General features: G+C 57.7%; 51 protein-coding genes, 2 tRNA genes and 1 pseudogene (2 of these 54 running past the window's edge). 30 read left to right on the top strand and 24 right to left on the bottom strand.

From position 1 onward, the window contains the following. Positions 1 to 251: the 5' portion of a c-type cytochrome gene (locus WX88_RS13615; protein ID WP_046244922.1), read on the bottom strand. It extends 46 nt beyond the left edge of the window; the window shows 251 of its 297 coding nt (coding positions 1-251); the start codon lies at positions 249 to 251; its stop codon lies beyond the left edge, outside the window. A 159-nt stretch (positions 252 to 410) separates the two neighbouring features. Between WX88_RS13615 and WX88_RS13610 the strand changes: the two genes are divergently transcribed. Further along, complete coding sequence (locus WX88_RS13610; RefSeq protein ID WP_046244921.1) at positions 411 to 1,526, top strand: glycosyltransferase family 4 protein; 1,116 nt, start codon at positions 411 to 413, stop codon at positions 1,524 to 1,526. Between the two features lie 80 nt (positions 1,527 to 1,606). Beyond that, positions 1,607 to 2,152 carry a dTDP-4-dehydrorhamnose 3,5-epimerase gene (rfbC, locus tag WX88_RS13605; protein ID WP_046244920.1) on the top strand — a complete coding sequence of 182 codons (546 nt, stop codon included), beginning with the start codon at positions 1,607 to 1,609 and terminating at the stop codon, positions 2,150 to 2,152. Positions 2,153 to 2,343: 191 nt separating this feature from the next. Here the strand turns inward: rfbC and WX88_RS13600 are convergent, their stop codons facing one another. Then, a complete protein-coding gene (locus WX88_RS13600; RefSeq protein WP_046244919.1) occupies positions 2,344 to 3,651 on the bottom strand; it encodes a UDP-N-acetylmuramoyl-tripeptide--D-alanyl-D-alanine ligase in 1,308 nt (435 codons plus the stop codon). Positions 3,652 to 3,753: 102 nt separating this feature from the next. Between WX88_RS13600 and WX88_RS13595 the strand changes: the two genes are divergently transcribed. After that, entirely contained in the window at positions 3,754 to 6,081 is a 2,328-nt protein-coding gene (locus WX88_RS13595) for a T9SS type A sorting domain-containing protein (RefSeq protein ID WP_046244918.1), read from the top strand. A gap of 144 nt (positions 6,082 to 6,225) precedes the next feature. Here WX88_RS13595 and WX88_RS13590 read toward each other — a convergent pair whose 3' ends face one another. From WX88_RS13590 to msrA, 4 genes are all read right to left on the bottom strand, one after another. Next, positions 6,226 to 7,020 (bottom strand): amidohydrolase, encoded by a 795-nt coding sequence (locus WX88_RS13590; RefSeq protein WP_046244917.1) that lies wholly within the window; start codon positions 7,018 to 7,020, stop codon positions 6,226 to 6,228. A 26-nt stretch (positions 7,021 to 7,046) separates the two neighbouring features. Beyond that, positions 7,047 to 8,198: a methionine aminotransferase gene (locus WX88_RS13585; protein ID WP_046244916.1), complete on the bottom strand. Its 1,152-nt coding sequence runs from the start codon at positions 8,196 to 8,198 to the stop codon at positions 7,047 to 7,049. Between the two features lie 274 nt (positions 8,199 to 8,472). Further along, the gene (locus WX88_RS13580) at positions 8,473 to 12,699 is read right to left on the bottom strand and encodes a PAS domain-containing sensor histidine kinase (protein ID WP_046244915.1); all 4,227 of its coding nucleotides are present in this window, start codon (positions 12,697 to 12,699) and stop codon (positions 8,473 to 8,475) included. Positions 12,700 to 12,901: 202 nt separating this feature from the next. After that, on the bottom strand, positions 12,902 to 13,576 hold the full coding sequence (gene msrA, locus WX88_RS13575; protein ID WP_046244914.1) for a peptide-methionine (S)-S-oxide reductase MsrA: 675 nt from the start codon (positions 13,574 to 13,576) through the stop codon (positions 12,902 to 12,904). A gap of 351 nt (positions 13,577 to 13,927) precedes the next feature. Here msrA and WX88_RS13570 point away from each other — a divergent pair, with 351 nt between their 5' ends. From WX88_RS13570 to WX88_RS13555, 4 genes are all read left to right on the top strand, one after another. Next, positions 13,928 to 14,326: a hypothetical protein gene (locus WX88_RS13570; protein ID WP_046244913.1), complete on the top strand. Its 399-nt coding sequence runs from the start codon at positions 13,928 to 13,930 to the stop codon at positions 14,324 to 14,326. A 93-nt stretch (positions 14,327 to 14,419) separates the two neighbouring features. Beyond that, on the top strand, positions 14,420 to 15,424 hold the full coding sequence (locus tag WX88_RS13565; protein WP_046244912.1) for a fatty acid desaturase: 1,005 nt from the start codon (positions 14,420 to 14,422) through the stop codon (positions 15,422 to 15,424). A gap of 228 nt (positions 15,425 to 15,652) precedes the next feature. Next, positions 15,653 to 16,765 carry a glycerophosphodiester phosphodiesterase gene (locus WX88_RS13560; protein ID WP_046244911.1) on the top strand — a complete coding sequence of 371 codons (1,113 nt, stop codon included), beginning with the start codon at positions 15,653 to 15,655 and terminating at the stop codon, positions 16,763 to 16,765. Between the two features lie 183 nt (positions 16,766 to 16,948). Then, positions 16,949 to 19,843: a hypothetical protein gene (locus WX88_RS13555; RefSeq protein ID WP_046244910.1), complete on the top strand. Its 2,895-nt coding sequence runs from the start codon at positions 16,949 to 16,951 to the stop codon at positions 19,841 to 19,843. A gap of 37 nt (positions 19,844 to 19,880) precedes the next feature. Here WX88_RS13555 and WX88_RS13550 read toward each other — a convergent pair whose 3' ends face one another. Then, the gene (locus tag WX88_RS13550) at positions 19,881 to 20,705 is read right to left on the bottom strand and encodes an alpha/beta fold hydrolase (RefSeq protein WP_046244909.1); all 825 of its coding nucleotides are present in this window, start codon (positions 20,703 to 20,705) and stop codon (positions 19,881 to 19,883) included. A 459-nt stretch (positions 20,706 to 21,164) separates the two neighbouring features. Here WX88_RS13550 and WX88_RS13545 point away from each other — a divergent pair, with 459 nt between their 5' ends. The 4 genes from WX88_RS13545 (at position 21,165) to WX88_RS30050 (ending at position 23,708) form a co-directional block, all read left to right on the top strand. Then, complete coding sequence (locus tag WX88_RS13545; RefSeq protein ID WP_156176114.1) at positions 21,165 to 21,380, top strand: hypothetical protein; 216 nt, start codon at positions 21,165 to 21,167, stop codon at positions 21,378 to 21,380. Further along, on the top strand, positions 21,377 to 21,784 hold the full coding sequence (locus tag WX88_RS13540; RefSeq protein ID WP_046244907.1) for a hypothetical protein: 408 nt from the start codon (positions 21,377 to 21,379) through the stop codon (positions 21,782 to 21,784). Before WX88_RS13545 ends, WX88_RS13540 begins: the two co-directional genes overlap by 4 nt. 309 nt (positions 21,785 to 22,093) lie before the next feature. Then, positions 22,094 to 22,609, top strand: coding sequence for a DUF4365 domain-containing protein (locus WX88_RS13535; RefSeq protein ID WP_052732673.1), 516 nt, complete (start codon positions 22,094 to 22,096; stop codon positions 22,607 to 22,609). A gap of 4 nt (positions 22,610 to 22,613) precedes the next feature. After that, complete coding sequence (locus WX88_RS30050; RefSeq protein ID WP_156176113.1) at positions 22,614 to 23,708, top strand: hypothetical protein; 1,095 nt, start codon at positions 22,614 to 22,616, stop codon at positions 23,706 to 23,708. A gap of 117 nt (positions 23,709 to 23,825) precedes the next feature. Here WX88_RS30050 and WX88_RS13530 read toward each other — a convergent pair whose 3' ends face one another. Together WX88_RS13530 and WX88_RS13525 are read right to left on the bottom strand one after the other, a co-directional pair. Next, positions 23,826 to 24,095: a DUF5615 family PIN-like protein gene (locus WX88_RS13530; RefSeq protein WP_197076783.1), complete on the bottom strand. Its 270-nt coding sequence runs from the start codon at positions 24,093 to 24,095 to the stop codon at positions 23,826 to 23,828. Positions 24,096 to 24,166: 71 nt separating this feature from the next. Continuing rightward, entirely contained in the window at positions 24,167 to 24,391 is a 225-nt protein-coding gene (locus WX88_RS13525) for a DUF433 domain-containing protein (protein ID WP_046244906.1), read from the bottom strand. A gap of 315 nt (positions 24,392 to 24,706) precedes the next feature. Between WX88_RS13525 and WX88_RS13520 the strand changes: the two genes are divergently transcribed. The 4 genes from WX88_RS13520 to WX88_RS13505 all read left to right on the top strand — a co-directional run bounded on the left by WX88_RS13520 (position 24,707) and on the right by WX88_RS13505 (position 28,098). Further along, positions 24,707 to 25,405: a hypothetical protein gene (locus tag WX88_RS13520; protein WP_046244905.1), complete on the top strand. Its 699-nt coding sequence runs from the start codon at positions 24,707 to 24,709 to the stop codon at positions 25,403 to 25,405. Positions 25,406 to 25,581: 176 nt separating this feature from the next. Then, complete coding sequence (locus WX88_RS13515; protein ID WP_046244904.1) at positions 25,582 to 26,121, top strand: hypothetical protein; 540 nt, start codon at positions 25,582 to 25,584, stop codon at positions 26,119 to 26,121. Between the two features lie 122 nt (positions 26,122 to 26,243). Beyond that, positions 26,244 to 27,497, top strand: coding sequence for an AAA family ATPase (locus tag WX88_RS13510; RefSeq protein WP_046244903.1), 1,254 nt, complete (start codon positions 26,244 to 26,246; stop codon positions 27,495 to 27,497). Further along, the gene (locus tag WX88_RS13505; RefSeq protein ID WP_046244902.1) at positions 27,487 to 28,098 is read left to right on the top strand and encodes a DUF4276 family protein; all 612 of its coding nucleotides are present in this window, start codon (positions 27,487 to 27,489) and stop codon (positions 28,096 to 28,098) included. Before WX88_RS13510 ends, WX88_RS13505 begins: the two co-directional genes overlap by 11 nt. Before the next feature lie 41 nt (positions 28,099 to 28,139). Here WX88_RS13505 and WX88_RS13500 read toward each other — a convergent pair whose 3' ends face one another. Continuing rightward, the gene (locus WX88_RS13500) at positions 28,140 to 29,474 is read right to left on the bottom strand and encodes an NAD(P)/FAD-dependent oxidoreductase (protein ID WP_046244901.1); all 1,335 of its coding nucleotides are present in this window, start codon (positions 29,472 to 29,474) and stop codon (positions 28,140 to 28,142) included. A 33-nt stretch (positions 29,475 to 29,507) separates the two neighbouring features. Here WX88_RS13500 and WX88_RS30045 point away from each other — a divergent pair, with 33 nt between their 5' ends. Beyond that, the gene (locus WX88_RS30045; protein ID WP_156176111.1) at positions 29,508 to 29,651 is read left to right on the top strand and encodes a hypothetical protein; all 144 of its coding nucleotides are present in this window, start codon (positions 29,508 to 29,510) and stop codon (positions 29,649 to 29,651) included. A gap of 170 nt (positions 29,652 to 29,821) precedes the next feature. Beyond that, positions 29,822 to 30,259 carry a DUF2141 domain-containing protein gene (locus tag WX88_RS13495; protein ID WP_052732672.1) on the top strand — a complete coding sequence of 146 codons (438 nt, stop codon included), beginning with the start codon at positions 29,822 to 29,824 and terminating at the stop codon, positions 30,257 to 30,259. 158 nt (positions 30,260 to 30,417) lie between these two features. On the opposite strand, the gene WX88_RS13490 is transcribed toward WX88_RS13495, so the two are convergent. The 3 genes from WX88_RS13490 to WX88_RS13480 form a co-directional block, all read right to left on the bottom strand. Next, positions 30,418 to 31,668 carry a glutamate-5-semialdehyde dehydrogenase gene (locus WX88_RS13490; protein ID WP_046244900.1) on the bottom strand — a complete coding sequence of 417 codons (1,251 nt, stop codon included), beginning with the start codon at positions 31,666 to 31,668 and terminating at the stop codon, positions 30,418 to 30,420. Positions 31,669 to 31,670: 2 nt separating this feature from the next. Next, a complete protein-coding gene (proB, locus tag WX88_RS13485) occupies positions 31,671 to 32,762 on the bottom strand; it encodes a glutamate 5-kinase (protein ID WP_046244899.1) in 1,092 nt (363 codons plus the stop codon). A gap of 102 nt (positions 32,763 to 32,864) precedes the next feature. Continuing rightward, positions 32,865 to 33,863, bottom strand: a complete 999-nt coding sequence (locus WX88_RS13480) for an aldo/keto reductase (RefSeq protein ID WP_046244898.1) — start codon at positions 33,861 to 33,863, stop codon at positions 32,865 to 32,867. A gap of 241 nt (positions 33,864 to 34,104) precedes the next feature. Between WX88_RS13480 and WX88_RS13475 the strand changes: the two genes are divergently transcribed. The 3 genes from WX88_RS13475 (at position 34,105) to WX88_RS13465 (ending at position 36,107) form a co-directional block, all read left to right on the top strand. Beyond that, positions 34,105 to 34,596: a YciE/YciF ferroxidase family protein gene (locus tag WX88_RS13475; protein ID WP_046244897.1), complete on the top strand. Its 492-nt coding sequence runs from the start codon at positions 34,105 to 34,107 to the stop codon at positions 34,594 to 34,596. 121 nt (positions 34,597 to 34,717) lie between these two features. Beyond that, on the top strand, positions 34,718 to 35,215 hold the full coding sequence (locus tag WX88_RS13470) for a YciE/YciF ferroxidase family protein (protein ID WP_052732671.1): 498 nt from the start codon (positions 34,718 to 34,720) through the stop codon (positions 35,213 to 35,215). 199 nt (positions 35,216 to 35,414) lie between these two features. Next, a complete protein-coding gene (locus WX88_RS13465) occupies positions 35,415 to 36,107 on the top strand; it encodes a DsbA family oxidoreductase (protein ID WP_046244896.1) in 693 nt (230 codons plus the stop codon). Positions 36,108 to 36,259: 152 nt separating this feature from the next. Here the strand turns inward: WX88_RS13465 and WX88_RS13460 are convergent, their stop codons facing one another. The 4 genes from WX88_RS13460 to mfd form a co-directional block, all read right to left on the bottom strand. Continuing rightward, on the bottom strand, positions 36,260 to 36,718 hold the full coding sequence (locus WX88_RS13460; protein ID WP_046244895.1) for a GNAT family N-acetyltransferase: 459 nt from the start codon (positions 36,716 to 36,718) through the stop codon (positions 36,260 to 36,262). 5 nt (positions 36,719 to 36,723) lie between these two features. After that, positions 36,724 to 37,413: a DUF6624 domain-containing protein gene (locus WX88_RS13455; protein ID WP_046244894.1), complete on the bottom strand. Its 690-nt coding sequence runs from the start codon at positions 37,411 to 37,413 to the stop codon at positions 36,724 to 36,726. Positions 37,414 to 37,516: 103 nt separating this feature from the next. Continuing rightward, positions 37,517 to 37,858 (bottom strand): hypothetical protein, encoded by a 342-nt coding sequence (locus WX88_RS13450; protein WP_046244893.1) that lies wholly within the window; start codon positions 37,856 to 37,858, stop codon positions 37,517 to 37,519. A gap of 190 nt (positions 37,859 to 38,048) precedes the next feature. Then, a complete protein-coding gene (gene mfd / locus WX88_RS13445; protein ID WP_046244892.1) occupies positions 38,049 to 41,465 on the bottom strand; it encodes a transcription-repair coupling factor in 3,417 nt (1,138 codons plus the stop codon). Between the two features lie 314 nt (positions 41,466 to 41,779). On the opposite strand from mfd, the gene WX88_RS13440 reads away from it, so the two are divergent. Next, positions 41,780 to 42,520 (top strand): metal-dependent hydrolase, encoded by a 741-nt coding sequence (locus tag WX88_RS13440; RefSeq protein WP_046244891.1) that lies wholly within the window; start codon positions 41,780 to 41,782, stop codon positions 42,518 to 42,520. Between the two features lie 400 nt (positions 42,521 to 42,920). Next, complete coding sequence (locus WX88_RS13435) at positions 42,921 to 43,922, top strand: NYN domain-containing protein (protein ID WP_316932328.1); 1,002 nt, start codon at positions 42,921 to 42,923, stop codon at positions 43,920 to 43,922. A gap of 190 nt (positions 43,923 to 44,112) precedes the next feature. Here WX88_RS13435 and WX88_RS13430 read toward each other — a convergent pair whose 3' ends face one another. Continuing rightward, positions 44,113 to 44,592: a PaaI family thioesterase gene (locus tag WX88_RS13430; RefSeq protein ID WP_231590701.1), complete on the bottom strand. Its 480-nt coding sequence runs from the start codon at positions 44,590 to 44,592 to the stop codon at positions 44,113 to 44,115. A gap of 118 nt (positions 44,593 to 44,710) precedes the next feature. Here WX88_RS13430 and WX88_RS32115 point away from each other — a divergent pair. After that, positions 44,711 to 45,012: pseudogene (locus WX88_RS32115) on the top strand (Mpo1-like protein). A 47-nt stretch (positions 45,013 to 45,059) separates the two neighbouring features. On the opposite strand, the gene WX88_RS32110 reads toward WX88_RS32115, so the two are convergent. Continuing rightward, positions 45,060 to 45,284, bottom strand: coding sequence for a GNAT family N-acetyltransferase (locus WX88_RS32110; protein WP_394331751.1), 225 nt, complete (start codon positions 45,282 to 45,284; stop codon positions 45,060 to 45,062). Positions 45,285 to 45,597: 313 nt separating this feature from the next. Between WX88_RS32110 and WX88_RS13420 the strand changes: the two genes are divergently transcribed. Beyond that, positions 45,598 to 46,089 (top strand): YajQ family cyclic di-GMP-binding protein, encoded by a 492-nt coding sequence (locus WX88_RS13420; RefSeq protein WP_046244889.1) that lies wholly within the window; start codon positions 45,598 to 45,600, stop codon positions 46,087 to 46,089. 93 nt (positions 46,090 to 46,182) lie between these two features. Further along, a complete protein-coding gene (locus tag WX88_RS13415) occupies positions 46,183 to 46,959 on the top strand; it encodes a TerC family protein (RefSeq protein WP_231590699.1) in 777 nt (258 codons plus the stop codon). An 81-nt stretch (positions 46,960 to 47,040) separates the two neighbouring features. Here the strand turns inward: WX88_RS13415 and WX88_RS13410 are convergent, their stop codons facing one another. From WX88_RS13410 to WX88_RS13400, 3 genes are all read right to left on the bottom strand, one after another. Beyond that, a complete protein-coding gene (locus WX88_RS13410) occupies positions 47,041 to 47,472 on the bottom strand; it encodes a hypothetical protein (RefSeq protein WP_046244888.1) in 432 nt (143 codons plus the stop codon). A gap of 105 nt (positions 47,473 to 47,577) precedes the next feature. After that, positions 47,578 to 50,421, bottom strand: coding sequence for a M36 family metallopeptidase (locus WX88_RS13405; protein WP_052732668.1), 2,844 nt, complete (start codon positions 50,419 to 50,421; stop codon positions 47,578 to 47,580). Positions 50,422 to 50,664: 243 nt separating this feature from the next. Further along, complete coding sequence (locus tag WX88_RS13400) at positions 50,665 to 51,198, bottom strand: RNA methyltransferase (RefSeq protein ID WP_046244887.1); 534 nt, start codon at positions 51,196 to 51,198, stop codon at positions 50,665 to 50,667. Between the two features lie 252 nt (positions 51,199 to 51,450). Between WX88_RS13400 and mutS the strand changes: the two genes are divergently transcribed. From mutS to WX88_RS13385, 4 genes are all read left to right on the top strand, one after another. Further along, positions 51,451 to 54,186: a DNA mismatch repair protein MutS gene (gene mutS / locus WX88_RS13395; protein WP_046244957.1), complete on the top strand. Its 2,736-nt coding sequence runs from the start codon at positions 51,451 to 51,453 to the stop codon at positions 54,184 to 54,186. 131 nt (positions 54,187 to 54,317) lie between these two features. Then, positions 54,318 to 54,393, top strand: a tRNA-Gly gene (locus WX88_RS13390). 138 nt (positions 54,394 to 54,531) lie between these two features. Beyond that, complete coding sequence (locus WX88_RS30040; RefSeq protein ID WP_156176110.1) at positions 54,532 to 54,921, top strand: HNH endonuclease; 390 nt, start codon at positions 54,532 to 54,534, stop codon at positions 54,919 to 54,921. Beyond that, positions 54,907 to 54,989, top strand: a tRNA-Leu gene (locus WX88_RS13385). Before WX88_RS30040 ends, WX88_RS13385 begins: the two co-directional genes overlap by 15 nt. Before the next feature lie 116 nt (positions 54,990 to 55,105). Here the strand turns inward: WX88_RS13385 and WX88_RS13380 are convergent. Beyond that, on the bottom strand, positions 55,106 to 55,618 hold the full coding sequence (locus WX88_RS13380) for an XrtX-associated membrane protein (protein WP_046244886.1): 513 nt from the start codon (positions 55,616 to 55,618) through the stop codon (positions 55,106 to 55,108). Positions 55,619 to 55,639: 21 nt separating this feature from the next. Further along, the gene (xrtX, locus tag WX88_RS13375) at positions 55,640 to 56,182 is read right to left on the bottom strand and encodes an exosortase X (protein WP_046244885.1); all 543 of its coding nucleotides are present in this window, start codon (positions 56,180 to 56,182) and stop codon (positions 55,640 to 55,642) included. A gap of 413 nt (positions 56,183 to 56,595) precedes the next feature. On the opposite strand from xrtX, the gene WX88_RS13370 reads away from it, so the two are divergent. Continuing rightward, on the top strand, positions 56,596 to 56,939 hold the beginning of the coding sequence (locus WX88_RS13370) for an AAA family ATPase (protein ID WP_046244884.1). Its footprint extends 655 nt past the window's final position; the window shows 344 of its 999 coding nt (coding positions 1-344); the start codon lies at positions 56,596 to 56,598; its stop codon lies off the right edge, out of view.

The raw sequence follows: 56,939 nt of genomic DNA, 5'->3' as shown, positions 1-56,939 counted from the left end.
GGCGTGAGCACCTTGCCGAAAGCCGGCATCTTTCCCATGCCCTTAGTCACCAGATAAGTACGACCAAAAACGTTAAGGTTACTCTTGGTGAGGTCGTGGGCTCCGTTAAGACCAAGCTTGCCATTGGCACCGTGACAGCGCGCGCAATTTTTTTGAAAAATGGCCTGGCCGGGTGGCAGCAGCGGCTTGGCCAGGGTGAAATGAGGCAGCAGCGGCAAGAGCAGCAAAAGCGCCGGAAGTCGAAGGTTCATGGCAGTACTAACACACAATCGAGCCACAAAGTACCAGCAGAATCGGTGAAATGGTGGGGTGGTGAAATAGTTGAGGAGCGAGGCAAACGGAAACAAGTACAATCCGTAAGGCCGACCTTTGCGCCTGATTCATCATTTAACTATTCCCTGTCTCATCCCTTGCGCGTCGCCCTCGTTATTAATACCAGTTGGAATATTTGGAATTTTCGCGCCAGCCTCGTGCGCGCCTTGCAGGCCGCCGGCCACGAGGTAATAGCCATTGCCCCGCCCGATGACTACTCCCAGCGCCTGGAAACCGAGCTGGGCTGTCGTTTCGTGCCCATTCTCATGGAAAACAAGGGCACCAACCCGGTGAAAGACGCGGCGCTCACCTTCCGCTTCTACCAGATTTACAAGCGCGAAAAGCCCGACGTAGTGCTGCACTATACCATCAAGCCCAATATCTACGGCAGCATCGCGGCCCGGCTGGCGGGCATCCCGAGCATCAACAACGTGAGCGGTTTGGGCACTGTGTTTATTATTAAAAATTTCGTGAGCAAGGTAGCGCTGGGTCTCTACCGCTTTGCTTTCCGGTTTCCGCACAAGGTTTTTTTCCAGAACGGCGACGACCGGCAGCTCTTCCTCGACCACGGCCTGGTGCGCCCGGAAATCACCGGCCAACTGCCCGGCTCGGGCGTCGATACCGAACGGTTCCGGCCGGCCGCGCAGTTTGCGCGCCAAACCCCGTTTGTGTTTCTGATGGTGGCACGGGTGCTGTATGAAAAAGGTGTGGTTGAGTATTTCGAAGCCGCCAAAAGTATCCGAGCTGCCGTGCCGGGCACCCGCGTGCAACTGCTTGGCGGCCTCGACGAGGCGGGCGGCGTAGGCGTCCCTCGCGCCACGTTCGAAGAATGGCTCAAGAGTGGCGACATTGAGTATTTGGGGCGTTCCGACGACGTGGCCGCCCATCTCCACCAGGCCGACTGCGTGGTGCTGCCCAGCTACCGCGAAGGCACTCCTAAAACCCTGCTCGAAGCCGCCGCCGTGGGCAAGCCTCTTGTCACAACCGACGTGCCCGGCTGCCGCGAAACGGTGGTCGACGGCCACAACGGTTACCTCTGCCAGGTGCGGAGTGGTAAGGACTTAGCTGCCAAAATGCTTCAGGTGCTTCAGCTTCCCGAAGCCGACTTGCAGCGCCTGGGTCAGGCCAGCCGCCGCCTCGCCGAAACCAAGTTCGACGAGAAACTGGTGCTGGATGAATACCTAACCGCCGTGGCCGAAGTACGGTCCCGCTAATCGTTGGAATATTCTCGGCAAACCCAAATCTGTGCTCCACGGGGTGGAAAGGTTCTTTTTAGCGCTATACCTTTGTGCCGATGGAAATAAAGCAATACCCCCTTGCCGGGCTAGTCGAGTTTACTCCCCGCGTCTTCGCCGATGACCGCGGCGTGTTCTTCGAAACCTTCAGCGCCCGCCTCATGGCCGAGGCCGGAGCCGACGCCACTTGGGTGCAGGACAACCAGTCCAATTCCAAAAAAGGCGTGTTGCGCGGGCTGCATTTCCAGCGCCCGCCCCACGCCCAGGCCAAGCTCGTGCGCGTGGGCCAAGGCCGCGCCCTCGACGTAGCCGTGGATTTGCGCAAGGATTCGCCCACCTACGGCCAGCACCAACTCGTGGAGTTAAACGCCGCCAGCGGCAACATGCTCTTCATTCCCGCCGGCTTCGCCCACGGCTTCATGGCGCTGGAAGACAACACCATTTTTCTCTACAAATGCTCGGACTATTACGCCCCCGCCACCGAAGGCGGCCTGCGTTGGGACGATGCTGACTTGAATATCAATTGGGGTACCGAAGTGTCTCCACTTGTCTCCGGCAAAGACGCCGAATTGCCGGAATTCAAGGATTTTGTAAGCCCGTTTTGAGTTGTTAACAGGTGGCAGTTGATTTAAGCGCACCAAGCAGGCTGTCATGCTGAGCGGAGCTGAAGCATCTCACGTGGGAGAGTATATCCTTTTCTCGCGACTGAATCAGTGGTGGCACGCGAGATGCTTCGGCCCCGCTCAGCATGACAGCCTTGTTATTTTGGTTGTTTTGGTGGCTGGTGGCTAATTGATTAAAGCAATTCCACCAGCGTTTCCAGGGCCATGCCGCGGCTGCCTTTTACCAGCACTTGCTGGTTGCGCAGGGGGTGCTGCCGCAGCCACTCCGCCGCTTCGGCTTTGGTGGGGAAATAATGTGTGGTTTGCGGGTCGCACATGTTCCAGGCGCTGGCCATCTCGGAGCCAATCAGCAGGACTGTGCCAAAGCCCAGGGACTTGGCCAAGTCCCCCAAGGTGCTGTGTTCCTGGGCGCTGTCGGGGCCCAGCTCAAACATGTCACCCAAAACCACTACCTTCTGATTGTTGGCCCCTGGCCGGCTGGCGAAACTGCGCAGGGCCGCACTCATGCTGCTGGGGTTAGCGTTGTAAGCATCCAGCACCAGTTCATTGCCGGCCGCCGTGCGGAGCACCTGCGAGCGGTTGTTCTGCGGGTTGTACCCGGCCAAGGCCTGCGCGATGCTATCAGTCGGCACGCCAAAATGCTGGCCCACGGCCGCGGCGGCGGCGAGGTTGGGAAAGTTGTAGTCACCAGTGAGTTGGGCGGCCACGTCGGTGCCATCGGCTAAGCGCAAGGCCAGCGCAGGGTCGGCGGCCAGCAGGGTAGCGGAGTAGGTATTGGTCGGGCCGGGGTAAGTGAGGCGCGTGGGCACTGCCGCCGCCAGCGTCGGCAATTTGGCATCGAGGGTGTTAACGAATGCGGTGCCGCCAGTGCGGGCCAGGTAATCAAATAATTCGCCCTTACCCAGGGCCACGCCTTCGGGGCCGCCAAAGCCTTCGAGATGGGCCTTACCAATGTTAGTGATGAGGCCGTGAGTCGGCTCGGCCCACTGGCAGTAAGCACCAATTTCGCCCCGGTGGTTGGCTCCCATCTCAATCACGGCGAAGTTGTGCTCGCCAGCGCGCAGGCGCAGCAGCGTGAGCGGCACACCGATATGGTTGTTGAGGTTGCCGATAGTAGCCAGCACCCGAAATTTCTGGGCTAACACCGCCGTAAGCAGCTCTTTTGTGGTGGTTTTGCCATTCGAGCCCGTGATGGCCAGCACCGGGATGGGGAACTGCTGGCGGTGGTGCCGGGCCAGCTCCTGTAGGGCCAGGAGCGGGTCCGGGGCGAAGGTGTAACGGGCCGGGTCGGTGGCAGCCAGCGCAGCATCGTCTACTACGGCGTGGCGGGCGCCTTTTTCCAGTGCCTGCGGGGCAAAGGTGGCGCCGCGAAAGCTGGGGCCGTTCAAGGCGAAAAATAGCGTGCCAGGCTGGGGCTGGCGCGAATCGGTGCTGACGTGGCCGTCAGCAGCCAAGTAATGAGAGTAGAGCGGCGTGGGCATGAACCGAAGTGACTTATCAGGTGTAACTTGCTGCAAAGGTGGGCGTGATTTTTGTAGAAAGCCCAGTTCTTTTTCTTCAACCACCCAAGCTATTTCGTGCTCATGCTTCGTCGTTACGCTTTCTTGCTGGCCCTGCTGGCCGTTTCCTTCGCCGCACGGGCTCAGTCCGGGGCCGGGTTTGGGTTCGAATACCGGCCGGCGGCCAAGGTGGTGCACGGCGCTGACACCCTGCGCAATGCCTGGGCCGGGGGCTTCAATACGCCACAGTTCAGTGCCATCGACTTAGACAATGACGGCCAGCAGGACCTGTTTGCCTTCGACCACGAGAGCCGCCGCTGCTACACTTTTCTGAGCGTGGCCGCACCGGGCACTGCCGCCGGCCGCCGCTGGCAGTACGCCCCGCAGTTCGAAAGCCTGTTTCCGAGTGACCTGGAGGCTTGGGCCCTGCTGCGCGACTACGATTGCGACGGCCGCCCCGACCTGTTCAGCTACACCAACGGCGGCGAAATTCGGGTGTTTCGCAACGTGCTGACCAGTGGTCAGATTACGTTTCAGCTGACAACCAGTCAGATTCGGTTTTCCGGTAGCTTTTCGGGCACCGCTAATCTGACTATCGGGGGCTACAATCTGCCTGCCATCCAGGACGTGAATGGCGACGGCAAACTCGACATCATGACCTATGATTTCATCAGTGCGTCTTTCATTGAGCAATACCTCAACACCAGCCCTGGCACTTGCGGTAGCGCCCTCACCTTCAGTCTGAACACCGACAACTGGGGTGGCCTGCAGGCCTGCGGCGGTTGCGCCGAATACAAGTTCAACGGCCAGCCCTGCTTCACCGCCGCCAAAACCACTCACACCGGTGGCCACAGCCTGCTGCTGGTCGACCTCGACGGCGACGGCGACCAGGACCTAGTCGATGGCCGCGATAATTGCCCCGAACTCACGCGCCTGCTCAATCAGGGCACTACTGCTGCCCCAGTGGTCACACAGGCCGGCATCAGCGCCAGCTTCCCCTCGGCCGCCACGCCGGTGAACGTACCGGTTTTTCCGGCCGGCTACTATTTCGACGCCAATTTTGACGGTCGCCCCGACTTGGTGGTGGCCCCGAATATGGTTAATAATCTGGCCGACCTGGTGAGCTTGCGTAACTCGGTGCAGCTGTTTGAGAATACAGCCCCGAGCGGCGCGCCTGCTCTCACTTACCGCCCCGCCGGCTTCCTGCAGAGCGACATGATTGACGTGAGCGAAGGCGCTGCGCCCACGTTCGGCGATATCGACGGCGATGGCTTACTAGATATGCTCGTGGGCAACCAAGCCGACCGAGTCAGCAATGTATACCGTGCTACCCTTACGTACTACCGCAACGTGGGCACTCGCGCCCGGCCCGTGTTTGAGCTGGTTACCAGAGATTACCTGGGCCTCTCCACTCAAAACCTGCAGGGCATTAAGCCGGCGCTGGTTGACCTGAACCGCGACGGCGCCTTGGACTTGGCCTACGGCGCCTGGGACCGAGGAGCCAACTTTCTCTATTACATCCTCAATACTGCCCCGGTAGGCCAGCCGGTAGCATTCGCCGCCACCGATGCCGTTTACTTTAAGCCCCAGGGTCCCGCCACCACCTCTACTCCAACTACCTACACTCCCAGCACGGGCGTGCTTCCCTATTTTAAGCACGACATGCCCTGCTTCACAGATGTGGACAATGACGGCTACGTGGACCTGCTCATCGGCACCAATGAGCCCCGCGAACCCGGAATGAGCCTACGCTACTTCCGCAACCGGGGTCGCGGACCGCTGGACAGTGCGTTCGTGCTGGTCGATAATGACTTTGGGCGTATCCGCGAAGCTACGGGCATTCGGCCCTACAGCCTGAGTCCCACAGTAGCCGATTTTGATGGTGACGGCCAGCCCGATTTGGTTACGGGTGATGCCACCGGCTACCTGCGCTTCTACTCCAACTACCGCGCCCAGACCGGTATTTTTTCGGAGCGCAACGACCTGGTCTACAATTCTGCGACTGGCGTGTATGAGCCTACCCGCTTCGGGCTGGGAATTTATTCGCACCTGGGCTTGGCCGCTGCCGACCTGAACGGGGACGGAACTCCTGAACTCTTCGTGGGCACCCAGGCCGGTGGAATTATCAGCTATAGCACTCGCAACCGAATAGCCACCGCAACCCAGGCAAGTGCTGCCAAGGCATTGGCGATGAGCGTCTATCCGAACCCCGCCACTGCCACGGCTACCGTCGAAACAGCCAAACCAACCCGCCTCACCGTGCTCGACCTCACCGGCCGCATGGTGCAAGCCGCTTCCAGTGCCCAGCGTCGCCACGCCCTAAATCTGACTGGCCTGGCTGCCGGCGTATACTTGGTGCGCGCCGAAGGCCCCGATGGCGCGGCTGCCGTGCAACGGTTATTGGTGCGATGATAATAAGGATGAGTGAAAAGGCCCCGCTCCTGACCGAGGAGCGGGGCCTTTTAGTTTCCATGCTATTTAAATGACTAAATAACAGTGGCTATCTCAAACGGCCCGCCATGCTTCGGCTCCGCTCAGCAGGATGGGCTGCTACGCCTAGGATGGTTGAGTACTTAGCAATTCAAACGCATCCCCGTCGTTGAGAGCCGTGAACTTGGCTCGGAATTCATCTAAATCAGCTCGGTGTAGGGTGTGAGTGAAAACGCCGGCCTGGTCATTGATTTCAACTAAATAATTGCCTTTGGCATCGATAAGTGCCGAATCTCCCGCGTAGTCATGGCCCAGTGCATCCTGGCCGATGCGGTTCACGCCCAAGGCGCAGGCTACGTTCTCGATGGCGCGGGCTCGTAGCAGAGTCATCCAAGCGGTGCGGCGCACGGCGGGCCAGTTGGCCACGTAGAGCAGCAGGTCGTAGGGCGCTACGGGCTGGTTGCGGCTCCAGACGGGGAAGCGCAGGTCGTAGCACACCAATGGGCAGATGCGCCAGCCGCGCCATTCTTCCACCAGCCGGCTATGGCCGGGTGTGTACGTCTGCTGCTCCCCGGCCAGCGTGAACAGATGGCGTTTGTCGTAGTAGCTCAGGCTGCCGTCGGGGCGCACCCACAGCAGGCGGTTATAGTAAGCACCGTCTTCCTCAATAATGACACTGCCCGTGACCACGGCCTGATGCGCGGCGGCCTGCTCGCGCAGCCACGCCACGGTGGCGCCTGCCATAGTCTCAGCCTGGCTTTGGGCTTCCATGCTGAAGCTGGTCGTGAACATTTCAGGCAGCACGATGAGGTCAGTGGGGCCAGTCAGCTGCTTTAGGTGCTGGGCGATGGCGGCGCGGTTGGCTGCCGCATCATGCCAGTGCAGCGCGGTTTGAACGAGGGAAACGGTGAGGTGGGACATGAAAAGGATTGTAGAAATGCGCTATTCTAGCGCAGGCGGGCAGTTGCGGCTTCCAGCGTGGCGGCCTCCTTCGCAAAGCAGAACCGAATCAGCCCGTCGTCAAAACCGTCGTGGTAAAAGGCAGACACGGGAACTACAGCTACGCCCTTGTCACGGGCCAGGTAGTTGGCAAAGGCTAAGTCGGTTGCGGGGGAGAAGGCATCGTAGCGGGCCAGCTGGAAATAACCGCCAGGCACGGGCAGCAGGTCCCAGCCCGCGCCGTCCAGTAGGGCTCGGAAATGGTCGCGCTTCTGCTGGTAGAAATTGGCTAGGCCGCAGGCGTGCGCATCGGTGGTATCGGTTTCGAGGGCATCGGCCAAGGCGTGCTGGGTGGGCGTGTTCACGGCGAAGGTCACGAACTGGTGCACGCGCCGCACCTCGGTGGTGAGGGCCGGCGGGGCAATGCAGTAGCCTACTTTCCAGCCGGTGGCATGGTAAGTTTTGCCAAACGACGAGAGCACAAAGCTGCGCTCCCGCAGCTCCGGATGCTGGCGGGCGCTCAGGCGCGGCGCACCGTCGAACACGAGGTGTTCATACACTTCATCGCTGAGAACGAGTGCGTTGGTGCCCTCCAGCAGGCGAGCCAGCTGGTTCCAGTCATCAGCACTGAAAACTGCGCCGCTGGGGTTGTGGGGCGTGTTCACCATCACCAGCCGGGTGCGGGGCGATACTACCCGGCGCACCGTGTCCCAGTCGGGTCGGAAGTGCGGGGCGGGCAGGCGCACGTAGCGCGGTATCCCGCCCTGCAGCCGGATGGCCGGGCCGTACAAATCATACGCGGGCTCAAATACAACCACCTCATCGCCGGGCCGCACCACGGCGGCTAGCACAGCATACAGCGCCTCCGTAGCCCCGGCCGTGATGGTGATTTCGTGGGTTGGGTCGGGCGCCGGGGCATTGGCGTGGAGACGGGCTACCTGAGCGGCAATAGCGGCACGCAGTCGCGGCAGGCCCGGCATGGGCGCGTACTGGTGGTGGCCGGGGGTGCGGGCGTGGCGGGCCAGGGCCTCCAGCAATTCCTGCGGCGGGTCGTAGTCGGGGAAGCCCTGAGCTAGGTTGATGGCGCCGGTTTCCTGGGCCAGCAAAGTCATCTGGGTGAAAATGCTGATGCCAACATCGGGGAGTTTGGACTGGAACAAGGCGGTGGGTTGGTAAGGTGGTGGTTTGGTAGACGAAAGAACAACAAACGCCCCTTCTTACCAAGAAGAGGAAGTAGCTGCGAAGCGCACACTGGCGTGGTTACCTACGCCGAACGTTGGACTATTGGAACGTCTCAGCACCCATCGTTCATGCATCGTGTAATGAATGCAACTAAAGCTCTATCAATGCTGCCCCGCGCTCATCTGCGGCTCGAATATTCCCACCATATCTAAGGAGGAGAGCTTGACCAGCTTTTCTACGGAAAATCTCCTCCTACAAATAAATCTGAAACGTCGTGCCTTCGCCCACGGTACTGCTAACCTCCAGCCGGCCGCCGTGGTTTTGCACGATACGGTTGACGAGGTACAGCCCCATGCCGGTGCCTTCGACGTGGCTGTGGAAACGGCGAAACAGCTGGAACAGCTGCGGCCCGAACCGCTCCATGTCGATGCCGAGGCCATTGTCCTGCACCGTGAGAACGGGCCGACCAGTTACTGCGTCGGGGGTGCTACTGAGGCGGATGCGGGGTGCCCGGTCAGGGTCGGCATACTTGAGCGAGTTGCTGATGAGGTTGAAAAGCAGGCTTTGCAGGTTGGGGCGCACGAAACTCACCACGGGGCAGGTAGCGAAATCGAACTCGAACTGGGCGCCCAACTCCGTAACCTGGTCCTGGAGGCTGTTGATGACTTCATTCACGAGCTGAGCCAGCGCCACTTCCTCGCGGGGGGCGCCTTGCTGCTCGCGTTGCCCCCGCACGATGGCGCTCAAATCGTCGATGGTACCAAAAATCTGGGCCAAAGCCCGCTCAAAATAGGTGATGAGCTTGATGGCATCAGGGTCGCGGAAGTAAGCCGTGCGGGTCAGCTCCTCAAAAATGCCCGCCATGTTGTTGATGGGCTGCTTGAGGTCGTGCGAGGCGGTGTATACGAAGTTGTCAAGGTCCTCGTTGGTGCGAATCAGGCGGGCGTTCTGGGCTTCGAGCTGCTGCTGCACTTGCTTGAACTCGTGCACGTCGGTATTGGCGCCCACCCACAGGGCTACGGCCCCCGTTTGGTCCCGGATACATTCGGCCCGAGTCAGGAACCAGCGGTAGTGGCCCTGCTGGTCGCGCCAGCGGTGTTCGGCCTCATACGGCTCGCCGGTAGCAAGGCTGTGCTGCCAACGTTGCAGGGTAACGAACAAGTCGTCGGGGTGCACAAACCGTTCCCAGCCCCAGTCTTGCAGCTGCTCGAAGGTGCCGCCCGTGAAATCGTACCAGCGCTGGTTGTAGTAGTTGACGCTGCCATCGGGCAACGCCGTCCAGGCTAGTTGGGGAAGGGTTTCGAGGAGCTGCTGAAAGCGGTTCTGGCTCGATAATACCTGCTCCTGGAGCACGCGCTGCTGGTGCACGTCGGTATTGGTGCCGTACCACTTCAGCACTTGGCCGCCGGGTGCGCGGCGGGCCTGAGCCTGGCCCAAAAACCAGCGGTACTGCCCGTCGTAGCGGCGCAGGCGAAACTCAGCCTCGTAATAGCGCTGGGTGGCAATGGCGGCTTTCCACCGGTCCTGCATGTGGGCGCGGTCGTCGGGATGCACGAAGCTGAGCCAGTGAGCGGCCCCGTTTCGCTCCATTGCCTCGCCCACGTAGGCGGCCGTGCGGTGGTTATAGAAATCTATCGTCCCATCGGGCCGGGCCGTCCAGACCTGTTGCGGAATACTTTCGGCCTGAATGCGCAGTTCCTCCTCGCCCTCGCTCAACTGCTGCTGCAGCTTGCGCAGCTCGGTCACGTCGGTGTTGGTACCAAACCAGCGCACCACCGCCCCCGCCGCGTCACGAATAGGCCGGGCCCGGCTCAGAAACCAGCGGAATGCCCCGTCGTGGCGGCGCACCACGAAGGTATCTTCCCAGGGTGTCCCGCTCGCCACGCAGGCCAGATAGCGCGCCATAATGCCCTCCGCCAGCGCCGGGTCGTATAGGTGCCGGGCGCCCTGGGCCTGCATTTGCTCCGGGGTGGTGCCGGTGTAGTCGTACCACTGCTGGTTGTACCAAAAAACGCGACCGGTGGCATCGGCCATCCAGGCCAGCTGGGCCATGTTATCGGCCAGGGCTGCAAAGTCGGCGCGGCTGCGGGTCAGTTCCTGGGTACGCTCGTGCAGTTCATGAATTTCGACGGTGGCGGCGCTGAAGCCGGCGGGCTCCCCCGCTGCGTTGGTATAAGGCTGCGCTTTGGTTTGAAACCAGCGCAGCTCTCCGTCGTGCCGGCGGCAGCGGAAGGTGGCCTGCCAGGGCTGGCCCGCACTCATGGCCGCTCGGCTTATGGCGTCCACGGCCGTCTGGTCATCAGGCGGTAAGACACTCCAGGTATCATTGAGCGGATTGGCAGGGTCCAGTCCGGTGTATTCGTAGAAGTACGGGTTAACGTAGGTAATGTCGCCGGCTGGGCTGAAATTGAGAATGAATACCGGCACGGAAGTCGTAATAGCCCGTACCTGCTCATCGCGGCGGCTCATTTCGGCTGCCAGCTGTTCGGCCTGCTGGCGGGCCCGCACCCGCTCGCTCACATCCAGGGCGAAGTTGAGAATGCCGGTTACCTGGTTCTGCTCGTCACGCAGAGCAATGTAGCTAAAGTCGAAGTACCGGTCGAGAGGGGTGATGCCATCTTTCATGTGCACCAGCACCTCCTGCCCCGCAACCATTTCGCCGGTTTGGTATACGTGGTCGAGTAGCTTCGTAAAGCCTTGATGAACAAGCTCGGGCAAACATTCCGCCAATGGCTGGCCCAGGCATGCCCGATGGCCCAGCAGCTCATCATACTGCGTGTTGAAGAAGGTAAAGCGGTGGTCGGGCCCGGCTACGGTGGCGATGAAGGCCGGGGCCTGGTCCAGAATGTTACTCAGCTGCTGGTCTTTGGCCTCTAGCCGCCGCTGGGTTTCGCGCAACTCGTGCACGTCGAGCGCAGAACCGAACCATTGCCGAACGCGGCCGGCGGCCTGGGCCTCTTCCAGCGGCTCAGGTACGCCCTGGCACGTAAACCAGCGGTACTCGCCGTCGTGCTGGCGTAGGCGCAGTTCGTAGCGCCAGGGCTGGCCGGCGGCCAGGGCCGCTGCGTATTTCTGGCCGATGCGAGGCTGGTCATCGGGATGCACCCGGGTCTGCCACTCCAGGTCAAGGTTGTCGGCAGGACTGGTGTTGGTGTAGGCGTACCACTGGGGACTAGCGTAGAGAATCCGGCCCTCCTGGTCGCTGATGAAGGTGATGGAAGGCAGGCTTTCCGTGACACGGCGCAGGCGCTGGTCGGCGGCCTGGGCTTCGGCCAGCAGGGCTTGGTTGCGGAGGCGAGCCAGGACCTTTTCGGTCACATCAATGCCGTAAGCCAGCACGCCCCGGCCCGACTCGCTGCGCAGGGGCAGGTAGCCAAAGTCGTTGTAGCGCTCCTTCATTTCGCCGGTGGTCGGGTCCAGCATTGCCGTCCGCTCCTCGTGGCCGAAGTGCGGCTCGCCGCTGTCGCGCACTTGGTTGAGGAGCTTTAAATAGCCCTGAGCAGCTACTTCCGGTAGGCTTTCGGCCACACCACGGCCCACTTCGGCGCGGCCACCCATCGCCTGCCGGGCTTTGGCTGATAGAAAGCTGAAGGCCAGTTCCGGCCCCTCCATTGTGCTGATGGTAAGCGGAAGTTGGTCAAAAATGCGCTGCATATGCCGCTGTTGGCCTTCCAGCCGGAGTTGGGCACTATGCTGGGCCTCCACATCGGTGCCCGCTCCAAACCAGCGTCGCACTTGCCCACCGGGTCCTCGCTGGGGCATCACGTGCAGTAAAAACCGGCGGTACTCGCCATCGGCCGCCCGCAGCCGAAATTCGGCTTCGAAGGGTTGCTCCGAACTCAGGGCATTGGCCCAGCGCGCCCGCAGGGGCACCATGTCGTCGGGATGAATCAGTTGGGCCCACAGTGCCCGGCGTCCTTCCGGATCCAGCTGCAGCGCGTCGTGCCCGGTGTAGTCGATGAATCGCTGGTTGGTATATTCTGTTTCGCCCCGGGAATTGGTGGCCCAGATGAGGAGGGGCAGGCTCTCAGCTAGGAAGCGAAATTGTTCTTGCTCCTGCTCGGCGGCGCGTTGGTTGCGTAGGTACTCGCTCACGTTTCGCAGGCGCACCAGCACGTACTGTGGTCCGCCGGGCGGCACCGGTTGCAAGGTCGCCTGCCAGTAGGAAGGAGCCCCGGCGCCTGGTGGCACGGGAGGGAGCGTTGGCGTCAGCACTTGACCTGTGCCGGCTAAGGCGCCCGCCAACCCGGCCTCCCACGCGGCGGCGTCGGCCAGAACGGCCCCCACCGCTTCGGTAGCGGCCCGCAATACGGTCAACGGCTGGCCAGCCAGAGTGGTGGCAGCCCCGGCGGGCAGCAGGTCGGCCATGGCCAGGTTCAGGCTCAGCACGGTGCCGTCGGGCGCCAGCACCGCGTGCGGGGCAGGCAGCATCGCAAACAGCTGTTCAAAATCCAGAACGGGCGGAGCAGAGACGGACATAAAGGCAGATGCAACGGAAAGCAGCCGATGACGCGGCGCTTTCAACTCCAAAGATAGTCTCGCCCAGACCGTCGAACCGGCCCTCACGAAAAAGCCCCGGCCAAAATGACCAGGGCTTACAAATGAATGCTGATTAGTGCCTTATATTCAGGTTGAAGCGGACTTTGAAAGCTCAGATGCAGGTTGGTAAATAACAGCTGGTCTACAGCGGGTTCTTGATGTCTTGCGGGAAAGCTTTGCGGACGTGCTCCACCTTGTGCTCCGAGACGTTGGTGATGTAAGGGTTTTCCGGGTGCAGGCGGTAGTAGCCCTGGTGGTAGGCCTCGGCGGGCCAGAACTTCTGGAATGGCACCACCTGGGTCACAATTTTGCCGCTGTATATTTTCGAAGCGTTGACTTTGGCAATGGTGGCTTCGAGGATTTTCTTCTCCTCCGGCGTGCGATAGAAGGCGGCTGAGCGGTACTCGGGTCCGGCATCGGGGCCCTGACGGTTGAGCTGGGTGGGGTCGTGCGAGGCGGTGAAGAAGATGTCGGTCAGCTTCTGGTAGCTCACTACTTTGGGGTCGTAGTAAATCTGCACGGTTTCGGTATGGCCCGTGGTTTTGTCGGCTACTTCCTCGTAGGTCGGGTTGGCTTTGGTGCCGCCGGCGTAGCCGCTCACCACTTGCTTCACCCCCTTAATTTGCTCGAAGGCCTCCTCCTGGGCCCAGAAGCATCCCCCGGCAAATGTGGCCATGGCTAAGCCGGTCAAGTTAGCGGGTGCGAAACCGGCCGTGGAGCGCGGCGGATTCTGGGCATCGGCCGGGTGCTGGGTGCCGCAGGCGAATGTGAATGCCAACACACTCAAGTTGGCAAGGGATTTCAATCGGTTTTTCATGGAAACTAGTAAGACAGAAATAATGCCGAAACCGGCTGTTTTGCCACAGTAGACGCCGCTGGCTGGTAAACCTTACGTCTGCGCTAACGCCTTCAGCAATAAGGTACGAATTCTGGTTCGGTACGGCTTGCAGTTGGTAGCTGGCAAGTCTGAAGCGAGGCCAAAAGTTATCGAGCGCCCTGACTATCTGACGGTAGCTTTTACCGTATTCGACAGCCTGATTTAAGTACTTATCCCGGTTGTGTTAGCACTAATAGGTCGGAGATAGTGGGCAAATATAAATTTGAGGGCATTTTGTATCCTTTGCTACGTATTTGCCGTAGCAGGTAGGATTGCTCTTGACCACTAATTATGGCCTTACAAACCTTACTCGAAGAACCTCATATTACTATTGCCTATGACCACGAGAATGAATGGATCCACGCCGACTGGCATGGCAACCAGGACTTGGCCAGCGTGCAGCACGGCGCCCTGCAAATACTGCGACTCATGCAGCTGCACCGCACACACAAAGTGCTGAATGATAACACACGGGTGACCAGTATGTGGAGCGAAGCCGCCGAGTGGGGTGGTAAAGAATGGTTTCCGGCTATGGCTGCTGCCGGCCTAGAGTATTTTGCGTGGGTGTACTCGACCAATGTATACAGCCGCTTGTCTACTGACTTAACCCTGCAATTCACGGTGGGAAAATCCGTTATAGCGACATTCGACGACATTGAGACGGCCAAAGCGTGGCTGATACAGATGTAGTATCAGCAGTATTCACAAGCTGAACTATTTGCCGTATTTTTGTTTGAAAGCCGAAGCGCGGCTATACTCCTCCGCGCCCGCTACCCGTTCTTTATGGCCCAAGCTCCCACCGCCTTCACCGTCGCCACGGCTCCCGAGCCGCACCGCGTCCGTACCCGCCAAATCATCAAGGCCCACCCCGAGGTGAAGCAGTTGATGACGCGTAATCCCACCACCTTCCTCATTGGGATGGGCTGCGTGGCCGCCCAGATAGCGCTAGCCTACCTGCTGCGCAACCAAGCTTGGTACTGGACTATTCCGGTGGCCTATCTTGTCGGGGCATTTTTCTCACACACTCTGTTTGTGGTGATTCATGAGGCAGCTCACAATCTGGTATTTAAGAAAATGTGGCAGAACGTAGCCACTGGAATTCTGGCCAATTTCCCGTCGATATTTCCCACGGCCATCAGCTTTAAGAATTTCCACATCAAGCACCATGTCTTCCAGGGCGTGCACGAGCTTGATGCTGACTTGCCCGACTGGTATGAGGCGAAGCTGATCCATAACTACAGCATTGGCAAGGCCATCTGGCTGTTTTTCTTTCCATTGTTTCAGGTGATTCGGACGGCGCGCTGCCGTGAGGTGGCCACCGTGGACCGCTACGTATTTGCCAACATCGTAGCCCAGGTGGCTTTCGATGTGGCCATCGTCTACTTCTTCGGCTGGACGGCGCTGCTCTATCTTTTCCTCAGCTTCTGGTTCTCCGTGGGCCTGCACCCGCTCGGTGCCCGCTGGATTCAGGAGCACTACCTCACCCTCAGCCCCGAGCAGGAAACCTACTCCTACTATGGCCGCCTGAATGGCATCAACCTCAACGTGGGTTTTCACAACGAGCACCACGACATGCCTAGCATTCCGTGGAACAACCTGCCCAAGCTCAAATCGGTAGCGCCCGAGTTCTATGAGCCCTTGATGGCTCACACCAGCTACACCAAGCTGTTCTTCATGTTCTTGTTCGACCAGGAAATCAGCCTCTACTCGCGCATTACGCGGAAGGAGCGTGGCACCGCGACGCTCAAGGACCAGAGCGTGCCGGATAAAGACCTGATTTCGGCGTAGAATTGAATGACAAACGCAGAAAAGCGGCTGTTTCTCAGGAAGCAGCCGCTTTTTTATTAGGGCAGGCAGAGCGCAGCCGGATGGACTGTTATTTCCTTATCTGGTGTGCCGTTGCTTCGATGCAGCGGCGTCGCCCAGGTATAGCCACCGTAAAAATTTGATAATCTGTACTTGGTCAGGGAGTAACCTTGCCGGTCAAATTTTGTGGTGGACTAAACCAAATGAGCTGTGAAAAACTTCTTCTACCTGCTGATAGCTGCGGGCCTCTTACAAGCCAGCGCCTGCAAGAAAGACTCCGATTCTTCCGTGACACCTCCCCAGTACAAGACCCTCGACGGCAAAGCTCCGTTGGTGATTGCCCACCGCGGGGCCTCGGGCCTGCTGCCCGAACACACCCTGGAGGCCTACCAAAAGGCCATCGAGGACGGTGCTGATTTTATTGAGCAGGACCTCGTATTGACTAAAGACCTGGTGCTGGTGTGCCGGCACGAGCCCATGCTGTCGGGCACGACCAATGTGGCCGACCTGCCCGAGTTTGCGAGCCGTAAAACCACTAAGATGGTGGACGGCGTGGCCTACAACGACTGGTTCGTGAGCGACTTCACACTGGCCGAAATCAAAACCATTAAAGCTAAACAGGCCCTGGCCGACCGGCCGCAGCAGTTCAACGGGCTTTACAATATCCCCACTTTTCAGGAGGTTATCGACTTGGCCAAGGCGCAAACCGTGGCCAAAGGCCGGACCATCGGCATCTATCCCGAAACCAAGCACCCCACATTTCACGAGACCCTGGGACTGCCCCTCACCAGCAAGCTGATGGAGGCCCTCACCGCTGCCGGCTGGAACAACCGCGAAGCCCCGGTCTTCGTGCAGTCGTTTGAAGTGAGCAACCTGCGCGCCATCCGCGACCAGTTTAAGTCGACAGTGAAAACTGTACAACTGCTGGATGCCGACGATGTGGACGCCGCTGGCAACGTAACTATGGTCGCACCCTACGCGCAGCCTTACGATTTCGTGGTTTCGGGTGACAAGCGCACCTTCCTCGACCTGACGAAGGATGCGGGGTTGGACTTCGTGAAAACCTACGCCACTGGCATCGGACCCTGGAAGCCCTACATCCAGCCCTACACGCCTACGGCGAAGCTGCCGGCTACTTCGCTCATTGAGCGGGCCCACCAGCGCGGCCTCATCGTCCACGCTTTCACCTTCCGCAACGAGCCTCGTTACCTGCTGCCCGCTTACGAAAAGAACCCGACGGCTGAATACCAGAATTTCTACGACCTCGGCCTCGACGGTGTGTTCTCCGACTATACCGCCACGGCCGTAGCAGCTAAGAAATAGTCAATCTCGTTTGAGCCCCTAAACAAAACGGCTGCTCCACCCGGAGCAGCCGCTTTGTTTAGGGCTCGGGCTTTGTCAAAGGACCTTCATTTAGGGATGAGGTACTACATAGGCTCAACGTGACGTTCTTTAGTCTCCGTTTTCGAGGGCTCGGCTGAAGGGCCCTTCATTTAGAGACACTACATGCGTCGTTTGTTACTATGCGGGCTGCTGGGCCTGTTCAAATCGGGCCTCGGGCAAGCCCAAACGCTCCCCGTTTTAACCCAAAACCCACCGTCGCTGCGCTGGAACGAGGTGCGCACCCCGCACTTCCGGGTGCTATACGCGGGCAGTATCGACTCGGCGGCGCAGCGCACGGCGGCGCGGCTGGAGCAGCTGCATGGGCCCGGCGTGACCACGCTCGGCGTCAGCCCCCGGCCCATCAGCGTGGTGATGCAGAATCAGACGACGGTACCCAATGGCTTCGTGACGTTTCTGCCGCGGCACGCCGAGTTCTTTACCACACCGCAGCAGGGTCTTGGACTGGGTACCGTTGACTGGCTCGATGGGCTGGCGGTGCATGAGTTCCGGCACGTGGGGCAGTTTGAGAAAGCCCGGCAAGGGATAGGGAAAGTGCTGGGGCCGCTGTTTGGCGATGGTGCGCTGGGCATTGCGGCCGTAGGCGTGCCGCAGTGGTTTTTCGAGGGCGACGCCGTGGGTACCGAAACGGCCCTCACACGCAGTGGCCGGGGCCGCATCCCCAACTTCAACGTGGGCCTGCGGGCCAACTTGCTGGCCGGCAGGCGGTATTCATACCAAAAGGCCGTGAATGGCTCCCTGCGCGACAACGTGCCCGACTGGTACGTGCTGGGCTACTTCCTGACTTCTTACCTGAAAACGCACTATGGGCCGGCCGTGTGGTCATCGGCGCTCAACGACTACTATCGGGCTCCATTTTATCCGTTCTCGTTTTCCCGAAGCATCCGGCGCACCACCGGCCTCACGGTGGAGCAGCTGTACGACCGTACGATGACCGAAATCGACTCAACCTGGCGGGTCCAGCAAGCCGCGCTGCCCGCTAATACACCAGTGCGCGAAATGCGGGTTGAAGCGTCGGAAAGAATCTTCACCCAGTACGAATACCCGCAGTACGTAACCGATAGCACGGTGCTGGTCCTGAAAACCGGCCTCGCCTACATTCCGCAGTTGGTGCTGCTGAGCCGCCACGGGGCCGAGCAGCGGGTTTTCACCCCCGGCCAGCTGAATATTCCCGAAATGCTCTCGGTGAATGGAGGCAAAGCGGTGTGGCCTGAGTTCCAGCAGCACGCTCGCTGGGGCCAGCGTATTGCCTCGGAGTTGAAGGTGCTGGACCTGAAAACCGGCCGGCTTACGCGCATCGGCAAAGGTGCCCGCTATAGCGCCGCGGCTCTCTCGCCCGATGGTGCGCGCCTCGTGGCTACGCGCACCGATGCCAGCTACCACCATGCCCTCGTCGTTCTTGATGCCCAAACCGGCGCAGAAATTCAGACCCTACCTAACCCGCAAAACGACTTCTACCAGCAGCCCCGCTGGCACCCTGATGGTCGTCGTATCGTAGCCGTGGCATTGAGTGCCACCGGCAAAACCATCCTGCTCATCGACCCCACCGGGCCTGCTACGGGCACAAGTAAAGCCCTGCTGCCCGTGGCCAACGTGAACCTGACCAACCCCCAGCCCTGGCGTAATTTTGTGCTCTACAATTCCTCCCAGTCGGGTCTTGATGCATTGTATGCGGTGAGCGCCCGCACGGGGCAAACCTACCGCGTGACTGTCCGCCCGCTGGGGGCCTACCACGCGGCCGTGGCGCCAGGTGGTCGCACCCTGGCCTTTCATGATTATCGGGCCACTGGGGCGCGGGTGGTGGAAATGCCGCTCGATACCACGACCTGGGTGCCTGTTCCCACTGCCACTGTCGATGTTCCGGGGCCGTACGCGGCCGCCCTCACCGCCAGGGAGCCCGCCGGCCAACTGTTATCGCGGCTGCTGACGCCGCCCAGCGCGGCCCAACCTGATTCGGTGGGGGCGCGCTATGGGGTGCGGCGGTACTCGCCGCTGCGGCACGCCTTCAACCTGTTCAGCTACGGGGTGGTGCAAAGCCCCAGCGGCAATGCGGTGAGCGTAGGTTTGCGCTCGCAGGACTTTCTGAACACCACGCAGGTATTTGCCGGCGTGGGCTACGACCAAACCGAGCGCACCTTTAGCGCCACGGGGGCGCTTAGCTACCAGGCACTCTTTCCGGTGGTGGACGTGGACGTGACCCACGGTGGGCGCGACGCGGCCGTGCTTTATCGGGGCGGCACTTACCGCGACCAGTGGCAGTATACCCGCCTCACGGCCGGGCTGCGTTTGCCGCTCAATCTTACGCGTTCGAAGTATTTGCAGGCGCTGTCGCTGGGTACTTATTTCCTGCACGAGCGGGTGTACGGCTACAATCTGCCCACCCGAAAAATATCTGAAGCTGGGCCTAATCAGCCCCTTAATGCCCTGCAAACGACGCTGAGCTATGCGTCGCAGCTCAGGCTTAGCGCGCGCGACGTGGCTCCGCGGAGTGGCGTTACGTTCCTTGGCACCTGGCGTACTACGCCCTTTGGGGCCGGCCTGGAGGCCAGGCAGTGGGCGGCGCAGGGCAGCGTGTACTTGCCGGGGCTGGCCCGCCACCACGCCATTCGCCTGCGGGCCGGCTACCAGTGGCAGGACCAGGCCCGATACCGGTTTGCCCCGGCCGTGTCGTTTCCACGCGGCGAGGACTACGTGAGCTTCGACCGCCTGCGGGTGGCCAGCTTCGACTACAATCTGCCGTTGGCTTTCACGCACATAGAGCTGGGGCGCCTGCTTTACGTGCAGCGCCTGCGGGCGGCCTTTTTCGGCGATGCGGCGCAGGGCAACGACAGCCGCGGCACCGTGGCGCAGCTGAACTACCGCAACGTGGGCGTGGATGCGCTGGTTCTATTCAACGTGCTGCGCCTGCGCACGCCAATCGAGGCCGGGGTGCGCGTGGTGTACAGTACCACGGTGCGGCAGTGGGTAGTAGAGCCGCTGGCATTCAGCATCCGTCTGTAGAGCACGGGGGCACCTCACTCCTGGCTGAGCCAAACCTCTAGGCCAGTTGGTGCAGGAAATTATCTATTGCTGAAATGGTTTCCTGAGGGGCGCTGAGGTGGGGGCAGTGGCCGCCCGTTTCGACTACTACCATGCGGCTGTTGGCCAGGCGGCCGTTGATGTAGTGGCCCACGGCCAGCGGCGCGATAACGTCGTGGGCAGATTGAATAATGAGGGTGGGGATGGTGAGAAAACCCAGTTCGGCGCGGGTGTCGGAGAAGAAGGTGACGCGGGCAAAGTGCCGGGCGATTTCGGGGTTGGTGCGCACGAAGCTGTTGGTGAGTTCCAGCACCAGCTCGGGGTGTTCGGCCTGGCCCATCATGAGGGGCGCGAAGCACTGCGACCAGCCGTAGTAGTCGCCTTCCATGGCGGTCAGTAGCTCGTTGATGTCCTTCTGGTCGAAGCCTCCCTCGTAGCCTGCCTCATTGATGAAGCGGGGGGACGGTGACACCAGCACCATTTTGGCGAAGCGCTGAGGCTCCCGCACGGCGGCCAGTACCCCAATCATGGCCGATACGGAGTGGCCCACGAAGATGACATCGCGCAGGGCCAAGGCGCTCATTACGTCCAGCAGGTCGGTGGCGTGGTCGTTCAGGGTGGCGTGGTTGGTGGCAGTGTAGGCGGCCAGGTCGGAGTTGCCCGCGCCAATCAGGTCGAGCAGTACCACTTGGTACTGGTCTTCGAAGGCGGGGGTTAAAAGGCGCCACATGCTTTGGTCGCCACCCAGGCCGTGCAAAAAGATGATGGCTTGCTTGTCGGAGCCCTCAACCCCTGAGATGGTGGTGTTGCTGCGTTCTAAAATGTTTGTAGAGGAAGGAGTCATAATAAGTCGCACTTATAGGCTAAAGACAATCACTTGTCGCAATTAAAATCTACGGGGCCGCGTCGCAATTTGGATTCAGTGCATGATAAACTTGAATAATGGGTTGAGTAAGGAATATGTTTTAATACTTAACTCATACAGGACAGCCAAGTTCTTACTTTTCGTTATGGCTGGGCTAACTAAATAAATGCCGCTGCTAAAAGGTCGCAGCTAGCCTATGCATGGCGGTGCCCGAATCCTGGAAGCCAGACGAGGTAGGAGCTAATAAATGCGTCTTGCCAACCGGGTGGCCGTGGAGCCCGGTTGGGTGGTGAAAATCGGTCGAAAAGAGCCTCTACGGTGCTATTTTACCCCTAAGCTGGTCGATAACCTTTGCCGAACGGACCCGGTAAAGCCCAGCATACTCTCTCTTTGTGCGTGCTGCTGGTGTGGCTCAGCGCGTGCTCTCCCAGAGTGACCGTGCAACAACAGCCCGGCGTCAACTTTGCCAAATACCGCACGTTTACCTGGGCGGAGACTCAGGTAAAAACCGAAGGCTTTTGCCTGACAACTACTAACGAGCAACGGACAACCAGCCTACTGTTGAACGACTACGTAGTGCCTATCCGAATGGGTGGTCATGGAGGCCGCAGAAAGGACTGGTTTGGCATTAATCCCACCCTGCTCCTAAAATGAAAAAACCGCTCACGTTGCTTTTGGGCGCCGCTGCCCTGGCGAGTTGCGCCAACGGTTACGCTACCGACGTCGGTGACGGGATGACCTTCGCGTGGCGCGACAGCTTCGACTACACAAACATCTATCGGGGCGAGGGCACGGAGCCGGTGATTCCGGGCGGCTGCGATTCGGCCAAATGGAACGACCGCTACGTGCTCACCAAAGGCAAGTACTGGCGCTACTCGGACACCCTTACGTGGCACCTCACTCACGTGCCAACCGACAGCCTCTTTTATTTCGTAGTGGATAAAAAGCGCTACGACGGCCACCAGGAACTCGACCCTGCGCTACACGGCCCCTTGACCCGGCAGGAGCAGGCGGAATGGGAGCGCCGGATTCCGGGCCCGTACCATGTGCCGGAATGAGCAACGCATAAGTATCTTGGGTTGGCTGAGCCATAAATGCAACGTAATATTAGGCTTCCATCAAGTTCACGGTGGAAAAGCAAGCCGCCGAAACCCTGGAGCCCCTGGGTCTGGTGGAGCAAAACCAAGCCGATATGAGTTGCTCGCTGGATAACCCGGAGGGGTGCGAGGTGTGCGGGTGGTAAGGAGAACAATAGCAACTTTATAAAAAGGAGAAGCACCACAGTGCTTCCCCTTTTTTTACGTTAAATAAAGACTAGATTAGCAGCCCCAAACACAGCATGGTATCTACCAACCACTGGGGCGAATATGACCGAGGAGCAAATCAAAGAGCAGCTATCTAGAAACTACCTAGACTTATTGGCAAGTAGAGGTGGTTATAAAAGCTTGGTAGCAAGCTTAGATCATGGAGTAGATGTGACCATCTCCAAGGTTAAAGTGCATGATCGGGGAGGAAAAAGAAGGTTGTTAGACTCAGGTCAATTCATCGATGTGCAACTAAAATGCACATGTGAGGCTAGTATTGTGGCAGGGCCTACGAATATCAAGTACGATTTGGAAGTGAAGTCGTATAACGACTTGATTGACCGGAGGGGCTCTTCTGCGCCTCTTATACTAATAGTAATGGTCTTGCCTGACAACCGTGACTTATGGCTAAGCATAAGGGAGCACGAAATTGCTCTTGCAAAATGCGCTTACTGGTATGTTCCTGAGCAGACCGCCGAATACACAACCAATACCGAATCCATTAGGATTACCATTCCTAAAGCAAATTCACTAAGTCTACAGTTCCTAGATACTAAGTTCAGCGAGTACTACGCCTAAGATTATGGAAAGTCAGTACACTAGCGAAGGTATCATCAGCTTCTTAAGAGGAAGTAATTGGCTTCAAGAAAAAGCCAATAACAAATTTGTTGCTTATCGTGCACCTAACAGCATGATAGATGATTTCGTGTTGACTGTGCCACAGCAACAAGAAGCGAAAAGTAGCATTCATCTTGATAGAATAGTTCGTACTATTTGCGAACTATATAATCTTTCTGATGAAATGGCAGAGACCATGTTCTCAGATAGCGGAAATGGCACATTATCAATACAGATAGTAGATGAGATTACAGCATCAGGTACTATACCATTCCATATTTATGAATCTCATATCCAAGAGCTGAAAAAAATACTTCTGCACAATGCAAGCTTTTGTATCGTGAATGATGCACTAGGTGTTGATGTTCCTGAAGAAGCAGAAACATACTTGAATAAGTGTGAATTTATGCAGACACAAAAAGGTAGCTTCGTTTCAAGAATAAAGCTGCCTGTTGGTCGTATTACTGCACCGCTTATTGGTGTAGAAGCATTGGATTCAAGTGTTATCAATAATAAGCTTGCAGATGTATTGTCATTTGTATTTGAAAAAGTAACGACGGGTATTGTTGCTTTTGATAGGCCTGCTATAGATGAATACTCAAGTTTAATTAATGTTAAGTTGCTTACTGACATTAGCAGTTTCTTGAAAAAGACTAATGCTGAAAGTGTGAACTTTTACTTTAAACCTGAGCAAGACTTTACACGCACTATCCAATCTGGTTGTGTAGATGAAGCTGCTTATGACAACTTGGATAGATACATTGAGTTTGTGGGTAATTCCCTTTCGAGCCCAGTGGAAATATCTAGTTGGGGAAAGGTTGTTGAACTGAAATCTCACAATGTTAAAGGCCAAAGAAAATCAATTGTAGTAAACAGAAATGGCCGCGGAGTATTGCCAATTCATATTAATTCATTAACAAATGACCAATATGAAATTGCGCTAGAAGCTCATAGAAGCAATCGATATATCCGTATTACCGGTAGGGCAGTGCAGAGAAAATATTATTTGCGAATGGTTGAAATAGACACTTTTTCAATACGTGAAATAAGAGCTTCTTAGTCTTTGGGTTAAAAGAGAACCCTAAGCTTCTCCAGCCACTCCGCCCCAGGAGCGGCTGGTTTGTTTTGGAAACCTAAGCTTCTTGAGCCGCGGCGGCCCGGCGGCCCCGGGGCGGCGCTAAGGCCGCAGGTTGCCAATCTCCACGAAGGGCTCCCCGGCTTCCAGCAACTCTATGGCGGCGGGCAGGGTGGCGAGCAGCACTTCTTGCAGGCGCTCATTGGAAGTGTTGCCGCAGGTGAGCCAGATAACCTGGGGTGGCGGGCCGAACAGGTTGAGCAGGTGGCGGAAGTCGGCGTCTTTGGCGAGGACTACGGCCCCGGCGGCTTTAGCAGCCTGGAATATTTCTTCGTCCTCCGCATCGCGTAGGCCTAGTGTACGCAGGGCCACAGCCTCAACGGGGAATTTTCACTTTATCCAGGCTGCGATGAGGAGCGAGAAGTGCGCGTCAATCCAGAGGGTCATGCGGCCAGACGCGGGTAGTCAATTTGGCGGGCGGCGTATTGCAGGGCGGCTTGCAGGTCGGCGGCTTCGAGGTCGGGCATCTCGGCCAGAATCTGCTCGGCCGTGAGGCCAGCGGCGAAGAGTTGAAGCACGTCGGCCACGCGGATGCGCATGCCGCGGATGCAGGGCCGGCCGCCGCACTGGCGCGGGTTGGTGGTGATGCGATGCTGCAAAGATTCCATAGGGCTAAGATACTAGGGTTTCTCCCAGCCGCCCCCGCCCCGGGAGCGGCTGGGGTGGTGTTGGAGGCCCTGGGGCCGCCCCAGCGCCCTACTTGGGTTCCGAGGCAGGCTCTGGGGCGGCCCCAGGCCCGGCCTCGAATCGGAGGAGGGTTCTGGGGCCGCCCCAGGGCCTTCCTGACAACCGGAGTAAGGCGCTGGGGCGGCCCCAGAACCCTCCTCGGAACCCGAGTGGTGCGCTGGGGCACCCGAATAGGCAGGAATATGGATGATACGCTCTACCTTACGGCGCATTATTCACTTAATACCAACTTGTTTATGAGTCCTGAACCTACCGGCACGCCGGCCCCCGACCAATCCGGCAACGAGCCCACCTACACCCCCAACCTGCCCTTCGGCCAGCTGGAACTGGCCACCCTGGCCGTGAGCGCGGCCAACTTCTGGCAAACCTCCGCCCTCGGCGACCTGCTTTGGAAAACCAAAGCCGCGTTTCTGCCCCAGGCGCAGGCCTATTTCGACAGCCTCGACACCGCCGACGCGGCCCGCGACGACCGCGGCCCCCAGGCCCAGCGCCTGCGCACCCTCGACGCCCAGATTGACAAAGCCCTGACCTTTGTGAAAGGCTACCTGGCCGAAGACCACGACGACGAGGCCGACGAAGCCTACTATGCCGAGTTCGGCATCAAGGCCGAGGGCAAAAACCAGCGCCTGCCCGGCGCCCGCCCCGCCCGGGCCAAAGCCCTGGCCAAGCTGGTAGCCGCCATCCACGCCCACGGCTACGACGAGCGCAAGTACGGCAAGGCCTTCTGGGCCCCCATCGCCAAAGAATACGTCGGGCTGGTGGGCGACCGCGCCAAAACCGAAAGCATCGCTGCCGGCGAAACCGGCGAGAAAAACGTGCAGGAAAAGCCCGTGCGCAAGGTGCTCAAGGCCCTCATCAACCTCATCAAGGCCCACTACCCCGACACGTATAAGAACGTGCTGCGCGAGTTCGGTTTCCAGAAGGAAAGCTACTAGGTGCCGGCGGCGGCCCGCTTCGCTAGCCGCTCCCAGGTTCGGGGGCGGCTGGTTTGTTTTTGGGGGGCCGTAAGTTGAGTAGTGGCGTAGCTTTATCCCATGTTTGCAGGCTGCGAAATCATGGGGATATGGGAATGAATGCCTTACTTAGTTTCTCCATCTCTCATCCCCTGCCCATGACGCCCGACCCTGCTCCCGACCACATTGTAATCGGTATTTACGCCGATGGCGCCATGCTGCCGTTTGTGCTCTCCTCGACGCACATGGCCCTGCAAATTCTCAGCAACGAGCTGTTCGATTTCGACCTGAAAACCGCCGTGCTGGCCCGGGGGCTGTTGGAGCCGGCGGCGTTGCAGGCGTTGCACACCACCGGCCGGGCCCTGCTCGATGCCCTGCCCGCCACCCAAGCACCTGCCGACACCCCGAGCGACGACGACCGGCCAACCTGGGACCTGACGCTCGCCGACGCCATTGCGGTGGCCACGGCCAGCGACTTCATGGCATCGGCCTACCTCACCTCGTTTGGCGAAGAAATGCGCGCCGTGCAGGTCGACCACAACGGCATACCCGCTGCGGCCTACGATGCCCAGCTGCATGAGACGCTGGGCTATCTGGCCCGCTTCCAGGCCGAGTGGGGGGAGCTGTTTGGGGAGTATGCCGGCTACCAGGCCCGCATGGCCGAACTGGCGGAGCTGCGGGCCGAGTTCGTAGGGTAGGGCGTAGCGCGGCCTTGTAGTCCGCGTTCCCGAACGTTAATCGTTGAATCGGCGCGGGGGTGCGAACTACAGTGTTCGCGCTACGGCCCGGGGGCCTTACTTTGTGGAAAACTCTGCTACTTATGCACACTCGCGCCCAGGCTCCGGCCGTGCCCCGCCTCACGTACCTGCGCATTAAAAACTACCGCGCCCTCCGCGACGTGGAGTTTCGCGACCTCACGCCGCTCACGGTGTTCATCGGACCGAATGGCAGCGGGAAATCCACGGTGCTGGATGCCCTGGATTTTCTGGCGGAGGCAGTGCGGGGGAATTTGGTGGGGGCGTGGGAGAAACGGAACCGATTTGCGGGAATGCGGACGCGGGGGAGTGAGGGGAATATTGAGTTTGAGGTAGAAATTTATTTTGACAATAAAACCCCTCATCTGCATTATAAGATTGTCCTCGACGAAAGCAATGCAACAGCATTTGTTGCAGATGAAGTATTAAGCTTGGTGGATGCTAATTTGGAGCGCCTTTTTTATCTAGACCGCTCAGCCGTCAATCATCCGCGATATGAAGGTTTCGAAAATATAGAAAAGGTCAATGGCTACTTTGATAACATAGGAAACAGTTATATCAACGCGAAATCGAGGTCGTTACTTTCTTCTGCGTTAGTCACTGCTGAAACAATTCAGCAGCCTTGGGCACTTGCTTTGTGGGTTGCGAATGTTCTTTCCTCCTACCGCTACGTCCACCTCACCGACGACCACCTGAAAGGTTACTCCGACGCTGGGCCGCGCGAAAAGCTCTCGCCCAACGGCGACAACCTGCCCAACGTCCTCTATCACCTGCACACCAAGCACCCGGACGTATTAGCCAACATCACGGCGCAAATGCGGGGCTGGGTGCCGGGGCTGGCCGACATCGTGCCGGAAATAACTTCTGATGAGCGGTTGCTGCTGCGTTTCAGGGATGGGCCGTTTGAGAAGCCGCTGCCGGCGCAGTACATGTCGGACGGCACCATGCGGCTGGCGGCCCTGCTCACGCTGCTCTATGAGCCGAACGCGGCGGGGCTGCTGGGCCTGGAGGAGCCGGAGAATGAGCTGCACCCGCGCCTCCTGACCCGGCTGGCGGAGGAATTGATGAAAGCCACTGAGACGCGACAGCTGCTCATGGCCACGCATTCGCCATTTCTGCTCGATTCCTTCGAACCGGAGCAAGTCTGGATTTTGCACCGCGGGCCGGATGGCTACACCCAAGCTACGCGCACGGCCGACATTCCCCATGTGAAGCAGATGGTGGAGGACGGCTCGCCGCTGGGCTACTTGTGGACCAGCAATTTCTTTACCGTTGGCGACCCGCTGACCTCTCGAAACGCGGCGCCCGATGCACGTTGAGTTCTTGCTGGAGGAGCCTTCCGCCGAAGCCGCGCTGAGCCAATTGCTGCCCCGGCTGCTGTGGGCAGAAGATACGTGGCGCTGTGTGCCGCACCGGGGCAAAGCCGCCTTGCTGGGTCGTTTGCCAGCCCTGCTGAAATCATACGCTAGCCGAATGGCGCACGACCCCAGCTTACGCGTGGTGGTGCTGATGGATGCCGACGCGGACTGCGTGAAGGCTAAAACAGAATTGGAAAGATTGGTTGCTGCCGCACACCTGCTCACCAAAACTACTGCCCCGACCGACCAGCCCTTTCGGGTGTTAACCCGGTTGGCAGTGGCGGAGCTGGAAGCGTGGTTTCTGGGCGACCGGGAAGCCATCAGTGCAGCTTACCCTCGAATACATGCCAACCATTTTAAGGGAGTTTATCGGGAAGGCCATTCCGATGATGTATTAGACGCTTGGGAAACCCTGCACCGAATTTTGCGCAAGGGCGGATATTATCCAACCCAATACCTCAAAAGAGAAGTAGCAGAACAGATAGCCTCGTGCCTCGACCCTGCGCGAAATACGTCCGCCAGCTTTCGCTGTTTCTGCGAAGGACTAGCTGCTTTGCGCTAACGTAGTGTAATGGTCACTCCCGGACTAAAAGTCCGGGCTACTCACACTATCGCCTTGCCCTCTTCCATATCGGCGGACACTAGTGGCGACTTGGTTTTGCCGATGATGTAGCGCAGGCCCTTGTCGAAGCTGAAGTAGCTCCACGTCCAGCCCAGCAGCACCATGATGCGGTTGCGGAAGCCGACCAGGGAAATGACGTGCACGGCGCTCCAGGCCAGCCAAGCCACGAAGCCTTGCAGGTGGTATTCTTTGCCGAAGAGTTTGATGTCGGCCACGGCGTGGTTGCGGCCGATGGTTGCCATGGAGCCTTTGTCGTCGTATTTGAAGGGGCGCAAGGGCTGTCGGGCCAGCAGGCGGGCGATGTTTTCGCCCAGCAAGCGGCCTTGTTGCAGGGCCGGTTGGGCCACCATGGGGTGGCCGTCGGGGTAGTCGGGGCCAGCCATGGCGGCGATGTCGCCAACGGCGAAGACGTTCTCGTAGCCCAGCACGCGGTTGTACTCGTCCACGCAGTAGCGGTTGCTGGGCAGCAGGCACGCCGGGTCGAGGCCGGCGATGGGCGCACCCGTGACGCCCGCTGCCCAGATGAGGGTGCGGGTAATAAGCTTCTGGCCGGTACTGAGCGTGACGGTGTAGCCGTCGTACGACTTCACGCGGGCATCGAGCCACACCTGCACCTTAAACTTTTTCAGCGATTCCAGCGCCTGTTCCGAGGCATTGGCCGACATGCCCTTGAGCAGCACCGGTCCGCTCTGGACGAGGTGAATGTCCATTTCCTTGAAATCCAGCTCGCGGTAGTCGCGGGGGAAAACGTGCTTGCGCAGCTCGCTCAGAGCCCCGGCCAGCTCCACGCCGGTGGGGCCGCCGCCCACAATTACAAAGTCGAGCAGGCTGTTGAGCTGCTCCCGGTCGCCGAGCTGCAAGGCCTGTTCGAAGTTGGAGAGCACGGTGTTGCGCAGCTCCAGCGCGTCCTCCACGCTCTTGATGGCAATGGAATTCTTCGCCATCTCCGCGTCGCCGAAGAAGTTGGACGTGGCGCCGGTGGCCAGCACTAAGTAGTCGTAGCGCAGCCGCCCGATGGAGGTTTCCACCACTTGCTCGGCGGGGTTCACGGCCATCACCTCGGCCAGCCGGAAGTAGAAATTTTTCTGCTCGCTCAGAATCTTGCGAAACGGTGCCACGATGTCGCCCTCATCGAGCCCGGCCGTGGCCACCTGGTAAAGCAGCGGCTGAAAAGCATGGTAGTTCTGTTTATCAATCAGCACCACCTGCACCGGGGCGTTGGCCAGCGCCTTGGCCAACTCCAGCCCGGCAAAACCTCCCCCCACAATCACGACACGCGGCTTGCCGAGGTCGTCTATTTTCGTTAACCCTTCCATGCGGTAAAGATGCGGCACCGGACGGCACCTTTCATGGTGCTGCTTTACCGGGTTTTGGGCGGCGGGGTTGTCTGGGTTGCGGCGCGCCGCCATTCACGGGCTTTCGGTGATTGGTTTGTTGAAGGAGAGGTCGGCATCATTCTGGTGGTGCGGGCCAGAGCCGGCGAACAGTCGTAGCTCAGCGTCATCTTCGAGTGCCGTCAACTGCCTAAGTCAGTTTCTTACTGAAACGAGGTCAGACGGCTGAGTTTCAGCCGTAGTCTAAACCAGTTGTTATCGAAATCTTTCCAACATGGGCCGCGTTGGGGCCGTACTTATTCTTTAGCTACTTATTCCTTGTTTTGTTTATGAAAGCACTGTCCTTTTGCTGCTTCCTGCTTGGTGCTAACCTGCTCAGTGCGGCTACTCCCGTGGTCGAAACCACATCCGTGACGGTGGTTGTCTCCTCGCTGGTGTCTACCACCTCTACTGTGCGGCTATTCTTCTACAACACCCGCGAGGGATTTTTGAAAAACGGTAAATGGGCCTATTCTAAAACGGTGAAGTCCGAAGGCCGCCGCGAGTTTACGCTGCCCATGGAATTGCCCAAGGGCGAATGGGCCGTAGTCATCACCCAGGACCTCAACAACAACGAGAAACTTGACACAAACTTCATCGGCATCCCGACGGAGCCCTATGGTTTCTCCAATAACATCCGTCCCACCATGGCCGCACCCAAGTTTGATGAGTGCAAGTTCCTGGTTGACAAGCCGGGCAAAGTTGTCAACATCGTCCTGAAGAAGTAAGCCGCGGGCTGTTGATGCTGCTCCGCAGTTACGCGCTCCGTGCCGAGCTGCGGCGCGGTATCGGGAACAAGGCTAGCCGTCAGTCAGCTCGGAATGAGGGTGGCCCGCGTCTCAGCCGCTCCACCAGTATCACGGCAGGCAAAGGGCGCGGCGCGGCGTTATGACGTCCGAATTTGGCCATTGCCACGCACCAGCCACTTGTAGCTCGTCAGCTCTTCTAAGGCCATGGGGCCACGGGCGTGCAGCTTTTGGGTGCTAATCCCAATCTCGGCCCCCAGCCCAAACTGCGCCCCGTCGGTGAAGGCAGTAGAGGCGTTGGCGTAGACGGCGGCGGCATCCACCGTGTTGAGGAAGGTTTCGAGGTTGGCGGCATCTTCCGATACAATGGCCTCGCTGTGTTTCGAGCCATGCTCGGCAATGTGGTCCAGCGCCTCCGGCAGCGAGCCCACCGTTTTAACTGCCATTTTCAGCGATAGAAACTCGGTGCCAAAGTGCGCGGCCGTAGCCGGGGCCAGCAGCGCGGCCGGGTAGCGGTCGGCGAGCACGGTGTGGGCCGGCTCATCGGCAAAAAGCTGCACCCCGGCCGCCGCCAGCGGCGCCAGCAGCGCGGGCAAATCAGCCAGCCTTCGCTCGTGAATCAGCAGGCAGTCGAGCGCATTGCAGACGCTCACTCGGCGGGTTTTGGCGTTGTGAATGATGGCCTGGCCCTTGGTTAAGTCACCGGTTTCATCAAAAAACGTGTGCACGATGCCCGCGCCGGTTTCAATAACCGGCACCCGGGCATTTTCCCGCACATAGCTGATGAGCTGTTGGCTGCCGCGCGGAATCAGCACGTCCACGTAGCCCACGGCCGCGAGTAGGGCGGCCGTCGCGGCCCGGTCGAGCGGCAGGAGTGTGGCCACGGCGGCGGGCAGGCCGTGGCGCTCTAGCACGGGCCGGGCCACCGCCAGCAGCGCAGCATTGGAAAACGCCGCGTCGGAGCCGCCTTTCAGTAGGCAGGCGTTGCCGGTTTTCAGGCACAGCGCCAAGCTGTCGAAGGTCACGTTGGGCCGCGCCTCGTAGATGATGCCCACCACGCCTAGCGGGACGCGCACCTTGCTTAAATGCAGGCCATTCGGTCGCTCCGTTTCGGTAATTATTTGGCCTAGAGGCGAGGGCAGGGCGGCCATGTTGCGCAGGTCGTCGGCCATGCCGCGCAGGCGCTCAGCACTGAGGCGTAGGCGGTCGTGGTTCGGGTTGGTTTCCGGCATCAGGGCCAAGTCCCGGGCGTTTTCGGTTAGCAGGAACGGCGTTTGAGCTTCGGTGGCGTCGGCCAGCTCGTGCAACAGTGCGTTGGTGGCGGCGGGGGCGAAGGCGGCCAGCGCGCGGCTAGCCTGCCGGGTGGCTTCAAAAGTAGGGCGCAGCTCCACGGTCAGGCAGGAGTAGGGATGAGAAACAGGTAGTCATAATGCACCAGCGGGCGTTGATGCTGCTGGCCCAGGCGCTCCAGGGCTTTGTCAGAACCGTATTCGGCAATGCCCAGCCCCAGCAGGTGCCCGCTTTCGTCGGTCAGGCGCACAATATCTCCCTTGCGAAAAGCGCCTTCAATAGCCACCACGCCCACCGGCAGCAAGCTGCTGGCTCTGCCGGCCGCCGTGAGGACTGCTCGCGCCCCGGCGTTCACGCGCACTTCCGCCTTGGCCGAATCCTGCGAGTTAGCCAGCCATTTCTTCTTGCCCGAGGCTGTTTTGCTGGGCTGAAACCAGGTGTGCGTCGCTGTTTGGGCCAGTACGGCGGGCAGGATGTCGGTCGTCTTGCCGTTGGCAATGTGCACGCTGATGCCCAGCTTGGCTACTTTGTGGGCCATGTGGCACTTGGTGAGCATACCGCCGCGCCCAAACTGGGAGCGTTGCGCCGTCACGAAATTGGCAAAGCCGGTAGCCGTGGGCGTAATCTCGGGGATGAGGCGGGAGCCGGGCAGCCGCGGGTCACCGTCGAAAATTCCATCCACGTTGGTAAGAATAATCAGCGCGTCGGCGTCGAGCTGCGCGGCAATCAGCCCGGCCAGCTCGTCGTTGTCAGTGAACATCAGCTCCGTGACGGAGATGACATCGTTCTCATTTACAATGGGGATAACCTCGCGCTGCAACAGCTCCTGAAAGCAGTTGCGCATGTTGAGGTAGTGCTGCCGGTCGCGGAAATCTTCCTTGGTCACCAGCACCTGGGCACACAGCAGCCCATGCTGCCCAAACAGCTCGGCGTAGGTGCTCAGCAGTTTCACCTGGCCCACGGCGGCCAGCAGCTGGCGGCTACGCACGGCATCAGCCTTCGCGGATACCGTAATAAGGCTGCGCCCCGCCGCCACCGCCCCCGACGATACCACGATGACTTCCAGCCCCTGCGCTTTCAACCCGGCAATCTGCGTTACCAAGTGCTCCATCCGAGCTAGGTCGGGCAAGCCATTGTCCTGAGTGAGGACGTTAGAACCGATTTTGACTACGAGTCGACGGTATGAGAGGGACATGGGGGCAAAGATAGCAGCCCACCCCTGGCCCGCTTAAAGCGCAAAGGCTTCAGAGAGGGGGAGCCGAACGAGCCAAAACCGAGCAAGTGGTGTGGGCTGGGGTCATGCCTTTGCCGGCTGCAGCTCCGCCAGCTGCTTGTTGATGAAATCAACTTCCTCAAACGTCAGTTTAAAATCTATAGCCCGGGCGTTTTGCACGGCCTGCTCGGGGTTGCGGGCACCCACCAGCGCTACTGTAATGCCGGGCTGCGCCAGCGTCCAGCGGAGCACGAGCTGGCCCAGGGTAGCGTTTTTGGTTTCGGCCAGGGGACGAATTTTGTTCAGCATGGCGTTGATGTGGGTCACGCTTTCGGGATTGAACAGGGCGTGGCTGGCGCGCAAATCACCTTCACCAAACTGCTGGTTGGGTTTCATCTTGCCAGTGAGCAAGCCTAGCTGGAGCGGGCTATACGCCAGAATTGCCTTGTTGTGTTCGATGCAGTAGGGCACGACATCGGCCTCAATGCCCCGCCGCAGCATGCTGTACGTTACCTGGTTCGAAACGATGTTCAGCGTGCGTTCGGCTTCCTGCATCTGGGCCACGGAGTAGTTGCTGACGCCGCCAGCCCGCACCTTGCCTTGCTCGATGAGGCGACTCAGAGCTTCCATCGTCTCGTCGATGGGAGTGGTGACGTCGGGCCAGTGCTGCTGGTAGAGGTCAATGTAGTCGGTGCCGAGGCGGCGCAGGCTGTCCTCGCACTCCTTGATGATGCTGTCTCGGCCGGCATACTTGTACACGTCGATGTCCTGGCCATTGTTGTTCTTGGTTTTCATGGCAAAGTCGCCCTTGGCTAGGTCCCAGCGCATGCCGAATTTGGTGAGCACCTGCACCTTGTCGCGGGGCAGGCTTTTGATGGCTTCGCCCACAATTTGCTCACTTAGGCCCTGCCCGTAAATGGGTGCCGTGTCGATGCTGGTTACGCCCAGGTCGTAGCTGGCGTGAATGGCCCCCACGGCGTCGTTTTGTTCGGTGCCGCCCCACATCCAGCCACCGGCCGCCCAGCTGCCAAAAGTGATGCGCGAAATAGTAACGCCAGAGTTGCCTAATTCTTGAAATTCCATGGGTGCTTGGGTTGAAAAAGAGGGAGAACAAGCCCGGAATAAGTGGGCCCATCGCGAGCGTGGCTAACTACGATGCCCGGCCGAAGGTTGCGCCTCGGCACCCGGCAAAAAAGCCCTTATGCTGCAAGCTGCACCGCAGAAAAAAAAAGCGGCTGATTCCTATGACGTAAAAATTAATCCATCAACTTCGGGCTTGTTGGCTCGTAGCCCTATTATCTTTTCCACTAAATCACAAACCATTATGGCCCAGATTAAAGATCTCCGCGACCTGCTCTGCCACGAAGTCCAGGCGCTGTACAGTGCCGAAAACCTCATCACCGCCGGTCTGCCCCGCATGATTGAGAATGCCAGCAGCCCCGAGCTGAAGCAAGCTTTCCAGACCCACCTAAGCGAAACCGAAAGCCAAATTGAGCGGCTGGAAGAAGTGGCTGACATCCTCGAAGTGGATCCTGACGGCGACAAGAATGTCGGCATGGCCGGCATCATCGCCGAAGGCGAAAAAGTGATGCACAAAGACGCCACTCCCGAAGCCCTAGACGCCGCCCTCATTTGCGCCGCCCAGAAAGTGGAGCACTACGAAATTGCCGGCTACGGCACGGCCGTGTACCTGGCTCAGGAGCTAGGATTTGAGTCGGCCGCCCGCATTCTGGAAAGCATCCTTGACGAGGAAAAAAAGACCAACGAAATCCTGAATTCCCTGGCCAAAAACCTGGTGAATCCTATGGCAGAGTAAAGCTCGGCTTTAACCAAATGCGGGCTTCTCACGCCGGGAGGCCCGCATTTGTATTTAGCCCGTTGCCACCAGTAAGCTTCTCTATTATATCCTATTCATTCCCACCCTTATTTTCTTTCCCATGACTGAGTTGAAGACCATGCGCGACCTGCTCGTGCACGACATCCAGATGATGTACAATGCCGAAAAACTGGGGCTCGAAAGCCACGCGCTGCTCGTCGAAAAAGCCAGCGACCCCCAGCTAAAAGCCGCCTTCGAGCGCCACGGCGTAGAAACCCAGCAGCAAGTAGCCCGGCTTGAGCAAATCATGAACACCCTGGAGGTGAAACCCAGCCGGGAAGCCAATTCCGCCATGAAAGGCCTCCTGACCGACTGCGAAAAGCTGACGCGTAAAGAATCGACCCCTGAAGTGCTGGATGCCATGCTCATCGCTGCGGCCCAGAAAATGGAGCACTTCGAAATTGCCTGCTACGGCACCGCCGTGCGCATGACCGAAGACATGGGCATGACTCAGGCCGCCGAACTGCTGCGCCAGACGCTGGAAGAAGAAAAGAAGACCGACGAAATCCTCAACGACTTGGCCACGCAGCGCGTCAACGCCAAGGCGGAGATGATGTAAGGCCGCGGCAGCCATTGTCTGGTAGCCAAGGCTGTTTGCCAGAGCCCGATTACCCCGGCTCTCCTGTTTGGTCCTTGAACGCACTGTTCTGGCGACCAAACCGGATGGGCGGGGTACTTACGTTATAAAGAAGCAGCTTCTAAACCTTTTAGCGGACTTGAATAGTTGTACCTACATCAATCAACCCCGCTGCTTCACCATGAAAGTTGAAATCTGGTCCGATATCGTTTGCCCCTTCTGCTACATCGGCAAGCGCCGCTTTGAGCAGGCTTTACAGAAGTTTCCTCATGCCGATAAGGTAGAAGTCGTGTGGCGCAGCTTCGAACTCAACCCGAACTACCAGCCGGTGCCCGGCCGCAATACCTACGAGTCGCTAGCCAACAATAAGGGCGTCTCGCTGGCCCAGGCCAGGGAAATGACCAACCACGTAACCACCGTGGCCAAAGAAGTAGGCCTGCGGTACGACTTCGACCGCGCCGTGCCCACCAACACTTTTCTGGGCCACCAGCTCATCCACCTAGCCGCCAAGCATGGCCAACAGGATGCCGCTAAAGAGCGTCTCATGGCCGCCTACTACACCGAAGGCCAGAATTTGAATGAAATAGATACCTTGGTAAATCTGGCCGCTGAAGTCGGCCTTGACGCCGAGGAAGCCCGCACCGCCCTCACCACCGGCGCCTACGCCGAGGCCGTCCGCTACGACGAATACCAGGCCCAGCAAATCAACGTCCGCGGGGTACCATTCTTTGTGTTCGAAGACAAATACGCCGTATCAGGCGCCCAGCCCACCGAGCTTTTTGCCGAAGTCCTAGAAAAGGTCTGGGACGAGTTCAGACCCGCCCCCGTGCTGCTAACTGATGGACCGGCCTGTGGCCCGGAGGGCTGCGATTAATCTTTGCTTATCTCCAGTTGCTTGATGTGCCCAACCCAGGAGGAGCCCGGAACCTGCACAATAGGATATAAATTAAAAAAGCCCGCTCAGCGGGCTTTTTTGTTGACTACAAGTAGCGCGCAACCGGTACATCCTCGTTTTTGGAGAGGTGGTCAGGGGGTGAGGTTTCGCAGCATTGGAATGTGCGGAATCCCATCCTCCACGTACATCGGGCCGCTTTGTTCATATCCGAATGTGTTGTAAAACTGCTCCAGGTGCTGCTGCGCGCCAATTTTATTAGGCTGCGCACCAAAAAGCGCATCCGAGTGCGCCAAGGCCTGCCGCATCAGTTCGCGGCCCAGGCCGTAGTGGCGATACTGCTGCGCCACCACTACCCGCCCGATACTAGCCTCCGCATAGCACTTGCCGGCATCGAAGAGCCGGGCATAGGCCACCAACTCACCCGCGTCGTTGTAGCCCAGCAAATGATAGGCCTCCAGGTCCTGGCGGTCGATGTCCTGAAAAGCGCAGTTTTGCTCTACGACAAACACCTCGGCGCGCAGGCGAAGCACATCATAGAGAATCAGGGGTGGAAAAGCCTCAAAGGGCAGGCAATGCCAGCGAATCGTCATAACAGTTACTTTTTAGGCATTTTAGCAACGTCTTCCAGCGTCACAATGCGGTATTCAATGCCCAGGCCGGCCGCATTTTGCTCCACGGTGGTCTTGAAGCCGGCCTTTTGGCGCCGCTGGTTCACTTGCTGTGGGTTCTTGATAGGCCAAATGAAGGGTGCCTGAGGCTCGCGCCGGCCAGTGGTGGGGTTGGTCACGGTGTACCCGAGGGCCTGGGTGCCATATAGCTGCTCCTTGCCGTCGCGCAGCAACTGGCGGTCCAGCATCTGGCCGTATAAGTAAGAGGGCAGTTCGCCTTTATTAGCGGCTTTTTTGATGAGTGGTAGGTAAGCCTTAATATCCTTCGAGTGCTGGATGACGTACCAAGTGGCCTCGTTGGTAGGTTCGCCTACTAAAGACTTGCCAGGGTAGCCGTGCTGCTTCAGAATAGCTCTCACTCGGACCTGATTGGTCGAATCAGTTTGCAACATCCGGCGGGAAATATATCCAGTGAGGTCCTTCCGGGGCACCCCCAGCACCGCAGCTAGTGAGTCGGACCGTCGGCTGATGCGTGGGTCAAACAGCATACTCCGCCACCGCTGGTCAACGGTATATATGCTGTCCAACTCTCGTTTCAGGCCGGTGTTGAGCCCGGTTTGGCCAACTGCCGACAGGGCGGCCGACGCCAATAACAACAACAGGATAAGAACTCGCATACGCAGCAGAAAAGGGCAGGAGGAGGACCGACGCGGTCAAAAATAAGCCCGGCCCGTCGCTGCTGCGACGGGCCGGCTTCAATCCAATGGTGTACGGAGCGTCTTATTTCTTCGGGGCCGGCGAATTATTCGAGCCTTTGCTGACGCTTTCGATGTTGCTGCTGCCAGTAGCGCCACCCTGGACCGCCGACTTGGCCGTCGAGCTAGAGCGCGAGGCCCGGGTCGGGCCCGTGGCGGGGGCCGTGTTGATGGGCTTCCCGGTGCGCTGCCCCTTGGCCGGTGAAGTGTTGGGCGCTACGGTGATAGGGCTGGCAGCTGGGCTGGCCGAGGTATGAGTGGATGCGCGCTCAGCCGCCGAGCTGGAGCCCTCCCGAGAGCGTGGCGTTTGCGCCGAAGCGGCGCTATTGCCAGCCGCCAGAGCGGCCAGGATGAGGAGCTTTTTCATAAAAACTGAATTTGAAATGCGGAAAGTAATAATATCCTTTACGGCATTTAGCCTCCAACCGTTCCTGAAAAAGCTACTGTTCAGCCTCGCGCGGTTTTGTCCTTTGTGTATCGGGCGACGCCATACTAACCCCAAAACTGCTCTAGGCTCGCCTCTCTTTCGGAAAGGGGCCGGGGGTGGGGTTCTTCACCTACGCCGCCACCGCTTCCTCACTGCTCAACTCACTCAGCACCCGCTTGGCCTGCTGAATGGAGCGCACTTCCTCAAACGTCACAATTAGTTGCTCCTTCTTCTCCTTCAGGTTAGCCGTGCGCGGGTGGGTCTGCACGTAGTTGAGAATTGTCCCGAACTGCTCACCCTGGAAGTAAGCCTTGTGGTCGTCATCAGCTGGCAGGAAACCCTTTAGCGTATCGCGCTTGAGCGTGATTTTGGTGAAGCCCACCTTACATGCCTGCCAGCGCAGTCGCACGATGTCGGCCAACTGCTCCACTTCCGGCGGCAGGGGACCGAACCGGTCCGTCATGCTAGCCAGCAACTTACTCAGTTCCTCGGGCTTCTGGGCGCGGTCGAGCTTGGCGTAGAGCTGCAAGCGCTCCGACACGTTGCTCACGTACTTTTCGGGGATGAGGACCTGCTGGTCAGTCTCCACGTTGCAGTCCTGATTGCGGCCCGCGCCGGCCGCCTGCTGCAGGCGTTGCTGGCTGTTGGCATCGCCGAAGAATAAGTCGCGGAATTCTGTTTCCTTTAATTCCTGCACCGCCTCATCCAGAATCTGGTGGTAGGTTTCGTAGCCCAGGTCGTTGATGAAGCCGCTCTGCTCGCCGCCCAGCAGGTTGCCCGCGCCCCGAATGTCGAGGTCGCGCATAGCTACGTTGAAGCCCGCCCCCAGGTCCGAAAACTCCTCTAATGTGCTCAGGCGCTTACGGGCATCAGCCGGCAGCTGCGCCACGGGCGGCGTCAGGAGGTAACAGTAGGCCTTGCGGTTGGAACGGCCCACACGGCCGCGCATCTGGTGCAAGTCACTCAGGCCAGCCAGGTGAGCGCGGTTGATAATGATGGTGTTGGCGTTGGGAATGTCGAGGCCGCTTTCGATGATGTTGGTCGAAACCAGCACATCGTACTCACCCTCCACAAATTTCATCATGCGCTTTTCCAGCATCTCGCCGTCCATTTGCCCATGGGCATAGGTGATTTTTGCATCCGGCACCAAGCGTAGAATCGTGGCCGCCATCTCCTCAATGTCCTTCACGCGGTTGTGCACGAAAAATACCTGTCCGCCACGCTTCAACTCCCGCGCCACCGCGTCGCGAATCAGCGCTTCGTCGTACACATGCAGCTCTGTTTGCACCGGCTGCCGGTTGGGCGGCGGCGTGGCAATCACGCTCAGGTCGCGCGCGCCCATCAGTGAGAAATGCAGCGTCCGCGGTATCGGCGTGGCCGAGAGTGTGAGCGTATCCACGTTCACCTTCAGTTCCTTCAGCTTATCCTTGGTCTTGACACCGAACTTCTGCTCTTCGTCAATAATTAGCAGGCCCAGGTCTTTAAACTTAATGTCCTTATTCGTGAGCCGGTGCGTGCCAATCAGGATATCGGTTTTTCCCTCGGCCACCCGCTGCAATGTTTCCTTGATCTGCTTAGTCGACTTGAATCGGTTGATGTACTCCACCGTCACTGGCAGCGTCGCCAGCCGGTCGCGAAAGGTCTTGTAGTGCTGCATCGCCAAAATGGTCGTCGGTACCAGCACGGCCGCCTGCTTGCCATCGGCCACGGCCTTAAATGCCGCCCGAATCGCCACTTCCGTCTTGCCAAAGCCCACATCGCCACACACCAGCCGGTCCATGGGGTGGGGCTGCTGCATGTCTTGCTTCACGTCCTCGGTGGCCTTGGCCTGGTCGGGCGTGTCCTCGTAAATGAAGCTCGATTCCAACTCCGCCTGCAAAAAGCCGTCGGGTGAAAATGCGAAGCCCGGCGCCGTCTTCCGCTTGGCATACAGCCGGATAAGGTCGGCTGCAATGTCCTTTACCTTCTTCTTGATCGACTTCTTCTTATTTTCCCACTCCGGCGAGCCCAGCTTGCTCATGGTCGGCGGCGAGCCCTCCGCGCCGCTGTATTTAGCAATCTTGTGCAGCGAGTGAATACTGACCGTCAGCAAGTCATCATCCCGATAAACCAGGCGAATGGCCTCCTGAATCTGCCCGTTGATTTCCACCTGCGTCAGCCCCGCGAAGCGGGCAATGCCGTAGTCCTGGTGCGTCACGTAGTCACCCGGTTGCAGGGTCTTTAGCTCGCGGAGCGTCAGCGCTTTTTTCTTCGAGAATTTCCGCGTTTCCTGCGTCCGGTAATACCGCTCGAATAATTGATGGTCGGTATAAACGGCTAGCTCAAGCTGCTCATCCACATAGCCTTCGCGCAAGGCCAGCAGCAAGTGTTGAAATTTAACGTTGTTATCTAACTCATCGAATATGGTCCGTAGTCGGTCGGCCTGCCGCACGGTATCAGCGGTAATTATCGTGGTTAAATTACGCTGCTGGTTCTCCTTCAGGTTCTTCACCATCCGCTCAAACTCCTTATTGAAACTCGGCTGCGGCTTGGCACTAAACTGAAAAGCGTCGGCGTTTTTAAAGTGAAACCGCTTGCCAAATTCCACCACGGCAAACTCGTCGAGCAGCTTCTTGAAATTCTTGGCAGACTCAAATAAATCGGCCGGCTTACTCACGATTTGCATGCCCCCCGCCTCACTCAGCAACTGCTGAAAATTGGCTTCCGCTTTTTCAAATAAGTCCGTCACCACGTCCAGTGTCTGCCGCACATCCTTCATCCAAATACAAGCCGTGCGGGGCAGAAAATCGAAGAACGCCTCGCGGGTTTCCTGCAACATCTTTGTCTGCACATTGGGAATGATGCTGATGCTCGGCCGCGGCTCTACCGACAATTGCGTTTCCGGATTGAAGGTGCGAATGCTCTCTATTTCATCGCCGAATAATTCAAGGCGGAATGGCAGTTCATTAGCGTAGCTAAACACGTCCACAATGCCCCCGCGCACGGCGTACTGGCCAGCTTCATAGACAAAATCCGTCTTCTCGAAATCATACTCACCCAGCAATTCACCCAGGAAATTCACGTCCAGCTTATCGCCCACCTTCGCGTTGAACGTATTCTTAACCAGGCTCTGCCGATTAATTACTTTCTCGCTCAGTGCCTCCGGATACGTTACGATAAACACACTATTGCCAGCCGCAGCGCGCGTCGTGTTCAACCGGTTCAGGGCTTCGGCGCGCATCAGCACGTTGGCGTTTTCTGTCTCGTCAAATTGGTAGGGTCGCTTATACGAGCTGGGAAACAGTAAGACCTCGGGCCCTTCCGGCAGCAAATGCTGTAAATCGGACAAGAAATAAGCCGCCTCATCCTTGTCGTGCAAAATAAACACGTGCGGGTGCTGCCCGTGGGCCACGGCGGCAGCTACCACGGCATCTAGGCTACCCACGAGGCCGCGCAGGTGCAAGCGCAAGCTGCTGGGGTCGGGCTTGGCAGCACCACGCAAGCGCGAGGCCAGGGTTTGCAGCTCGGGCGAGAGGCGGTATAGGCGAAGAAAATCAGCTACTTGCACAGGAAGGTTTTACTGGTGCGGGACAAATGCAGTAGCCCGGCCGGGATAGTCTCCGGTCGGGCGGCGGCTAAGGATACAGCAGAGACCACGGGAAGGTTTCCGGCGCGCACGTAGCTTCGCGGATGGTTGCCAGCTGTTCGTTATTAATTTTTAGAACTGTTTCATTGTCCTTGTGCAACGCTTACCTAGTGAAGCTTCAAGGGGCACAAGATAAACAGTCCGAAAAATCGGAATACGGACGGTAAATGCTCCTCCCTTGAAATTACTACAACAGAGTGAATTAATCATTGATAACGAGTGACTAATAACTAAAAATGCGCGGTTCTTCTCATTTAGCTATCGGCCTCATCACTGGTGTGGCCATCGCCGGACTGGTGCCCGGTATTCCGTTTTCACTACCCGGTATTGCCCTGGCCGGCTTCTCCAGCCTTGCCCCCGACCTCGACCACCCCGAAAGCCGCCTGAGCAAGCGTTTGGGATTTACTCAGAACTATGTGCGCTGGGCCTTTGCCGCAGGTGCCTTGGTCATTGCCGGGTATGCCTATCTGCAACTCCGGCCCGGCTCCGAGCAGCGGCTGTGTTATACCGTGGCCTTAGCCTTTGGGCTGATTGGTGTAGGGATGCAGGGCGGGTCGGCGCGCCGGCTGGCGCTGCTGTTCACGGGACTGGGCACGGTAGTAGCAGGCCTGTATACCGAGCAATTGTGGCTGAGTCTATTAGGGACGTTTGTAGCGTTGGCACCTTTCACCTCGCACCGCTCCTGGACGCACACTATTTGGGCCACTGCACTTTGGACTTACATTGGCCACCTTGCTGCACAGCATCTCGGTTGGCACGGGATAGCCCTCTTTGCAGGTGGTGGTTATGCTTCTCATTTATTGGCTGATACTATGACAAAGGCCGGGGTTAGATGGTTTTTGCCCATTTTGGGATACTCCTTTAAAGTCCCGCTTATTAGCACTGGCTCAGCCACTGGCAACATGCTGGAAGTGGCTATTTGTGCTGGCTACGGCTTATTAGTGCTGGGCTTAGTAGTAGGACGCATCGGATTCTAGCCGTCTGTTTGGCATTTTTATTAGGCAATAATCAGCCGTCTTGGTCAGTAGCAACATCACAGCGTTGGCCACAACTGTTGCATAAGTCAGCCTAGACCATTAGCTTCGCAGCAGATATCCCAACATATTAGGTCTACAGTTGTATTGATTCGTGCTATTATTCTGCGTTTCTAATTAACCAGACCGAGTGTTGATCTAAATAAAAAACAGTTTACACAAAATCCATAAGGGTGCAGCCACTATTAGGCCACGTCACCCACCCGAATAGCACTATACCAACTACCACGATTCGGCAGGGTATAATTGAGCCTTTGTATCGTGATAGTTCTACCCAATCCGCACATTTTGTCCCACCTGAACACTTTTCTAACTCTTACCTAACCTCATAACCATGAATCAGATGAACAGCCCCTTGATTCGGGTTGGTGTCTTCTATGACGGCAACTATTTCTTAAAAATCAGCGATTATTACTATTTCCAGCACGAGCGCAAAGCGCGGATTAGCTTGGAAGGGCTACATGAGTATATTCGTCACCAAGTGGCTGAGGAAGAGGATGTAGATGTGCGGTTGGCGCAAATTACTGATGCTCACTTTTTCCGGGGGCGTCTGTCGGCCACTGAAGCCCGTGACAAAGACCGGCTCTTCCACGACCGTCTGCTCGACGATATTTTGATGAATCTAGGTGTGCAGACCCACTATATGGCGCTTAAAACCCGCGATGGCCGCCTCCAGGAAAAAGGCATCGACGTGTGGCTTTCGCTAGAAGCCCTGGAATTGGCTCTGCACAAGGCCCTTGACGTAGTAGTGCTCATTGCCGGCGACAGTGACTATGTCCCTCTCATCCGCAAGCTCAACACCGTGGGTACCCGCGTAATGCTGTTAAATTGGGATTTTAAATACGAAGATTTCAAGGGCGAAACCCGCGTTACCCGTGCTTCACAGCAACTGCTGGAGCAGGTAACTTACCCAGTCGCCATGCACGATGTCATCGACCGTGGGCTGCAGGAGCAGGACGAAGTGGTAGAAGCATTGTTCGTTAACCAGTTAGAGCCGGCAGCTTTTGCGCCTAGCACAGCCTCTGCGCCCAAGCTGGTGCGCCCCACCGGCCCCACCGCCGCTGGCCCTGTAGGCACCATGGGCATAAGCACCATCAAAAATCTGAAAAACGGTTTCGGCTTCGTTGTGATGCCGCCTAACAACCTATTCTTCAGCTACGCCGACCTTACCGAAGGTGACTTCAACGATCTGCGCGAAGGCGATTGGGTTGAATTTACCGTTGGTCGCAACCACCGCGACGAAGATTGCGCCCGCAACGTGCGCAAAGTAGCAGCTCCGCAGTTGGGCGAAGGCGAGGACGAATATGAAAGCATTGGCATTCACGCCGCTACGGCTGACCTATAAGTCATTCATCATTAAACATAGACTGGAGCAATTCGTCTCGTAACGTGCGCTTTGCAGTATCAAAGGCCCCGGCTCAGTTCAGAGTCGGGGCTTTTGATTGTCGAACAAAATCCTGCTATACCAGCTATAATAGAAAGTTGGTGGCTATTATAATTATGCAACGTGCAGCTATTCTTGCATTGAAGAACAGTTATTGCAGCATTAGCTTAGCAAAATCTCGTTTATTGGCTGGGTAACGGTTGAAGGTACCAAGGCCGCGAGCTACTGCCACGTCCTCCTGCCCGGCTACCTCCCGGTAAATTACACAACTGCTAACTATCAGCGTATTGCCAGTGTGGTCGACCACACCTTTGGCCAACAGTACATCGTGTAGATGAACAGCGTGCAAGTAGTTCATCTTGAATTCAACCGTCGAAACGAACTCCAGATTGTTAAAGGCTAACGAGAGTGCGGCGGCGCCCAGGGCAGCATCCATCAAGCCAGCGAGCACCCCGCCGTGGCAGGTATTGGGCGATGACAGGTGCTCCTCGCGAATCGTCATGCGATATTCGGCTTGACCAGGGGCTGGCACATTGAAAGCCATGCCGTTGGTCCGGCTGTAATGGTTCATCTGGTCGTAAGCCGCTACCATAGCAGCCAGATTGGAAGCAGCGGGGAGAGTATCGGACACGAGGGTGGAGACGAAGGAAAAAGAAGTGTATTTGGGACAGCAATTTTCAAAAAAAATCCGTTTTATCTATTGAAACCGATTACCAATTATTGGGCGACATCAATTTTCACCAGAACATATGTCTGCTTTGCCTCTTGCGTTCGCCGAGTTTTATCCACGCTATTTACGCGAGCATAGCCAACGTGGCAGGCGGATACTGCATTTTGTGGGTACTACCTTGTTTATAATCTGCTTTGCGCTGTTATGCGTCACTGGCCGGTGGGGCTGACAGTGGGTATCGTGGCCGCTTATGGTTTTGCCTGGGTTGGTCATTTCTTCGTAGAGTACAACCGGTCAGCCACATTTCAGCACCCGTGGTTTTCGCTGCTTGGTGACTTCCGTCTGTACGGTGACTTGTGGCGTAGTAAAGAAAAATTCTAAGCTTACTTTGAGGTAAGTATAAACATACAAGTACTCCCCAAACTCTCTCATAGCTGCTTACGCATCAGAAAATGCCGCAGCACTCCCAACATCGTGTGAGAAGGCAATATTATCGCATAGTCGTATTTCTCGTAAAAGCCGACCGCTACTTTGCGGGCATGCAAAATGATTTGGGCTAGACCTGCTGTCCTTACTTGGTTTTCCAAATATTCTACCGTTGAACTGCCCAAGCCAGTGCCAGCTACTGGTGAGGCTACCGCCATGAACCGGATTTTTCCTTGACGAATAGCATGCCCACGGTCAGTGCTGTTCTGGGGGGCTCCTCATGGCCCGCAACGGCTGGTAGCAGGGCATGAATGGTAGTGGACTCAGTATCGGCAGGGCAGCGGGGGAGGCTGCTGGCAAGGCTGGCGCAGCGTAAGACGTAGTAGGCCCGCCACTCAACAGGCTGGGTGACCAGATAGGCGTGGGTAGAGGCTTAAGCAGAGCCATGGGCAACAAAACGCAAGTGCGGCCGATTCGGATTATTACCTTTACGCCCCGGCTGCCGCCGGTTTCTCTTTCAAAACTACCCCCGACCCCGCTATGGCATCCTTCGATATCGTGAGTAAAGTAGACCCGCAAACCCTGGAAAATGCGGTGAATACGGCTCAAAAAGAACTCCAGACCCGCTACGACCTGCGCGACACCAAGGGCGGCATCGAGCTAAATAAAAAGGAAAATACCATTCTTCTATCTTCCGAAAATTCGATGCGCATCAAGGCCTTAGAAGACATTCTGCTGGGCCGGGTGGTGAAGCAAGGCATCGATGGGACCAGTCTCGATTTTACGGCGGATGAGCAGCCCAGCGGCAACTTGGTTAAGAAAACCATCAAGGTGCGCGCCGGTGTAGACAAGGATTTTGGCCGCAAAATCATCAAGGTCATCAAAGATGCCAAGGTGAAAGTGGAAGCCCAAATGCAAGACGACCAAGTGCGCGTCTCGGCCAAAAAAATCGATGACTTGCAGGCTGCCATCGCCGTATTGCGTAAAGCTGACATTGGTCTGCCCCTGCAGTTCGTGAATATGAAAAGCTAGTTGGAAATTATGAATTATGAGTTTTGCTTAATAATTCCTCCGCTTTCTTATTTATCAGTTCTCCCAACAACTCATAATTCATAACTCTTCCTCGTGTACGATTTCGGAGCATTCACCCACGCCGCCACTTGGGTTAGTTTATTGACCCTCACGTTCATGGAAATCGTGCTAGGGATTGACAACATCATCTTCATCTCCATCATTGTCAACAGGCTGGCTAAGGAGTCGCAGGCCCGCGGGCGGACTATTGGCCTGCTACTGGCGCTTGTGTTTCGGGTTGGCCTGCTGCTGAGCATTTCCTGGATTGTGAGCCTGCGGGCGCCCTTATTCAACTTGCCCGACTTTCCATGGCTGGACCAGCCATTTGGGGTGACTGGCCGCGACCTCATCCTGTTGGCCGGAGGCTTGTTTTTGATGTACAAAAGCACCACCGAGATTCATACCAAGCTGCAAGGAGAAGAAGAGGACGCGGGCCTCAAGGGTGGCAATGCCACGATGATGAGCGTAATCCTGCAAATTATTGTTATCGACATAGTGTTCAGCTTCGACTCTATTCTGACAGCCGTGGGCTTGGTCGATAACGTACTGGTGATGATTGCAGCCGTGATTTTTGCCATGGGCATCATGCTAGCATTCAGCGGAGTGGTGGCAAACTTTGTGAATAATAACCCCACCATTAAAATGCTGGCGCTATCCTTCCTCATCATGATTGGCTTCATGCTGGTGATGGAAGCGGCCCATAAGGAAATAGAAAAAGGGTATCTCTACTTCGCCATGGCCTTCTCCCTGACCGTGGAGCTATTGAACCTTCGCCTGCGTAAGAAGTCGAAATCCAAACCAGTGCAACTGCGCGATTCGCAGTATGATTAGCGTTGGCTAATGAGATTGGCGGATACCCAAAAGGCCCGGACTTAAGTGTACGGGCCTTTTTGTTTGCAATTCACGGTCGTGCTACAATGCTAGCACTGCCGCTACTTGGTCGAGTACCCGGCGCTGGGCTAGCTCCAGCACGCGGCGATTTATTTCCGAGCGGTGCTGGCGGTAGAAAGCATATTCCTCGGTAGTGAATAAGCCGGTTATCAGGCCCACTACCGTGTAGCGCAGTTTGGTATTGCGGCCCAGCAATTCGGCAAGTAGGCGCTGCTGGTCACTTGCGTTGGCTTTGGCCAGCGGAATATGGTGGTCGAGCACAAAGTCTGCTACCACGGCCAGTAACAAAGCATTTTGCTGTTTGAGCACTGGGCGCAACGTGGCGTGTAGAAATGCGCCAACGGTGGCAGCCGCACCGGAATCGGCGGGGTCGGCGGGCACCATGGGGCGCAGGGCTAAGAGAGCCGCGTCGTGGTTTTGATTGATAATGTGAGAGTTGGAATCAGGGAGCATGGAAGAGATAAAATTAGATGGTAGTTAGGGCCAGTGTATTAAAAAAGGGGGCCTGGCGTAACCGCCAGGCCCCCTTTTGATAAACCGCCCGAGGCGGATTTTGGCTTAGTGCTTCACTTGTACTTTGGTGGTGAACAGGCCTTCGCTGGTCTTCACGCGTACAATGTACAGGCCTTCAGCAAGCGAACTGGTGTTCATGGCAACGCCACGCTGTAGCTCGGTGGCGGCTGCGGTTGCCTTACTTACCACTTGGCCGATGAGGTTTACTAAACTTACGGTAACGGCCGATTTGCTGGTCAGCGGCGACTGGATAGTAAGCACGTTCTGGGCGGGGTTGGGATAAGCCTCCACCAAGCTGCTATTGATAGCATTGGCGCTCTGGGTACCCAGCGGCATTACGGCCGGGTTCAGTATGGTGGCTGGGCGAACTCCCGGCGGTATGTCGAAGGCTTCCGTGATGCCATTGAGGCTGGGGAGGCCATTGGGGTAGCCTGTTACCACTGCCCGGGTGCCTTGCGCGGCGCTATAGCCCATGCCACGGCGGGCAAACATGGTCCAGATGAGGGCAGAGTGGGCAGCGCCGTTCAACAGCGTATCGGCGCGCAGAATAGCATCGCGGCCGTCAAGAAAGCCCGGGTTGCAGACTTGGAGCTTGCAGCCATCCAGCACCAGCTTCAGGAACTGGTTGTTGCCACCGGAGGCAGCGAGAAAGTCTGGATTGTAGCCGTAGCGATAAATAAACTGCCAGTTCAAGTCCCACAACGCGGTAGCCCATACTTCGCCCACGTTATGGGTTGCGTTGTAGGCCGGCGTTCCAATAATGGAATAGGTATAGTTGTTCATCGTTATATCATCACTGTAGCGCTTGAGACGGATTCCCGATTCCGTAGGGAGTTGGGCAGATGCATAAGTACCTATGCCGCGAGGCGTACGGCCCACGTCGCCGGGACGGGTGGTTACCCATAAGGCGAAAAAGTCGCTCCAGCCTTCGCCCATGCACTGTGAAGCTGAGTTAGTGGTTGCGCCGGTTGGCCGGTATGTCTGCGTCACGCAGTTGGAATTGTTGGGGCCGCCAGTGAGGCGGTTGCTAATGCCATGGCCAAATTCGTGCGCCACGATGCCATTGTCCAATGCGCCGTCGATGTCCTGGCCAACAACGGCGCAGCCCGTTACGGTGATGCCAGCCTGTAACGCCTGCTGGAGGCGAGCGCCGTCGACCCCGCTCATGAAGACGGAGGGAATGCGAATGCCTATAGTGTCAGTGCCCCCCATGCTCATGATTCTGGTGCTAGTGGCCGCCGAATCGATGATGATGGCCATGATAGCTCCGTTCTCCTGGGCCCGGCGCACTTTAGCATTAAACGAGTTGTTGGTGCGCCCGGTGCCGGTGAGCTGTGCGCAGCCGCCGCGCATAATCAGGGCAATGTTGCCATTCACGTCTGCCGCGTTGGCATACGGGGTAGCGCAGCCGTGCAGGCCACCATTGCCCGAGACGCCGTCGTTCACGGCTACTACGTTGCCGCACCGGGGCTGTAGGGTTAGTTTCCGGCCCCAGGAAGCGGGTTGCACAGTGTAGTTACCAGCCAAGCTACTTGGGGCAGAGATAGTGACCAAACCCTTGTTGCCGAACAGGTACATTTGCATGCGGCCATTGATACCATCGGGCGGAGTTGAGAAGTTCGCGTTATCACGGCCACTGCCATCCTGCGCTTCGGCCCGCACAAAGTCGTTGCCCCGCCCTTGAGTGCTCGTATTTAAGAATTGAAAGTTGCCAGAGGCTTCATCAAAGCCCTTGCTCATCATCACGTCATGAAGTATGTTGTTCCAGTAGAACAGGTTCGTGATGGCGGCGGGCGCATTGTCTTGAGGCGAGGTGGCCTGGTTTGATACAAAGGGAAAATCAAAGTCCAGTGTGGGGCCCCCGCTGGGAGAGTTCGTGTCAGACGCCAGATTCCCGCTGCCGCTCACGATGGTGGGGCTGTCGTCGTAGGCGGCCACGTTGTTGCCACGAGTCAGGTACACGGCTGGCGTGGAGCCGGCGCGGCTGTAGCTGTCCGGAAAGGTGCCCGCCGGAGCCCGTGGGTCGTTCACTTGCCAGCCAAAGGGCGAGTACGTGGTATTGATGCTGCTAAAAGGCACCGAAACGCGGGCGCCAAATGAGGGGGCCTCCAGTGGCATGGGCCAAACTGTCACGCTGTTGGCATTGGCAGTGCTGCGATTGCTGGTTGCCTGCGTAGTTGCCTTGGCCAGAACGGTCTTGCTGCCAATAGTCCGTTGGCTCTGCTGCTGAAACGACGTCTCCTCGCTCACCACGTAATCAGCCTTATCGAGCAGCTGACCAGTTTGTGCGTCCACGCAGGCTGTCCAGTGATGCTGGTGGTCGAGCTGCGCGATGGTCACATTCCACACGAGCCGGAGCTTGCCCCCGATAGGCAGGTACATAAGCCGCACCGGAATATCGTACTCGGAAATGCCTCCATTGTTGAATAGCAGGCCATCGGCCGGGCGGGCTTCGCGCACCTTGGTTAAGCCCACGGGACGGGGCAGCTTGAGACCGGCGGCGGCGGCGGATACCGCTTGCTCGGGCGAGAGAGTAGGCGTAGGGGTTGGTGCCAGGTGGGCTGCATCGGCCACAAAGCTTTGATGCATAAGCACGGGCTTGCCGTTGGCATTGGTGTGCACGTCGCCTACTGCGCCGTAAATATCCAAGCCATTCACGCGCTGACGCAAGTATGTGTGGGTTAGTCCATTGCTCTGGTCAAAATAGGAGCTGGTCACCGACGGGTTAACTGCGTCGCCGTCACGCAGGCCTTGCCGCTGGCTTTGGGCTGAGAAATAAGCCAGCGCCTGCGCTGAAGGCGCGCCAGACTGAGCCAGGGCAACGGCTGGCGCGGTAAATGCCAGTGCCAGTAGTAGTTCACCGCGAGGCTTGGTAAAAGGAAATGTCATAGCTAAAGGGGAGAAATACAGATTAAAAAATACAGAAAGACATCAGTGACGGGAAGTCATGATTACTTCAGGTCACCATCAAATTTAATATACAGGTACCTTTAATAGCTGCCCAGCAGTGGCACTGACACTCCTAATTATTCCGCTCTTTTGGCCCTTTGAACGCGCTTCATACTTTATCAATAGGCTATTGCAGCATTTTAAAGTCTGACGTTATTAACAGAAAAAAGTGTGATGCCGGGACTAAACTACTTGCAGCTTCACCAAGGCATCCCAGAGCACTACGCCGGCTGCCACTCCCACGTTCAATGAGTGTTTAGTGCCGAATTGCGGAATTTCCACCGCCAAGTCGCAAAGGGCCAATACTTCGTCGTCAACCCCAAAAACCTCATTGCCAAGGACTAGCGCCAGTGGCCGGCCTGGTTTAGGCTGGAACTGCGGCAACAATACACTACCCGTCGTTTGCTCCACCGCCACCAGCTGGTAACCGGCCTGCTTCAGGGCCCAGATGGCCGTCACGGTTTCCGGCGCATACTCCCATGCCACAGAGGTTTCGCTGCCCAAGGCGGTTTTGGTAATTTCGCGGTGCGGTGGGCGGCCTGTAATGCCACAAAGCCAGATTTTTTCCAGGGCGAAGGCATCAGCGGTGCGGAACACGGCTCCCACGTTGTGCAGGCTGCGCACGTTGTCGAGCACCAAGACCACCGGGCTTTTGGGCGTACTTTTGAAGTCCGCCACTGCCACCCGATTTAGCTCGGCCATTGTGAGTTTTCGCATGCTTAAATACCGCGAACTTTGTGGTTCGCATTGTCGGTTTGAGTTAAAACGGCTGGTGCGTCGGAAGTGGCTGGAACCAGGAAAAAGCCCCCGTTCTGGTGCTAGTCCGGCTGCGCCCTACTTATTCACTTTCCAAAATCGCGAACCACAAAGTTCGTGCACTTTGCTTTGTCTGCACCTAAAAAAGAATTCGTTATCAAGTCCGTTGGGCCCGACCATATTACCCCTGGTTCGCCCGTCGATACGCCCTTGATGAAACAATACTACCTACTCAAGCAGCAGCACCCCGGCGCGGTATTGCTGTTCCGGGTGGGCGACTTCTACGAAACCTTCGGCGAGGATGCCGTCACGGCCAGCCGCATTCTCGATATCACGCTCACCAAGCGTGGTGGTGGCACGCCCAACGAAATTCCCCTCGCCGGCTTCCCGCACCACGCTCTCGACAACTACCTGCCCAAGCTCGTCCGCGCCGGCCAGCGCGTGGCCATCTGCGACCAGCTCGAAGACCCCAAAGCAGCCAAGGGCTTAGTGAAGCGTGGCATCACGGAACTGGTGACGCCTGGCGTGAGCATGCACGACAACGTGCTAGAGCGCCGCGCCAATAACTACCTCGCTGCCATTCATTTCGGCAAGGCAGAAGCTGGTATTTCCTTCCTCGACATCAGCACCGGAGAGTTTCTGGTAGCCCAGGGCACTATTGAGTATCTGGGCAAGCTACTCCAAAATTTCAGCCCCGCCGAGGTGCTGTTCTGCAAGAAGAGCCGCGGCGAGTTCGAGCAGCACTTCGGCCCCGATTACTGTACCTATGCCCTGGACGAGTGGATTTTCGGCAACGACTACGCCCACGATACCCTCACCCGCCACTTCAACACCACGTCCTTGAAGGGCTTCGGGGTTGACACGCTGAAGGAAGGCATCGTGGCCGCAGGCTGCATCCTGCACTACCTTGCCGAAACCAAGCACTCCGACCTCGGCCACATTGCCAGTCTAGGTCGTTTGGAAGAAGATAAGTACGTGTGGCTCGACCGGTTCACGGTGCGCAATCTGGAGCTAGTGCAGGCCCAGCACCCCGGCGGCGTGCCCCTCATCGATGTGCTCGACCAGACGCTGACGCCCATGGGGGCCCGCCTGCTGCGCAAGTGGATAGTGCTGCCCCTGAAGGAGGTAAGTCAGATTCAGCGCCGACTCGATACCGTGGCCGCGTTGGTCGCCGATGAAGAGTTGTTGGGCGACCTTACCCAACACCTGCGCCAAATTAACGACTTGGAGCGCCTCATCAGCAAAGTGGCCGTGCGCCGCGTGAACCCACGTGAGCTGTTGCAGCTGGCCCGGGCCCTCGAAGCCATTGCGCCCATGCGCGAGCGCCTGGCCGCCTCCGGCGTCCGTGCCCTCGTGAAGCTGGCCGACCAGCTCAATCCCTGCACCAACCTGCGTCAGGAAATCATTACCAAAATCAAACCCGATGCGCCCCTGCTCACCAACCAGGGTGGCGTGCTGAACTCGGGCGTCGATGCGGAGCTGGACGAGCTGCGTGCCCTGGCTTTTTCCGGTAAAGACTACCTGTTGCAACTCCAGCAGCGTGAGCAGCGCAATACCGGTATTTCGTCGTTGAAAGTGGCTTATAACAAAGTGTTTGGCTACTACCTCGAAGTTACTAACGCGCATAAAGACAAGGTGCCTGCAGAGTGGATTCGGAAGCAAACGTTGGTGAATGCCGAGCGCTACGTAACCGAGGAGCTAAAAACCTACGAGGAGAAAATCCTTAACGCCGAAGAGCGCCTGTTTGTCATTGAACAGCGGATTTACAATGATTTGGTGCTAGCGGCACTGGATTTTGTGCCGCACATTCAGCAGAATGCCCGCGCCATTGGTGTGACGGATTGCCTGGCCAGCTTTGCCCTCACGGCGCGGCAGCAGCGCTATGTGCAGCCAGTGGTGAACGACGGCACCGTGCTCGACATTCACGCCGGGCGTCACCCGGTCATCGAGCGCCAGCTGCCGCCCGGCGAAAGCTACATTCCGAACGATATCTGCCTCGACCAGCACGACCAGCAAATCGTGGTGATAACGGGGCCTAATATGGCCGGTAAGTCTGCTTTGCTCCGCCAGACGGCCCTCATCGTGCTCCTGGCCCAAATTGGCTCCTTTGTGCCCGCCGAGGCGGCCACGGTGGGTATCATCGATAAGATTTTTACCCGCGTTGGCGCCTCTGACAACCTAAGCAAGGGCGAAAGTACCTTCATGGTGGAGATGACGGAAACGGCCTCCATCCTGAATAATCTTTCGGATAGAAGCCTCGTGCTGATGGACGAAATCGGCCGAGGCACCAGCACTTATGACGGCATCAGCATCGCCTGGGCCATTGTGGAGCATCTGCACAACAACCCCAAAGCCAAGGCTAAGACGCTGTTTGCAACCCATTACCACGAGTTGAACCAATTAGCCGACGAATGCCCGCGCGTTCGCAACTACAACGTGGCGGTGAAGGAGTCTGATGGCCGCATCCTTTTCCTGCGTAAGCTGCACGCGGGAGGTTCGGAGCACAGTTTCGGTATTCACGTGGCACGGCTGGCAGGCATGCCAACTTCGGTGGTCCTGCGCGCCAATGAAATCATGCACCACCTCGAAATGGAGCGCACCAGCGCCGGCGCGGAAGATGACATGCCTACCGAATTCGACGACCTGCTGGGTGACTTAGCCAATCCTAAAGGCCGTGGCCAGCGTCTATCGAGTAACGGAGCCCTGAGCACAGCAGAAACGGTTTCGGCGCCGGAAGAGGAGGTGGCCGTTGCGGTTCCGCGTCCTCGGGCTACTACGGCGGTGGCCACCGCGCCGCGCCCCACCGTACAGCTCAGCATGTTCGAGCCGTCGGACCCGGCCCTGGAGCGTATCCGCGAGCTGCTGCAGCACCTCGACATCAACACCCTGACCCCGATTGAGGCGCTAATGAAACTAAATGAGTTGAAGCTGACCCTGGCCAAATCATAAAATTTTCGGCCTGAAAATGAAGCAAAAGCGCCCCAGTAGTAAAAATTTCCACCTGCACTACTTGCTTCGCCAAAAAATGTCCTTACCTTTGTCGAAGAATTCAGCGCTACACCAATAGCAATGAATTTTCCGCGAGAGTAGCTCAGTTGGTAGAGCGCGACCTTGCCAAGGTCGAGGTCGCGAGTTCGAACCTCGTCTCCCGCTCCAATAAATAAAAAGACGTTGCGGTAAAGCAACGTCTTTTTTATTTTTCTATGGCACGTTCCAGCAAAGTCACTGAACTAGCCCTTCGGGGCGCTGTGGCTAATAGTTTGTCGATGGCTCAAGTCATCGTGAAATTAGGTCTTGTACCAGCAGGTGGCAACTATAAAGACGGTTCAGGAAAAGATTAAAGCTTACGGCGTCGACACGAGTCATTTCACTGGTGCTGCCTGGAATAAAGGGCCGCAATACCGTGCTGTTGGCAAACAGGCCTTAATAGAGCATTCTACTTATCGCTTCACGCATAGTTTAAGAAAGCGCCTGCTGAAGGAAAAATTGAAAGAGCACCGTTGTGAAAATTGCGGCTTGCAAGAATGGCAGGCCCAACCAATTCCGCTGGAACTTCATCATCTTAATGGCCTGAATAATGACCATCGGTTGCAAAATTTGCAGTTACTTTGCCCTAATTGCCACGCACAAACTAATTCGTATCGGGGCAAGAATCAGTTAAAGCGCTCAGCCAGAGTGGTGTAATGGTAGCCACGAGGGACTTAAAATCCCTTGTCTTCACGGACGTACGGGTTCGAGTCCCGTCTCTGGTACAAAAAAGAAGCCCTTTGCAGTAAGCAAAGGGCTTCTTTTTTGAGAAAAATAAAAGGCAATGAGTAAGGCTTTAGGGAATGCTAGGCTTGGGTTCTTTCTGATAATTTCACAACTACTAGAAGCGGCGTTGGGGGGCAAAACCGACTCGCAGCAGAATGTAAAGCCCGGCGACTGGGATGGGGCTTACGATGAAATCGAGGAGTTGACGGCTGAGCCGGTATGCCCAGGCTGCATCATTGGCGACCTTACCTAGCAATACGATGGCAACATACACTGCCAACGCTCCGGCATAGAGGCGCAGCACCAAGTGCCACTGAGCAGCCGTAGGCAGCAATAGTCGCAGCAACAGCAGGCAAATGCTCAGGTAAAGACCCGCGTAAGTAGCCACCGCAGGCAGCAGCCGCTTGGTGATGCCACCGTTAATGCCTTTTTGCATGGCCTCGGCTAGCTGGCGCAGCCCAACCGCCGCCAGCAGCTTCTGCCAAAGCATGGTGAGTACCGTCAGGATGGGGTCATTATAAACGCCAATCAACAGCAGCGCGATTAGCAGCAACCCTACGAGCAGCCAGCGCCCTGCCCCGGTGGGCTGGCGGGTGTTGGCAGTCGAGAGCGTAGACTGAGGAAGCACAGAGGAGGTAATTGGGGGTGGCTAGTGCGCGGGCACGGCCAGGCGGCGCGCCCAGAGCATCCACAACCCGAAGATGCAGCTATACACCACGAAGGTGAACGTGTAGTGATGGTTGAAATCAACCGTGCGGTGGGCGTAGTGGTGATTAAGGGCGAGGGCAGCCACGCGTAGTACGTTCAGCACCCAGATGAGTAAGATGCCTGCCGGAATGAACCACAGCTTGCGCCGCCAGGGGCCGGGAAATGCCAGCACGAAGCCACCGAATAAGGCGTATAGCACCAGCCCGTTGCAGGGTGCTCCGACTACGACGGCCGGCTGGCCGTTCATAAGCAGCAGCTGATTGAAGCCAGGGCTGATGGTGGCCGCGAAGCCCAGAACCTGCAGAATGACCATGCTCGCCGCCGTGATTTGAGCACAAAGCGCCTTGTCCAGCCGACCGTCGTGGGCCAGCCATTGCTCATAGCCGAAAAACCACGCCAGGTACATGCCAGCTGCCACGAGCAGGAAGCGAAATAGCAGACGGTTGCCGGAAGCCACGGCCAGGCCAGAGTATTTAGTTTCCATAAGACGAAAGAAAGCAATAAAATTGTAAAAAGAAGCGCCTCTGTGACTGAAATGGCTATCGTCTAAAGTTTTGAGCGATGCTAGTGTGAACCAGCCCTCCTTGCAGCGATTATACAAGTGCCTAATGCCACCGGCTCGCAGCAGCGACACGCCATCCCGAAGAGAGGTAATCCTATAGAATAAGCCTTACAGATGGGGAGGCGTGCGATTTCAAGCAACTAGATAGGGCTTCACGCTATTGAGAGTTGTCATAATTCGCACTGGGGGTTAGAAGTAGTACCGCAAGCCTTTTTCCTTGAAAATACTGGTCGGTATTTTAGTGGATGACTTGTGGTGGGCATACTTTGGGCTTCCGCAGCCCACACGCCAGCCTTGTGCCTACCTTGCATTCATTGTTTTGCTCGTCGCTGCCTATGTTTCCCGCTTCCGATGCGCCCGTGCCGCCGGGCTCCCCCCTCGATTATCATCCGCTCATTCGCCAGGTATTTGCCGAAATGGGCAAGGTGGTAGTGGGCCAGCAGCCCCTGCTCACGCGTTTGCTCATCGGCTTATTCACGGGCGGGCACATCTTGCTCGAAGGTGTGCCGGGTCTGGCTAAAACTCTCACCATCTCTACGTTGGCCAAGGTGCTGCACCTGCACTTTCAGCGCGTGCAGTTCACCCCCGACCTGCTGCCCTCGGACCTGGTGGGCACCATGATTTACAACCAGAATCAGTCGATATTCGAGGTGAAGAAAGGGCCGATTTTTGCCAACCT

The sequence above is a fragment of the Hymenobacter terrenus genome (assembly GCF_000972495.1).
GTDB lineage: Bacteria > Bacteroidota > Bacteroidia > Cytophagales > Hymenobacteraceae > Hymenobacter > Hymenobacter terrenus.
The sequence above is the reverse complement of the archived record's forward strand: the minus strand, read 5'-3'. Positions and strand labels throughout refer to the sequence as shown.

Excerpts from the sequence above, each read along its gene's own strand:
- rfbC (WP_046244920.1), top strand. The coding sequence starts at position 1,607 with ATGGAAATAAAGCAATACCCCCTTGCCGGGCTAGTCGAGTTTACTCCC.
- WX88_RS13600 (WP_046244919.1), bottom strand. The coding sequence starts at position 3,651 with ATGCCCACGCCGCTCTACTCTCATTACTTGGCTGCTGACGGCCACGTC.
- WX88_RS13595 (WP_046244918.1), top strand. The coding sequence starts at position 3,754 with ATGCTTCGTCGTTACGCTTTCTTGCTGGCCCTGCTGGCCGTTTCCTTC.
- WX88_RS13590 (WP_046244917.1), bottom strand. The coding sequence starts at position 7,020 with ATGTCCCACCTCACCGTTTCCCTCGTTCAAACCGCGCTGCACTGGCAT.
- WX88_RS13580 (WP_046244915.1), bottom strand. The coding sequence starts at position 12,699 with ATGTCCGTCTCTGCTCCGCCCGTTCTGGATTTTGAACAGCTGTTTGCG.
- msrA (WP_046244914.1), bottom strand. The coding sequence starts at position 13,576 with ATGAAAAACCGATTGAAATCCCTTGCCAACTTGAGTGTGTTGGCATTC.
- WX88_RS13570 (WP_046244913.1), top strand. The coding sequence starts at position 13,928 with ATGGCCTTACAAACCTTACTCGAAGAACCTCATATTACTATTGCCTAT.
- WX88_RS13565 (WP_046244912.1), top strand. The coding sequence starts at position 14,420 with ATGGCCCAAGCTCCCACCGCCTTCACCGTCGCCACGGCTCCCGAGCCG.
- WX88_RS13555 (WP_046244910.1), top strand. The coding sequence starts at position 16,949 with ATGCGTCGTTTGTTACTATGCGGGCTGCTGGGCCTGTTCAAATCGGGC.
- WX88_RS13550 (WP_046244909.1), bottom strand. The coding sequence starts at position 20,705 with ATGACTCCTTCCTCTACAAACATTTTAGAACGCAGCAACACCACCATC.
- WX88_RS13540 (WP_046244907.1), top strand. The coding sequence starts at position 21,377 with ATGAAAAAACCGCTCACGTTGCTTTTGGGCGCCGCTGCCCTGGCGAGT.
- WX88_RS13535 (WP_052732673.1), top strand. The coding sequence starts at position 22,094 with ATGACCGAGGAGCAAATCAAAGAGCAGCTATCTAGAAACTACCTAGAC.
- WX88_RS30050 (WP_156176113.1), top strand. The coding sequence starts at position 22,614 with ATGGAAAGTCAGTACACTAGCGAAGGTATCATCAGCTTCTTAAGAGGA.
- WX88_RS13525 (WP_046244906.1), bottom strand. The coding sequence starts at position 24,391 with ATGGAATCTTTGCAGCATCGCATCACCACCAACCCGCGCCAGTGCGGC.
- WX88_RS13520 (WP_046244905.1), top strand. The coding sequence starts at position 24,707 with ATGAGTCCTGAACCTACCGGCACGCCGGCCCCCGACCAATCCGGCAAC.
- WX88_RS13515 (WP_046244904.1), top strand. The coding sequence starts at position 25,582 with ATGACGCCCGACCCTGCTCCCGACCACATTGTAATCGGTATTTACGCC.
- WX88_RS13510 (WP_046244903.1), top strand. The coding sequence starts at position 26,244 with ATGCACACTCGCGCCCAGGCTCCGGCCGTGCCCCGCCTCACGTACCTG.
- WX88_RS13505 (WP_046244902.1), top strand. The coding sequence starts at position 27,487 with ATGCACGTTGAGTTCTTGCTGGAGGAGCCTTCCGCCGAAGCCGCGCTG.
- WX88_RS13500 (WP_046244901.1), bottom strand. The coding sequence starts at position 29,474 with ATGGAAGGGTTAACGAAAATAGACGACCTCGGCAAGCCGCGTGTCGTG.
- WX88_RS30045 (WP_156176111.1), top strand. The coding sequence starts at position 29,508 with ATGGTGCTGCTTTACCGGGTTTTGGGCGGCGGGGTTGTCTGGGTTGCG.
- WX88_RS13495 (WP_052732672.1), top strand. The coding sequence starts at position 29,822 with ATGAAAGCACTGTCCTTTTGCTGCTTCCTGCTTGGTGCTAACCTGCTC.
- proB (WP_046244899.1), bottom strand. The coding sequence starts at position 32,762 with ATGTCCCTCTCATACCGTCGACTCGTAGTCAAAATCGGTTCTAACGTC.
- WX88_RS13480 (WP_046244898.1), bottom strand. The coding sequence starts at position 33,863 with ATGGAATTTCAAGAATTAGGCAACTCTGGCGTTACTATTTCGCGCATC.
- WX88_RS13475 (WP_046244897.1), top strand. The coding sequence starts at position 34,105 with ATGGCCCAGATTAAAGATCTCCGCGACCTGCTCTGCCACGAAGTCCAG.
- WX88_RS13470 (WP_052732671.1), top strand. The coding sequence starts at position 34,718 with ATGACTGAGTTGAAGACCATGCGCGACCTGCTCGTGCACGACATCCAG.
- WX88_RS13465 (WP_046244896.1), top strand. The coding sequence starts at position 35,415 with ATGAAAGTTGAAATCTGGTCCGATATCGTTTGCCCCTTCTGCTACATC.
- WX88_RS13460 (WP_046244895.1), bottom strand. The coding sequence starts at position 36,718 with ATGACGATTCGCTGGCATTGCCTGCCCTTTGAGGCTTTTCCACCCCTG.
- WX88_RS13455 (WP_046244894.1), bottom strand. The coding sequence starts at position 37,413 with ATGCGAGTTCTTATCCTGTTGTTGTTATTGGCGTCGGCCGCCCTGTCG.
- WX88_RS13450 (WP_046244893.1), bottom strand. The coding sequence starts at position 37,858 with ATGAAAAAGCTCCTCATCCTGGCCGCTCTGGCGGCTGGCAATAGCGCC.
- WX88_RS13440 (WP_046244891.1), top strand. The coding sequence starts at position 41,780 with ATGCGCGGTTCTTCTCATTTAGCTATCGGCCTCATCACTGGTGTGGCC.
- WX88_RS13435 (WP_316932328.1), top strand. The coding sequence starts at position 42,921 with ATGAACAGCCCCTTGATTCGGGTTGGTGTCTTCTATGACGGCAACTAT.
- WX88_RS13420 (WP_046244889.1), top strand. The coding sequence starts at position 45,598 with ATGGCATCCTTCGATATCGTGAGTAAAGTAGACCCGCAAACCCTGGAA.
- WX88_RS13410 (WP_046244888.1), bottom strand. The coding sequence starts at position 47,472 with ATGCTCCCTGATTCCAACTCTCACATTATCAATCAAAACCACGACGCG.
- WX88_RS13405 (WP_052732668.1), bottom strand. The coding sequence starts at position 50,421 with ATGACATTTCCTTTTACCAAGCCTCGCGGTGAACTACTACTGGCACTG.
- WX88_RS13400 (WP_046244887.1), bottom strand. The coding sequence starts at position 51,198 with ATGCGAAAACTCACAATGGCCGAGCTAAATCGGGTGGCAGTGGCGGAC.
- mutS (WP_046244957.1), top strand. The coding sequence starts at position 51,451 with ATGAAACAATACTACCTACTCAAGCAGCAGCACCCCGGCGCGGTATTG.
- xrtX (WP_046244885.1), bottom strand. The coding sequence starts at position 56,182 with ATGGAAACTAAATACTCTGGCCTGGCCGTGGCTTCCGGCAACCGTCTG.